Source organism: Arthrobacter sp. AL05 (genome assembly GCF_029960715.1).
GTDB lineage: Bacteria > Actinomycetota > Actinomycetes > Actinomycetales > Micrococcaceae > Arthrobacter.
Genome location: NZ_JASBRC010000007.1, coordinates 1 through 56533 on the forward strand (window position 1 = coordinate 1; position 56533 = coordinate 56533).

General features: G+C 65.5%; 52 protein-coding genes and 1 pseudogene (1 of these 53 cut by a window edge). 22 read left to right on the forward strand and 31 right to left on the reverse strand.

Annotated features, from left to right (window positions below):
* Positions 1 to 158: 158 nt before the first annotated feature.
* Positions 159 to 410: pseudogene (locus QK287_RS10180) on the forward strand (GNAT family N-acetyltransferase); the annotation flags it as partial.
* Between the two features lie 315 nt (positions 411 to 725).
* On the opposite strand, the gene QK287_RS10185 reads toward QK287_RS10180, so the two are convergent.
* The gene (locus QK287_RS10185) at positions 726 to 1202 is read right to left on the reverse strand and encodes a hypothetical protein (protein WP_226775803.1); all 477 of its coding nucleotides are present in this window, start codon (positions 1200 to 1202) and stop codon (positions 726 to 728) included.
* 232 nt (positions 1203 to 1434) lie between these two features.
* Positions 1435 to 1731: a DUF4190 domain-containing protein gene (locus tag QK287_RS10190; protein WP_282359983.1), complete on the reverse strand. Its 297-nt coding sequence runs from the start codon at positions 1729 to 1731 to the stop codon at positions 1435 to 1437.
* Between the two features lie 88 nt (positions 1732 to 1819).
* On the opposite strand from QK287_RS10190, the gene QK287_RS10195 reads away from it, so the two are divergent.
* Positions 1820 to 2290 carry a GrpB family protein gene (locus tag QK287_RS10195; RefSeq protein WP_226775827.1) on the forward strand — a complete coding sequence of 157 codons (471 nt, stop codon included), beginning with the start codon at positions 1820 to 1822 and terminating at the stop codon, positions 2288 to 2290.
* Between the two features lie 252 nt (positions 2291 to 2542).
* Here the strand turns inward: QK287_RS10195 and QK287_RS10200 are convergent, their stop codons facing one another.
* The gene (locus tag QK287_RS10200; RefSeq protein WP_282359984.1) at positions 2543 to 4675 is read right to left on the reverse strand and encodes a beta-glucosidase; all 2133 of its coding nucleotides are present in this window, start codon (positions 4673 to 4675) and stop codon (positions 2543 to 2545) included.
* A 478-nt stretch (positions 4676 to 5153) separates the two neighbouring features.
* On the opposite strand from QK287_RS10200, the gene QK287_RS10205 reads away from it, so the two are divergent.
* From QK287_RS10205 to QK287_RS10220, 4 genes are all read left to right on the forward strand, one after another.
* Positions 5154 to 5771, forward strand: coding sequence for a uracil-DNA glycosylase (locus tag QK287_RS10205; protein ID WP_253031769.1), 618 nt, complete (start codon positions 5154 to 5156; stop codon positions 5769 to 5771).
* 182 nt (positions 5772 to 5953) lie between these two features.
* On the forward strand, positions 5954 to 6697 hold the full coding sequence (locus QK287_RS10210) for a glucose 1-dehydrogenase (protein ID WP_282359985.1): 744 nt from the start codon (positions 5954 to 5956) through the stop codon (positions 6695 to 6697).
* 16 nt (positions 6698 to 6713) lie between these two features.
* Positions 6714 to 7670, forward strand: a complete 957-nt coding sequence (locus QK287_RS10215; RefSeq protein WP_226775808.1) for an L-lactate dehydrogenase — start codon at positions 6714 to 6716, stop codon at positions 7668 to 7670.
* A 153-nt stretch (positions 7671 to 7823) separates the two neighbouring features.
* On the forward strand, positions 7824 to 9140 hold the full coding sequence (locus QK287_RS10220) for a GNAT family N-acetyltransferase (protein ID WP_226775809.1): 1317 nt from the start codon (positions 7824 to 7826) through the stop codon (positions 9138 to 9140).
* A 21-nt stretch (positions 9141 to 9161) separates the two neighbouring features.
* Here QK287_RS10220 and QK287_RS10225 read toward each other — a convergent pair whose 3' ends face one another.
* Genes QK287_RS10225 through gluQRS form a run of 3 tightly spaced genes read right to left on the reverse strand, consistent with a single transcriptional unit; the run spans position 9162 to position 11754 of the window.
* Entirely contained in the window at positions 9162 to 10166 is a 1005-nt protein-coding gene (locus tag QK287_RS10225) for an NADP-dependent oxidoreductase (RefSeq protein WP_282360079.1), read from the reverse strand.
* A gap of 2 nt (positions 10167 to 10168) precedes the next feature.
* Positions 10169 to 10837 (reverse strand): HD domain-containing protein, encoded by a 669-nt coding sequence (locus QK287_RS10230; RefSeq protein ID WP_282359986.1) that lies wholly within the window; start codon positions 10835 to 10837, stop codon positions 10169 to 10171.
* A gap of 35 nt (positions 10838 to 10872) precedes the next feature.
* On the reverse strand, positions 10873 to 11754 hold the full coding sequence (gene gluQRS, locus QK287_RS10235) for a tRNA glutamyl-Q(34) synthetase GluQRS (RefSeq protein WP_282359987.1): 882 nt from the start codon (positions 11752 to 11754) through the stop codon (positions 10873 to 10875).
* A 415-nt stretch (positions 11755 to 12169) separates the two neighbouring features.
* On the opposite strand from gluQRS, the gene QK287_RS10240 reads away from it, so the two are divergent.
* Positions 12170 to 12628 carry an Lrp/AsnC family transcriptional regulator gene (locus QK287_RS10240; protein WP_282360080.1) on the forward strand — a complete coding sequence of 153 codons (459 nt, stop codon included), beginning with the start codon at positions 12170 to 12172 and terminating at the stop codon, positions 12626 to 12628.
* A 182-nt stretch (positions 12629 to 12810) separates the two neighbouring features.
* Here QK287_RS10240 and QK287_RS10245 read toward each other — a convergent pair whose 3' ends face one another.
* The 5 genes from QK287_RS10245 to QK287_RS10265 form a co-directional block, all read right to left on the reverse strand.
* Positions 12811 to 13167 carry a nuclear transport factor 2 family protein gene (locus QK287_RS10245; protein WP_226775812.1) on the reverse strand — a complete coding sequence of 119 codons (357 nt, stop codon included), beginning with the start codon at positions 13165 to 13167 and terminating at the stop codon, positions 12811 to 12813.
* Positions 13168 to 13213: 46 nt separating this feature from the next.
* On the reverse strand, positions 13214 to 13714 hold the full coding sequence (locus QK287_RS10250) for a DUF456 domain-containing protein (protein ID WP_282359988.1): 501 nt from the start codon (positions 13712 to 13714) through the stop codon (positions 13214 to 13216).
* A gap of 23 nt (positions 13715 to 13737) precedes the next feature.
* On the reverse strand, positions 13738 to 14949 hold the full coding sequence (locus QK287_RS10255) for an NADP-dependent malic enzyme (RefSeq protein ID WP_282359989.1): 1212 nt from the start codon (positions 14947 to 14949) through the stop codon (positions 13738 to 13740).
* A gap of 300 nt (positions 14950 to 15249) precedes the next feature.
* Positions 15250 to 15843 carry a TetR/AcrR family transcriptional regulator gene (locus tag QK287_RS10260; protein ID WP_282359990.1) on the reverse strand — a complete coding sequence of 198 codons (594 nt, stop codon included), beginning with the start codon at positions 15841 to 15843 and terminating at the stop codon, positions 15250 to 15252.
* Positions 15844 to 15981: 138 nt separating this feature from the next.
* Positions 15982 to 17295, reverse strand: a complete 1314-nt coding sequence (locus QK287_RS10265; RefSeq protein WP_282359991.1) for an MFS transporter — start codon at positions 17293 to 17295, stop codon at positions 15982 to 15984.
* Between the two features lie 109 nt (positions 17296 to 17404).
* Between QK287_RS10265 and rraA the strand changes: the two genes are divergently transcribed.
* The 3 genes from rraA (at position 17405) to QK287_RS10280 (ending at position 21238) form a co-directional block, all read left to right on the forward strand.
* Positions 17405 to 17881, forward strand: coding sequence for a ribonuclease E activity regulator RraA (gene rraA, locus QK287_RS10270; RefSeq protein ID WP_226775817.1), 477 nt, complete (start codon positions 17405 to 17407; stop codon positions 17879 to 17881).
* 102 nt (positions 17882 to 17983) lie between these two features.
* Positions 17984 to 19639 carry an MDR family MFS transporter gene (locus QK287_RS10275; protein ID WP_282359992.1) on the forward strand — a complete coding sequence of 552 codons (1656 nt, stop codon included), beginning with the start codon at positions 17984 to 17986 and terminating at the stop codon, positions 19637 to 19639.
* Between the two features lie 147 nt (positions 19640 to 19786).
* Positions 19787 to 21238 carry a sugar porter family MFS transporter gene (locus QK287_RS10280; protein ID WP_226775819.1) on the forward strand — a complete coding sequence of 484 codons (1452 nt, stop codon included), beginning with the start codon at positions 19787 to 19789 and terminating at the stop codon, positions 21236 to 21238.
* 109 nt (positions 21239 to 21347) lie between these two features.
* Here the strand turns inward: QK287_RS10280 and QK287_RS10285 are convergent, their stop codons facing one another.
* The 5 genes from QK287_RS10285 to QK287_RS10305 all read right to left on the reverse strand — a co-directional run bounded on the left by QK287_RS10285 (position 21348) and on the right by QK287_RS10305 (position 27224).
* Complete coding sequence (locus QK287_RS10285; RefSeq protein WP_282359993.1) at positions 21348 to 22574, reverse strand: MFS transporter; 1227 nt, start codon at positions 22572 to 22574, stop codon at positions 21348 to 21350.
* 40 nt (positions 22575 to 22614) lie between these two features.
* Positions 22615 to 23085, reverse strand: a complete 471-nt coding sequence (locus tag QK287_RS10290; RefSeq protein ID WP_226775821.1) for a MarR family transcriptional regulator — start codon at positions 23083 to 23085, stop codon at positions 22615 to 22617.
* A gap of 205 nt (positions 23086 to 23290) precedes the next feature.
* Positions 23291 to 24451, reverse strand: coding sequence for a mannitol-1-phosphate 5-dehydrogenase (locus QK287_RS10295; RefSeq protein ID WP_282359994.1), 1161 nt, complete (start codon positions 24449 to 24451; stop codon positions 23291 to 23293).
* Positions 24451 to 26439, reverse strand: coding sequence for a PTS mannitol transporter subunit IICBA (locus QK287_RS10300; RefSeq protein ID WP_282359995.1), 1989 nt, complete (start codon positions 26437 to 26439; stop codon positions 24451 to 24453). The genes QK287_RS10295 and QK287_RS10300 overlap by 1 nt, the downstream gene beginning before the upstream one ends.
* Before the next feature lie 56 nt (positions 26440 to 26495).
* Positions 26496 to 27224 (reverse strand): TetR/AcrR family transcriptional regulator, encoded by a 729-nt coding sequence (locus tag QK287_RS10305; RefSeq protein WP_226775824.1) that lies wholly within the window; start codon positions 27222 to 27224, stop codon positions 26496 to 26498.
* Between the two features lie 160 nt (positions 27225 to 27384).
* Here QK287_RS10305 and ptsP point away from each other — a divergent pair, with 160 nt between their 5' ends.
* The 3 genes from ptsP (at position 27385) to QK287_RS10320 (ending at position 29899) form a co-directional block, all read left to right on the forward strand.
* Positions 27385 to 29070 (forward strand): phosphoenolpyruvate--protein phosphotransferase, encoded by a 1686-nt coding sequence (ptsP, locus tag QK287_RS10310; protein ID WP_282359996.1) that lies wholly within the window; start codon positions 27385 to 27387, stop codon positions 29068 to 29070.
* Positions 29071 to 29126: 56 nt separating this feature from the next.
* Positions 29127 to 29549, forward strand: a complete 423-nt coding sequence (locus QK287_RS10315; protein WP_226775666.1) for a helix-turn-helix domain-containing protein — start codon at positions 29127 to 29129, stop codon at positions 29547 to 29549.
* A 74-nt stretch (positions 29550 to 29623) separates the two neighbouring features.
* Positions 29624 to 29899, forward strand: a complete 276-nt coding sequence (locus QK287_RS10320; RefSeq protein ID WP_226775665.1) for a hypothetical protein — start codon at positions 29624 to 29626, stop codon at positions 29897 to 29899.
* An 11-nt stretch (positions 29900 to 29910) separates the two neighbouring features.
* Here QK287_RS10320 and QK287_RS10325 read toward each other — a convergent pair whose 3' ends face one another.
* The gene (locus tag QK287_RS10325) at positions 29911 to 31131 is read right to left on the reverse strand and encodes a helix-turn-helix domain-containing protein (RefSeq protein ID WP_282359997.1); all 1221 of its coding nucleotides are present in this window, start codon (positions 31129 to 31131) and stop codon (positions 29911 to 29913) included.
* A 256-nt stretch (positions 31132 to 31387) separates the two neighbouring features.
* Between QK287_RS10325 and ald the strand changes: the two genes are divergently transcribed.
* Positions 31388 to 32506, forward strand: a complete 1119-nt coding sequence (gene ald / locus QK287_RS10330) for an alanine dehydrogenase (RefSeq protein ID WP_226775663.1) — start codon at positions 31388 to 31390, stop codon at positions 32504 to 32506.
* A gap of 56 nt (positions 32507 to 32562) precedes the next feature.
* On the opposite strand, the gene QK287_RS10335 is transcribed toward ald, so the two are convergent.
* From QK287_RS10335 to QK287_RS10360, 6 genes are all read right to left on the reverse strand, one after another.
* Entirely contained in the window at positions 32563 to 33621 is a 1059-nt protein-coding gene (locus QK287_RS10335; RefSeq protein ID WP_282359998.1) for a Gfo/Idh/MocA family oxidoreductase, read from the reverse strand.
* Positions 33622 to 33759: 138 nt separating this feature from the next.
* Positions 33760 to 35469, reverse strand: coding sequence for an ABC transporter family substrate-binding protein (locus QK287_RS10340; protein ID WP_282359999.1), 1710 nt, complete (start codon positions 35467 to 35469; stop codon positions 33760 to 33762).
* A 51-nt stretch (positions 35470 to 35520) separates the two neighbouring features.
* Entirely contained in the window at positions 35521 to 37782 is a 2262-nt protein-coding gene (locus tag QK287_RS10345; protein ID WP_282360000.1) for an ABC transporter ATP-binding protein, read from the reverse strand.
* On the reverse strand, positions 37779 to 38741 hold the full coding sequence (locus tag QK287_RS10350) for an ABC transporter permease (RefSeq protein ID WP_282360001.1): 963 nt from the start codon (positions 38739 to 38741) through the stop codon (positions 37779 to 37781). Before QK287_RS10350 ends, QK287_RS10345 begins: the two co-directional genes overlap by 4 nt.
* Before the next feature lie 2 nt (positions 38742 to 38743).
* Positions 38744 to 39730 carry an ABC transporter permease gene (locus tag QK287_RS10355; protein ID WP_226775658.1) on the reverse strand — a complete coding sequence of 329 codons (987 nt, stop codon included), beginning with the start codon at positions 39728 to 39730 and terminating at the stop codon, positions 38744 to 38746.
* Positions 39731 to 40033: 303 nt separating this feature from the next.
* Positions 40034 to 40690: a TetR/AcrR family transcriptional regulator gene (locus QK287_RS10360; protein WP_226775657.1), complete on the reverse strand. Its 657-nt coding sequence runs from the start codon at positions 40688 to 40690 to the stop codon at positions 40034 to 40036.
* A 126-nt stretch (positions 40691 to 40816) separates the two neighbouring features.
* Here QK287_RS10360 and QK287_RS10365 point away from each other — a divergent pair, with 126 nt between their 5' ends.
* From QK287_RS10365 to QK287_RS10375, 3 genes are all read left to right on the forward strand, one after another.
* Positions 40817 to 41380, forward strand: coding sequence for an NADPH-dependent FMN reductase (locus QK287_RS10365; protein WP_226775656.1), 564 nt, complete (start codon positions 40817 to 40819; stop codon positions 41378 to 41380).
* Between the two features lie 140 nt (positions 41381 to 41520).
* A complete protein-coding gene (locus tag QK287_RS10370) occupies positions 41521 to 42810 on the forward strand; it encodes a PLP-dependent aminotransferase family protein (RefSeq protein WP_226775655.1) in 1290 nt (429 codons plus the stop codon).
* Between the two features lie 53 nt (positions 42811 to 42863).
* Positions 42864 to 43295 carry a universal stress protein gene (locus QK287_RS10375; RefSeq protein WP_282360002.1) on the forward strand — a complete coding sequence of 144 codons (432 nt, stop codon included), beginning with the start codon at positions 42864 to 42866 and terminating at the stop codon, positions 43293 to 43295.
* A gap of 29 nt (positions 43296 to 43324) precedes the next feature.
* Here QK287_RS10375 and QK287_RS10380 read toward each other — a convergent pair whose 3' ends face one another.
* Positions 43325 to 44923 (reverse strand): AMP-binding protein, encoded by a 1599-nt coding sequence (locus QK287_RS10380; protein WP_226775653.1) that lies wholly within the window; start codon positions 44921 to 44923, stop codon positions 43325 to 43327.
* Between the two features lie 217 nt (positions 44924 to 45140).
* Between QK287_RS10380 and QK287_RS10385 the strand changes: the two genes are divergently transcribed.
* Positions 45141 to 45479, forward strand: a complete 339-nt coding sequence (locus tag QK287_RS10385) for a hypothetical protein (RefSeq protein ID WP_253031739.1) — start codon at positions 45141 to 45143, stop codon at positions 45477 to 45479.
* A gap of 12 nt (positions 45480 to 45491) precedes the next feature.
* On the opposite strand, the gene QK287_RS10390 is transcribed toward QK287_RS10385, so the two are convergent.
* The 4 genes from QK287_RS10390 to QK287_RS10405 form a co-directional block, all read right to left on the reverse strand.
* Entirely contained in the window at positions 45492 to 47003 is a 1512-nt protein-coding gene (locus QK287_RS10390) for a dihydrolipoamide acetyltransferase family protein (protein ID WP_282360003.1), read from the reverse strand.
* 58 nt (positions 47004 to 47061) lie between these two features.
* Positions 47062 to 48042 carry an alpha-ketoacid dehydrogenase subunit beta gene (locus QK287_RS10395; protein ID WP_226775650.1) on the reverse strand — a complete coding sequence of 327 codons (981 nt, stop codon included), beginning with the start codon at positions 48040 to 48042 and terminating at the stop codon, positions 47062 to 47064.
* Positions 48042 to 49286, reverse strand: coding sequence for a pyruvate dehydrogenase (acetyl-transferring) E1 component subunit alpha (gene pdhA / locus QK287_RS10400; protein WP_282360004.1), 1245 nt, complete (start codon positions 49284 to 49286; stop codon positions 48042 to 48044). The genes QK287_RS10395 and pdhA overlap by 1 nt, the downstream gene beginning before the upstream one ends.
* Positions 49287 to 49433: 147 nt before the next feature.
* A complete protein-coding gene (locus QK287_RS10405; protein WP_282360005.1) occupies positions 49434 to 50552 on the reverse strand; it encodes a histidinol-phosphate transaminase in 1119 nt (372 codons plus the stop codon).
* An 83-nt stretch (positions 50553 to 50635) separates the two neighbouring features.
* On the opposite strand from QK287_RS10405, the gene QK287_RS10410 reads away from it, so the two are divergent.
* Positions 50636 to 51022 (forward strand): phage holin family protein, encoded by a 387-nt coding sequence (locus QK287_RS10410; protein WP_282360006.1) that lies wholly within the window; start codon positions 50636 to 50638, stop codon positions 51020 to 51022.
* A 37-nt stretch (positions 51023 to 51059) separates the two neighbouring features.
* Here QK287_RS10410 and QK287_RS10415 read toward each other — a convergent pair whose 3' ends face one another.
* Both QK287_RS10415 and QK287_RS10420 read right to left on the reverse strand, forming a co-directional pair.
* Entirely contained in the window at positions 51060 to 52499 is a 1440-nt protein-coding gene (locus QK287_RS10415) for a hypothetical protein (protein WP_282360007.1), read from the reverse strand.
* Positions 52499 to 52840: a hypothetical protein gene (locus tag QK287_RS10420; protein ID WP_226775646.1), complete on the reverse strand. Its 342-nt coding sequence runs from the start codon at positions 52838 to 52840 to the stop codon at positions 52499 to 52501. Before QK287_RS10420 ends, QK287_RS10415 begins: the two co-directional genes overlap by 1 nt.
* A gap of 158 nt (positions 52841 to 52998) precedes the next feature.
* Here QK287_RS10420 and purB point away from each other — a divergent pair, with 158 nt between their 5' ends.
* The 3 genes from purB to QK287_RS10435 all read left to right on the forward strand — a co-directional run bounded on the left by purB (position 52999) and on the right by QK287_RS10435 (position 55707).
* Positions 52999 to 54441 carry an adenylosuccinate lyase gene (gene purB, locus QK287_RS10425; protein WP_226775645.1) on the forward strand — a complete coding sequence of 481 codons (1443 nt, stop codon included), beginning with the start codon at positions 52999 to 53001 and terminating at the stop codon, positions 54439 to 54441.
* On the forward strand, positions 54438 to 55109 hold the full coding sequence (locus tag QK287_RS10430; RefSeq protein ID WP_226775644.1) for a histidine phosphatase family protein: 672 nt from the start codon (positions 54438 to 54440) through the stop codon (positions 55107 to 55109). Before purB ends, QK287_RS10430 begins: the two co-directional genes overlap by 4 nt.
* Positions 55110 to 55203: 94 nt before the next feature.
* Positions 55204 to 55707, forward strand: coding sequence for a GNAT family N-acetyltransferase (locus QK287_RS10435; RefSeq protein ID WP_226775643.1), 504 nt, complete (start codon positions 55204 to 55206; stop codon positions 55705 to 55707).
* Between the two features lie 41 nt (positions 55708 to 55748).
* On the opposite strand, the gene QK287_RS10440 is transcribed toward QK287_RS10435, so the two are convergent.
* Positions 55749 to 56533 carry the 3' portion of a 4-hydroxybenzoate 3-monooxygenase gene (locus QK287_RS10440; RefSeq protein WP_226775642.1) on the reverse strand. The gene runs 406 nt beyond the window's last position, so 785 of the gene's 1191 nt are visible here — the last part of the coding sequence; its start codon lies beyond the right edge, outside the window; it ends in the stop codon at positions 55749 to 55751.

Below are 56533 nucleotides of genomic sequence, written 5' to 3' on the forward strand. Positions count from 1 at the left end.
GCAATGCGCTAGATCAGCGGGATGCCTGCAAACATCCTGTCACGGTGAGGGATCCTGAATCGGACGTGGATGGTGCTATCCGGTAGTGCCGTGCTCGGTACGCTTCACGAAGTACAGCGCGCGGGGGGAACGTATGACTCCGGAGTACGGCGCTTTGCGCCTGGACGGAACGTCACGCGACGCGGGCGGGATTCGACAAGCTCTACCTCGGGGTCGCCGTCGAACATCATGGAGCCCGCCGGCTTTATCAACGCCTTGGCTTCACCTTTGCGGGGCCGACGACCACAACGACATATCAGTACGTGGACGACTACGGACGGATGCAGTGGGCCACTGAAACAGACAACATTTTCGAGAAGGCACTGGCTGAATACGGCCCATCCGGTCGTAGGTCAGCAAGTGCCCGGTGAAGGCCCCTTTACCGGACGTCCAAGACCCCGATGGCCTATGGCCTCACATGTACAAATCCGTGCCTCGCCTTGGCCACTTGGCTATGTCAACCATTCTTGGCTCCGGCTGGACGAGGTGGATCTGGCCCCACCAGGAGGAGCGACAACGCTACACGGGCGTTTCCGCCACAACCACGAGATAGGGAATTTGGTTCAGACCGTTTGTGCCGGCTTGAATCAGTACCATCCGGCTAACCTGCGGTTAATTGGGCGACAGTGTGGGCCGCCTCGCCCGCACCAAAAAGCAGCAGTCCTAGCGGCTCTAATGCCATCTGCTCAGAAGGTGGTGTACTCCACGGATGATGTCTTCCAGAGCTCTGTCGCATCACTAAGTGCGGAATCGACGTCTTCGCCCGTGACTGAGAACGTCGTTTCAATATCCTGATCCGCCCACGTGAACACCACCGACATCGCTCCTGCGGCGACGTCAAGATCAACCCAAAATGAGATGGTCCAGAAGTTGTTGTGCCCCTCATGCGTGACAATTTCAGCAGTGGAAGGCCCGGAGTTGAGTTGATCGACAGCTAGTTGAGGGCCGTCGGCCGGAGAATTCCGCAGATAGGCGCCGACCTGGCGATCGATGTCCCGCTGCTGCTCGAGTGTCAACGGGCCCTTGAACCTGACACTCATCTGAACCCATAAACCAAAGGGGTAAACCTCAGCGAAGACCAGGCTGCAACCAGCTCCGCTCAGAAGAACGGAGCCCCTGCCGGCCAAAAAGCCCGGTTGCCAGTTGTACGGTCTCCTGGGCATGTGAGCTCCTAACGAGTAACCAAACGAGAGCCGGGGCTGTTTGTCGATCCTGTCCTGGTTGCGATGATACGACCTGACACCTGCAGCACCCAGCAACCCGTCGACGGGTACCGTTCTAGCCGTCCTGGTGGGCTCCAAACCGGTTAACACAGTCATTCAGGGCACAGCCCCGTTGACGATCTGAAGTGAAGTCCGAGTCAGCAGTGGAGACCAGAGCCGACCGACGTGGACGCTAGTTGACGAGTTGCTGGACCGCACCGGGAATGAACATCAACGTACTGATCAACGCGAACGTGGCGATGCCGTAACCGATGGCCAGGGCTCCAATAGCCAGACCACGGCCGCGTTCTCCCTTCAACCTAATCTGGCTGAGCGCCATGTGCCCGGCCCCCACCGCAAAGACAGCAACGACTGCGGACCCAAATAACCAGACGCCGGCGGCTGCGATTACGGCGAAGATGATGGCTGCGACCGACACCCTGTTCAGTCCGTTAGTCGACGTTCTGGCCTGCACTACTGGCTCACTCATCTCGGTTCCCCCAACCTGGTTGTTCACGCGAGTCTAGCTGGCTTATCCAGTAGCTCGAACGGGTCCGAAGCGCGCGGGCGCCCAGCAACTGGTCGACAGGATCCGGGGAGCATTGGGATGGCGTGCATTGGAGATCGAGCATGTTGGTTCAACGGCGGTTCGGGGGCTTCCAGCTATAGCCATCATCGATATCGACCTGATCGTCGCTGATCCAAATGACGAGCCGTCCTACGTCCCGGCCTTCGAAGGAGTCGGATTTGAACTCAAAATTCGTGAACCTTGGCGGTTCGGTCATCGCGTCCTCCGGCACGTTGAACCCGCCTGCAATCTGCACGTTTTCGGCTACGACAGCCCAGAAGTCGCGAAGCATCGGATATTTCGCGACTGGTTGCGCGCCAATCCGAGCGATCGCGATCTCTACGAACATGCGAAGCGTGAAGCGGCAGCCAAGGCTCAATCCGCTGGTGAACACTCCATGCAATACAACGTACGCAAGGAAAAGGTCATCCAGGAGATTTACCATCGAGCGTTCGTTGCCACAGGGTTATTGAAGTCGTAGACGCTGTGCGTGAACGAGAACGACCCCGCCAATACCAACAACCATCCGCTAAGTGTTGCAATCACCGCGAGAACCCAAGGATCCCCGAGCGGGCGGGCTGTGCAGACGGCTTTGGGCAGTCGAGTTCGGAAACTGGGCGCGGGGCGTTCATTCAAGCTTACGGAATGCAGCTTCCGCGGCGGAAACACGGGCCTCGGCATACTCTCCAACCCAAGACGCCGGCCGGCCACAGCTACCCGTCAACGGCCCCCGCTAGCGCCCGAACCACGACTCGGCCAGGTACACGTCAGCTTCCAGGCTGCAGTCGCCGGCCGAGGGACCGAGCGCCAGCCGGTAGTTGCCTGCGGCGATATGCCACTGCCCGCGCCCGGTGTTATAGCTGGCCAGCAGCCGCGGATCAGCAGTTAGCTCGACGGTCCGTGATTCGCCGGGCTCGAGGTCCACACGCTCGAAGCCGAGCAGACGCATCCGGGGTCCCGCAGGGTCCTCAAGGAGGTAAAGCTGGGGCACATCGGCCCCGGAGCGCGGCCCTTCATTGGTGACTGTAACTTCGGCCCGCACCCCGCCACGGTCCTGCACTGTCAGGTTTCCATAGCCGAAGCGGGTGTAGCTGAGCCCGTGGCCGAAAGGGAACAGGGGTTTCTTCCCGGCCTTCGCGAACCAGCGGTACCCGACGTCGGATCCCTCGTTGTAGATGACCGTCGTTGGGGTACCCCACGGTGTACCGAGGCCCGGCAGTACCGGCCGCGGTGTCTGGTCCAGATCTTTCGGAAAGGTCAGCGGGAGTTTTCCGGACGGGTTGGTGACACCGGCGAGGATTTCGGCGATCGCCTGGCCACCGCACTGGCCGGGGTACCAGGCCGCCAGCACGGCCCTGACATTCGGGAGCCACGGCATCGCCACGGGATTGCCGGTCTCGAGGACGACGACGGTGTTCGAGTTCGCACCCGCAACAGCGTCGATTACGGTGTCCTGCCCCCACGGCAGGGTCAAGTCAGCGTTGTCGTAGCCTTCGCCCTCGACCCGGATTCCAAAAACGATGGCGACATCGGAACGACGTGCCAGCAGCGCCGCCTCCCTGGGGTTCATGCCGGGGTCGTACTCGATCTCGGCGTCCGGCAGTAGCTTCTGCAGTTCTGCCAGCGGCGAGGACGGCAGCAGGTACAGGTTCCGCATGCTGCCCATAATGCCGGGGCCGCCGATCAAGTGGATTTCGGCGTATCCGCCGGGCGGGGTGACGGCGCTGGAGCCGCATCCGGCGGGGACGCCCAGTTGGGCATGTCCCCCGATGACGGCAATTTTGAACCGTCCAACGGCGGTGGACGGCACCTCCAGCGGGAGCACACCGTCGTTCTTGAGCAGGACAATCCCCTGCCGTGCCGTCTCCAGGGCAACGGCGGCATGGGCGGACGGGTCGACGTCGGGCGTTCCCTCCCAGCGGTCGATGCCGACGTCGAAAATGGCGTAGAGGATACGCTGCACCATCTCGGACAGGCGCTGCTTGGGAAATTCGCCCGACTCGAAGGCCGCACGCAGCGGTGCGGTGAAGCTCTCCTGCCCCCACATCATGACGTCAATCTGAACGCCTGATTCCTGGTCCTGGCCCTGCAGCGCAAAGCCCCAGCTGGGCGTAGCGCCCCAGTCGGACATGACCCAGCCGGGAAAGCCCCAGGCGCCTTTCAGGATGCCCTGCAGCAGCCCGTCGTTGCCGCCCGCATAGGTGCCGTTGATTTTGTTGTATCCGGTCATGACCGATCCGGGCCGGGCGCGTTCGATGGCGATCTCAAACGCGAGCAGGTCGGATTCCCGGTGCGCTGCCGGGTCGATGACCGCGTCCAGCCAGTGCCGGTTGGTTTCGTTGCAGTTCAGCGAAAAGTGCTTCACCGTGGAGATCACCTGCTCGCCCTGGATGCCCTCGACCGACTCCGCGCCAAGGACTCCGGTGAGCCAGGGGTCCTCGGAGAGGTACTCAAAGTTCCGGCCGTTTCGCGGGTCGCGGTGCAGGTTCAGTCCGCCGGCGAGCAGGACGTTGAGCCCTCTGCTCCTGGCCTCCCTGCCAATCAGCTGCCCGGATCTGCGGGCGAGCACGGGGTTGAAGCTGGCGCCCAGGGCGATTGACGCCGGGAGCGCCGTCGCGGTGTCCCCTTCCCGGTAGCCCGGGTTGGTCACGCCCAGGCTCGCGTCGGTCATCAGCAGGCCCGGGATGCCCAGCCTCGGAATCCCGGGCGTGTAACCGGCGCTCATCGGGACGCCGTCCGGGATGCGCGGATCTTTGTCCGTGAGCACTGCATTGGTACCCATAACGCTGATCAGGAGCGAGAAGCGCTCGTCATCCGTCAGTTGCGCCTCGGCTTCCCGGGCCCGTTCCATCGCTTCTGAGTTCACGCTGGCCTGCTTTCGGGTCAGCCCCGGCATGGAACTGCGGGCCGCGGCGGATTGGGGACCTGAGGATGGGTTCCATCTTGCCCGCGGTTGGTGGATGAAACCAGAGGCTCGGATGGACGCCGATGCCACGCAGCCACTGCCACTGCCGTCGCCGAGCCCGGCGCCGCCTGTTTAAATGCAAGGCCTGCAGGTACCTTCGCGATCTCGCTATGAGCTGGCTCGGACATTTTTATGTCCAGAACGACCCGGCTGAATCAGATGGTTACCTGCAGGTGTTTTAAGCGTACGCCCGGACCGCGGGCACGGGTAGGGCAAAGGTCCCGACTTCCGGGACCTTTGCCCTGCCCGGCGGGCCGGTCGGGGCTCGCTGTCCGGCCCGAGCGTGCCGCGATCCGAGGCCAACCGACGCCCCCGCGCCCAAAAGCGTAGAGTGGAACAAGACGCCTGATTCTGGACGCCGAGCGCTGAGGGAGAAATCGTGACGATTGACTGGGACGAAAAGAAGACCCTGCTGCAAGAACCGAATATCGCCGCCGTTACACAGCTTTGCGACGAACTCATGGAAAAGAAGCCGGGGTCGGTTGTCCCGTACATTGACCCCGTCCACGACGAGGATGAGTGCCGGATCGTCAGCCTCCACATCGCCCCGGGCAAGGGCACCGAGTCGGGCTTCGTTTCCCATTTCAACGATGACGAGACCGCCCGCCGCGCCACGTCCATCTACGAAGCCGTTGAACTCGAAGCCCGCTACGTTATGCCGTGGAACGCCTACCCTTGGGTCCGCGATCCCGAGCTCCCCTCGGCGCTGAACGTACAGGAGAAGACCGACGGCCTGCGGCCGTTCCGCCAGTTCCTCAAGATCAACAAGCGCGTCTCCGCCGTCATCGCCCACGGTGCCGACGCCCACGCTTTCCTGACGCTCTTCGAGAAGACCTACCACTCCTCCCTGAAGAACCGGGGTGTGAAGATCTACAAGGCAACCGCGCTGGGTGGCCGCGCCTTTGCCGTCTCGGCAGCCAAGCAGGAGGAACTCCTGAGCAAAAACGTCGAGGTCTACAAGGACGCCATGCAGCGGGCAGGCATCCAGCACCTGTGAGCTGACACCGCGCTGAAGTTGACACCGCGGGGGCGGTACGACGACGGCCGCCCCGCGCCGGCCTCGTTCCCGCCGCGTAGGGTCCAACGGCCCTGCCCAAGCCCGGCCGCCTCTGGTGAGCTTATGGACGAGCCCGGACGGCTGCGTCCCTGGGAAGGCTCACTCCCGAAGAGGACTCGGTTATGGGACGGTTGGACGGCAAAGTGGCCCTGGTCAGCGGCGGAGCCCGCGGCATCGGTGCAGCCGTTGCGGAGCGCTTCCTTGCCGAGGGGGCGAAAGTGGTGGCCGGCGACGTCCTGGATGAGGATGGCCGGGAGTTGGCCGGGACTCTCGGTGCAGGCCTTCGCTATGTGCATCTGGACGTCACGAAGCCGGCGGACTGGGACGCGGCAGTGGCGGCGGCCGAAACCAACTTCGGCAGCCTCAGTATCCTGGTCAACAACGCCGGCATCGTAACGTTCGGCCGAATCGACGAGTATCCGCAGGAACAGTGGGCCCGGATCATCGACGTTAACCTCACCGGTGTTTTCAACGGAATCAAGGCCGCCGCGCCGGCGCTGACGCGGGCCGGGGGCGGCTCCATCATCAACGTCTCCTCGATCGCCGGGCTGCGCGGCTACGAGCAGCTCTCCGGATACACGGCGTCAAAGTACGGTGTTCGCGGCCTAACCAAAAGTGCCGCGCTGGATCTCGGCAGCTCCGGCATCCGGGTCAACTCCGTCCATCCCGGCGTCATCGAGACCCCCATGACCGCTGGCATGACGTTCGACACTGGACATGTCCCGCTGCACCGGACCGGACAACCGCCGGAGATCGCGGCTCTTGCGGTGTACCTGGCGGCTGACGAGTCCTCATTTGTCACCGGCGCCGAGTTCGTGATTGACGGCGGCGAGACGGCCGGCACCGTCGCACCTCCGGCCCCCTGAGTACCGGCAGCAACCCATGACCCAGAATCCTGGATCCAAACTCGCGATCGTTGGCGCCGGCAGCGTTGGCACGTCCCTCGCCTACGCCGCGTTGATCCGCGGCTCCGCCAGCACCGTCGCACTCTTTGACGTCAACGCCGCCAAGGCTGAGGCCGAGGTCCTCGACCTTGCACACGGCACCCAGTTCACCGCCGCTGCGGCAACTGTCGCCGGCGGCGGGGACATTGCTGCGATCGACGGGGCCGACGTCGTCGTTATCACTGCCGGGGCGAAACAGGCGCCGGGGCAGACCCGGCTGGACCTGGCCGGCACCAACGTCCGCATCCTCGAAAAGCTTATGCCGCAGTTGCTGGCCCACGCCCCGGATGCCGTCTATGTGCTGGTGACCAACCCCTGCGATGTGCTGACGGTCGCGGCGCGGCAGATCTCAGGGCTGGCGCCCGCGCGCATCTTCTCATCCGGCACGGTGCTGGACACGTCCCGGCTGCGCTGGCTGCTGGCGCGGCAGGCCGGCGTATCAGTTACCAGCGTCCACGCCAGCATGGTGGGCGAACACGGCGACACCGAGTTCCCCGTCTGGTCAGGCGCCACAATCGGCCCCGTACCGATCCGCCAGTGGATGGTCGATGGCGCCCGTATCTTCTCGCCGGAATACCTCGCCGAGACCGCGCGGGAGGTGATGCAGGCCGCCTACAAAGTAATCGCCGGGAAGGGCGCTACCAACTACGCGATCGGTCTGTCCGGCGCCCGGATCGTGGAAGCCCTGCTGCGCTCGGAAAACGCGGTTCTGCCTGTCTCCACGGTGCTCGATGGCCAGTACGGGATCTCCGGAGTGGCACTGTCCCTGCCCAGCATTGTCGGGAACGGCGGGGTTCGCGCGGTCCTGGATACCCCAATGAACGACGGCGAACTCGCCTCCCTGCATCATTCGGCCGAAACCCTGCAACAGACACTGGCGACGCTCGGGATCTAACAGGGCTGCGCCGTCCCGGGGGCGCCGCCGGCGGGACCAGACTGTGGCGACGCCGTAACGCAACTTCCCCGCAACCCTTAGTATCGGCGCGTCGCATATGCTCAGCAGACAGATTCACGCTGGCTCATCGACGAACCACCCGGGAGACACCTTATGACCAACTGGCGAATCAGGGATTTCCATTCGACCGACCTTGACGGCATCCTGAACCTCTGGGAGTCCCTCAAGGCCACCAATGTCGAGCCGGTATACGCGCTCTCCGAAGTACTGGCATCCTGCGAGAAGGACCACGCCGTCGTGGCGGTGCAAGGTGATCAGGTGGTGGGCGCCGCCGTCGGCCGGGCCGCCCACGACCAGGGCTGGGTGGTCTTCCTGGCCACCCTCCCCGAGTACCGCGGCCGCGGGATCGGCACATCGCTGCTGGCCGCCGTCGAGAACCGGATGGCGCCCCATGGCCTGAACAAGCTCTCCGCCCTGATGCCGGAATCGGAGACCCGGGTGGAGGCATTTGTGAGCCGCGGCTTTGTGCTGAAGAAGAACCTGCGCTACTTCGAGCGGAAGATCCCGGTGCAGCGGCAGGAACTTGAGCCCCTCAGCCAGCTTGGCGGCCGGATCCTGGCCCGCGACCTGTGGGAAAACGTCGCCGGAATGCGCAAGGAGAAGGAACTGCTGGAGCGCCGCCTTGTCCTGCCGCTCGCGGAGGCCGACCTTGCCGACGAATACGGCGTAGTGCCGCCACGCGCCGTCGTCCTCTTCGGGCCTCCCGGAACCGGCAAAACAACCTTCGCCAAGGCCATCGCGTCCCGCCTCGAATGGCCGTTCGTCGAGGTTTTCCCCTCCCGGCTGGCTTCCGATCCCAAGGGCCTCGCCGGCGCGTTGCGCGAGACATTCCTGGAGATCGCCGAACTGGAGCATGCCGTCGTCTTCATCGACGAGGTGGAAGAGATCGCCTCCCAGCGCTCCGGCGAACCGCCGTCGCCGCTCCAAGGTGTCACTAACGAACTGCTCAAGATCATCCCGGCCTTCCGCGAACAGCCCGGCCGCCTGCTGGTCTGCGCCACCAACTTCATCCGCGCCCTGGACAATGCGTTCCTGCGACATGGCCGCTTCGACTATGTCATCCCCATCGGCCTCCCCGACCGCCAGGCCCGCGAGGCTATGTGGGAGCGCTTTATCCCGGCCACCGTCGTTGACGATGTCGACGTCGAACTGCTGGTGGACCGGACCGAGGGCTTCTCCCCGGCGGATATCGAATATGCGGCCCGGAGCGCGTCCCAGCGGGCGCTGGAGAAGGCCGTGTACGACGACGGCGGGCTGGCGTCCAGCGGCACCGGCCCCAGCCGCGACGCAGTCCGGAAGGGCCCCGCAACCCGGGACTATCTCGATGCGATTGCGGACACCCGGACCACTGTCAGCGACGAAGTCCACCAGCTGTTCCTCGAGGATATCGACGCCCTCGGCCGGGTGTAGCCACCGCCTGGCGGCATGGTCCTAGGGGATAGTGACGACGATCTTGCCCTTGGCGTGGCCCAGCTCAAGGGCGGCGAAAGCCTCGCCGATCCGTGCAAACGGGTAACTGCTGTCCATCACCGGCTGCAGTTGCCCGCCGTCGACGAGGGTGGCCAGAACGCGGAGATCATCACCGCTGGGGTGCATAAAGAGGTACCGGTAGCTTGCCTTGACCTTGCGGGCGCGCCGTCGGATTCCCAGGCTCATCAGCGCGAACACGACGGTGATCCACGGTGGCGCCTTCAGGTCCACCGTCGCGGTGCGGGGCTCCGGCACCCCCGCAATGGAGACCACTTTGCCGCCAGGCCGGAGGATGCCGAAGGATTTTTTTAGTGTCTCTCCACCGACCAGATCCAGTACGGCGTCGAAGTTGCTCAGCAGCGCCGGGAATTCCTCCCGGGTGTAGTCGATGACATGGTCGGCGCCAAGCCTGCGCACCAGGGCCAAGCCGGCCGGGGATGCGGTCGTCGTGACGTCTGCCCCGAAGTGTTTGGCCAACTGGATTGCCAATGTGCCAACACCTCCCGAGCCGCCGGAGATGAAAAGCCGGGTCCCCGGGCCGACGCCGAGTACATCGCGCAGCGCCTGCAGTGCCGTCAGCCCCGCCAGCGGCAGTCCTGCGGCTGCGGCGAAATCGAGCGAGGCAGGCATCGCGGCCACCAGTTCCTCCCGGACGCAGACGTACTCTGCGAACGCACCGAGCCGTTTTTTGTCCACGCGCGCATACACGTTGTCGCCGACGGCGAAGCGGCTCGGCCCGGGCCCGACGGCGTCCACGGTCCCGGCGGCTTCGCAGCCGGCGATGATGGGCAAGCGAAGCCGATTGAGAGGGCGCAAATCACCATCGCGGATTCGGAAGTCGACCGGGTTCAGGCCTGCCGCTTCAACTCTGATCCGCACCTCGCCGACCCCGGGTAGGGGTTCGGGGACGTCCTGGAGCTCCATTGCCTCGGCCCCGCCGTAGCGTGTGAGCACAAACGCCCGCATGCTCACTTCTGGTCGGCGCCTTGCCCGGCAGCCGTGTCCCCTACGGCCCCCACCAGCGGTTCTGCGTCCGCAGGGACGGCCGACGGCGCATCTGCGTACGAGAGATTTTCATAATCGGTGTCATCGGCTTCGTCCAGCAAGTCGTCAAGCTCCTGGAGCAGCCACGGGTTGATCCGGGCGAGGATCTTCCGGGTCTCCTCGACCGGAACAGCTGCGTAGAGCACCGGGCGGGCCTCGTCGTACCGGGTGACGGGCGGCTTGTCGGGCCACTTTTCGGCCAGCGCCTTGACCCTGGAGGGCAAGGAGTTATGCGCGTTGTCGGCGATCTTCACCAAGGTGGCGTCGTGGTCCCCGGCGATATAGCGGATTCCGGCCTGGTAGTCATCCGGGTTCTCGTGCAGGCGCTTCGTGACCCGCTCAACAATGTCCGCCGCCCGCTCCGAGACACCCATGTCCAGCAGTGCCTGCCGGGTCATCGGGGTATCCTCCGCGATATCGTGCAGGTAGCCGGCGATCCGGATGTCGTCGTCGAAGTCCGCCAAGGCATCCCCGACGGCGATAACGTGCTCGCGGTAGGGCTTCTTGAGCTTGTCCTTTTGGCGGTTGTGAGCCACCTCGGCGAGGACCTTCGCGGTCTCAACAGTGAATCGGGGGTGTGCTGGTTCTGACATGGTTCAAGCCTACGCGTCCGGGCCGGCGGCTCAGGTTACACCCCGGGCCACACCCAGGGCTGAAGCGGCAGCATCGCAGGCCGGAATGCCGCAAGGGCTTGGTCCAAGGACCCCGCCGGCAGACCGACGGAGGACAGCAGTATGTCCCTCACGTCCTCGCCCGATACCCCCGCACGGCCCAGGTCTGCCAAGGTCACGGCCCCGTCCCGCTTGGCAAGCCGGATCCCGTCGGCATTGAGGATAAGCGGGACATGGGCATATTCCGGTACGGGAATATTCAGGAGGGAAGCCAGGTAGGCCTGGCGGGGTGTGGAGGGCAGCAGATCATCGCCCCGCACCACCTGGTCGACCCCTTGGGCCGCGTCGTCGACCACCACTGCCAGGTTGTAGGCGGCCACACCGTCATTTCGCCTGAGCACAAAGTCGTCCACCACCCCGGTGTAGCTGCCGTGCAGCACATCGTCCACGGTTGTTTCGGCGACGTCGGCGCGGAGCCGGATCGCGGCAGGCCGGACGGCGCGCTTGGCGTCCCGCTCAGCCGCGGACAGGTTCCTGCAGGTGCCCGGGTAGGCCCCCTGCGGCGCGTGCGGGGCGGACGGGGCTTCCTGGATTTCGCGGCGGGTGCAGAAGCACTCGTAGCTCAGGCCGGCGGATTCCAGCCGCGAAATCGCCGCCGTGTACAGCGGTTCGCGGTCCGTCTGGCGCACGACGCCGCCGTCCCAGCTCACGCCGATGGCCACCAGGTCCCGCAGCTGCGCGGCCTCGGCCCCGGTCCGTGCGCGGTCCAGGTCTTCGACCCGGAGCAAAAAGCGCCGGCCGGTGGAGCGGGCGAAGAGCCAGGCAAGGACGGCGGTCCGGAGGTTGCCCACGTGCAGTTCGCCGGAGGGGCTGGGGGCGAAGCGGCCGGCAGATGTCATGGCACCACCCTATGCGGGGAAACACAAGGGCCCCTCAGCTACCGATGACAACGGAATACCGGCGCCGGTAGCTCAGGGGCCCTTGCCGTGCCGGACCCGGACTGTTGCTCCGGGCCCTGGCACCGTAAATCCTACGAACAGCGAATCAAATCGTAAGGACAGCGGGTCGGGTAACCGTGACTGTGGAAAGACAATGCGTGAACAAGTGTCAATCAGCGGCGGGTTCCTTGCGGGAAGCCCCATCGAGGGTCCGGGTGGTGTACCGGGGTACCTGTAGCCTTCGGGATCCGGCGGTAGCTCGCATCCCTTTGTTGTCACCATTTGAACAGAAGCCCTACAGTTGGTGCAACGGACATCGCTTGCATTGGTCAATCTGATCAACACAAGCCGAAGGGATGGGCAAGCAGTGGTCACTTTGCAGCAACTCGACGCCACCGACCGGCGGATCCTCGTCGCCCTGGACGATGACCCCCGGATGCCCATTATGGTGCTGGCCCAGAAACTGGGCCTGGCCCGCGGGACCGTACAGTCGCGTCTTGAGCGGATGACAGCATCGGGCGCGCTGCGGCCCAACAGCAGCCGGGTGCTGCCCTCCGCGCTGGGCCGGGGAGTAGCGGCGTCCGTGAGCGCGGAACTGGACCAGAGCCATCTGAACGAGGCGATCGCCGCGCTGCGGAACATCCCGGAGGTTCTTGAGTGCCATGCTCCGGCCGGCGAGACGGACTTGTTGATCAGGGTGGTGGCCACAAGCCCGGACGATCTGTACCGCGTCTCCGAGGAAATCCGGCTTTGTCCCGGAATTGTGCGGACCTCCACCAGCATGTTCCTGCGCGAGGTCATCCCGTACCGGACAACGGGACTGCTGGATTCCTGAACCTACGGAGCGGACGTCGCCGCGCCGGGCCGGCTGGCCAGGGACCGGGCCGCAAGCGCGCAGCGGCCCCACCAGCGGCCCAACCAGCTCGGACACCAGCTCAGCGGCACCATCAGCATCAGGCCTCGGCACGGGAACAACGGCGGCCGCGGCAGCCAGGGCGACCCGGAGCGTCCCCAAAGTCACTGCCGGGGCATAAACCATTCGGTGAATGCCGTGGCGCGGCCGTCCCCCGTGAGCTGGATGACCCAGAGGTTGTTATAGCTTGGGCTGTCACCGCGGTATTCGGTGCGGCCCTGCACGAAGGCCCTGCCGCCGTCGACCCCGAGGAGATTCCACTCAAAGGTCCAGTCCCCCGGCTCGTCCAGCCTGGCGATCCAGCGGTCCACAATTTGCTCACGCCCGCTCCAAGGCTCGGGATCATCAGGACGGGTGAAGTACTGGGCGTCCTCGGTGAAGAGTGCCCTGATGTCCTCCGGTGCGTTCGACGTCCAGGCTGTGATGTAGTGCTGGATCCAGCGCGCTACATTATCTCTCATGCCTCGTTTGTACTCCCTGCTTCCGGGCGCCCGCAAGCGTCCTCGACTAAGCTGCGGCCGTGATCCACAGGCCGATCAGCCAGGTGCTGGCGGCGAGGCAGGCGAGGCCGAACTCAACAATCATGCCCAGCCCGGTTGCTTTCAACGCCGCCCAGCTGGACGCCAGGGCCGTGCCGAAAACGCGTGTGCGGTGCAGCTCGCTGAGCAGCAGGCCGGCGGCGAACCCAACAAAAAGTCCCACGACGGGGATGATCAACATCCCCGCCACCCCAAGGACCAGCCCTGCCACCACCGACCGGCCGGGAATGCTGTGCTCTTTGAGTTTCCGCCCGGTCAGGACCGCACTGGCCGCCATTCCCGACAGGACAAAGACCAGTCCGATCCCGAACACCACCCAGCCTGTGGTTCCGGCGCCGCCCCAGATGGCCCAGGCCAGCAGGCTCAGTCCGATCAGGATGCTGCCGGGAAGGACCGGGATCACGGTGCCGGCGACGCCGACCAGAATGGCGATGCCGCACAGGATTGTCACCACAGGCTCAGGGTTCATCTCCCCAGCCTATTCACCTGCGGCTACTCGGCTTCCACCGCCGCGGCGACGGCGGCCGAAACCGCCGGGGCCACCCGGGGATCCAGCGGGCTGGGGACGATGTAGTCCGCGGAAAGGTCCTCGTCGGCGAGTGCGGCGATGGCCCGGGCCGCGGCCAGCTTCATGGCCGGCGTGATGCGTCGGGCGCCAGCGTCGAGGGCTCCGCGGAAGATGCCGGGGAACGCGAGGACGTTGTTGATCTGGTTCGGGAAGTCGCTGCGGCCGGTGGCGACCACGGCCGCATACTTGCGTGCGACCTCCGGCAGGACTTCGGGGTCCGGGTTGGACAGCGCGAATACGATCGAATCCCGGCTCATGAGCTTGAGGTGTTCCTCGGCCAGCTTCGATGAGGAGACGCCGATAAAGACGTCCGCGTCCAGGAGCGCCTCGGCGGGGCCGCCGGAGACGCCGCGGGGGTTGCCGCTGGCGGCCAGGGTGGCCTTCTTGCCGGCCGGGTCGGCGGCGATATCCGCACGCCCGCTGTTGAGAACACCCTTCGAATCCAGCAGCACAACGTCGGTGATCCCGGCGGCCAGGAGCATCTGTGCGACGGCGATCCCGGCAGCGCCGGCGCCCGAGACGACAACACGCAATTTCTCAAGGCCCCTTCCGGTCACCTTGGCGGCGCCGGTAAGTGCGGCGAGAACGACGACGGCGGTGCCGTGCTGGTCATCGTGCATCACTGGGCAGTCAAGGGCCGCAATGAGCTTCTCCTCGAGTTCGAAGCAGCGCGGCGCAGAGACGTCTTCAAGATTGACGGCGCCGTAGCTCGGACGCAGGCGGACGAGGGTCTCCACGATCTCGTCGACGTTGGTGGTGTTGAGCACCAGCGGGATGGAGTCAAGTTCGCCGAAAGCCTTGAACAGGGCGGACTTGCCCTCCATCACCGGCAGCGATGCGCTGGGCCCGATGTCGCCGAGGCCCAGGACGGCGGTGCCGTCGCTGACAACGACAACCAGGCGTTGGGCCCAGGTGAGCGTCTTCGCAAGCTCCGGGTTGGCGGCGATTGCACGGCTGACCTGGGCAACGCCGGGCGTATAGGCGATGGACAGCTCGCGCTTGGTGGCGAGCGGCACGGTGCTGGAAACGGAAAGCTTGCCGCCCTGGTGGGAAGCGAAAATTTCCTCGTCGCTGAGCACCGTGAGGGGCCCTGCGGGGGAAGTGGCGTCGGCGGGAATCGTTGTTTCTGTGGACACGTCGTTGTCTCCTAAGGCTCACCGTGGGCGCACGGCTTATGGAAGCTCAAGCACAGGGATGCTCAAGATAATCTGGGGGAACATCGGCTCCGACCCGAGGTTGGCGGATCTGCGGCTTAGCTCCGGTCGTGCAGGCGGCGGGCCGCTCCGGTTCTGTAATGGTAAACAGCCCGGCTCCGGCGTAACGCGCCGCAGGACGGACACCGGACAGGGTGAAACGTTTATCCTCCATGCCTAGTGAGCCCGGTCACAGGAAATCGCCGCTATTTTGCAGAAGAAGGGCCACCTGGACTAGACCAGTTACGCCGCCGGACGGCTGCGGGCCAGCAGGAAACAGGCCTTTTTGAGGTCTTCCTCGGCTTCGAAGAGGGACAGCCGCCGGCAGCGCACGGACTGGACCAGCCCCGTTACGGCGAGCAGCAGCACTCGGGCGCTGGCGGCGTCGCCGCTGACGGCCGTGACCGCCTTCTGCGCCGCGTCGTCAATTTCGCGGAGCAGCTTGGTGGTGTCCGTGTCCTTGGTGTACACCGCCTTGTTCAGGCTCTGCTCCACGGCAGGCTGCATCAGGCGCATGTGCAAGATCTCCATCACGACACCGGCCAGCGCCAGTGCCGGAACCTCACCCTGGGCCGAGGCTGCGGGATGCTTGGCGCAGCGTCCCGCGGCTGTCCCCGCCGGGGCGTGCAGTTCCGTGAGCTGCTTGCGGTAAAGCGCGAGCACCAGTTGCGCGGCGGAGGGAAAATACCGGTACAGGGTGCCCAGCGGAACGCCGGCTCGGGCGGCGACTTCGGAGAGGACCACGGAGTCCAGCCCCTTGCGCGCGAACCCGGTGGCTACCTCGAGGATCCGGGTATAGCGAATCCGCTGCCTGGGCAGGGTGGGGGGAGGGGCCATCGGTGGAAGTTGTACGGGGAATTCAGGCATCAGCAGCGTTCCGTGGTCAGTTTTCTCGGCAGCCTGGAGGGATTCCCCCCCAGCACTGCCGCGGCACTTCCCGTCCACTATACGTGACGCCCCCGGGCCCAACCCGGGCTAGTCGACGCCCTTGATCTTGACCACAAAGACGGCCCCCAGCAGGCCGATGACTGCTGCCGCCACAAACAGCGAAACGTAGCCTCCCCACATCGTCACGAACGGGAAGGCGATGAGCGGCGCAAGCACCTGGGGCAGGGAATTGGCGATATTGAGGACACCCAGGTCCCTGCCGCGGCTCCGTGCCGCCGGCAGCACCTGCGTGATCAGGGCGAAGTCGACCGCAAGGTAGCAACCGAAGCCGAGGCCCAGCACGGAGGCGCCCAGCAATGCCCCGGTCCAGCTGGGGGCAAACGCCAGAATCAGCGCGGCCGCCGCGATGATGAGTGAGGAAATGATCACGAGCGGCTTCCGCTTCCCCATCCGGTCACTGATTCTGCCGCCGATGACACTGCTGATGATCACCATTACCGCATACAGGCCGGTCAGGACGAGCACACCGAGTTCCGGCGGGATGCCCTGCGTCTGCTCAAGCTGGACTGCGTCCGTGAGGAAAAAGAGCAGGTACAGGGTGATCATGTGGTTTCCGATGTTCACCAGGAGCCTGGTCAGCCAGGCCCAGCCGAAGTCCGGGTAGAGCACCGGCGAAATCCAGAAGCCCGTGGCGAAGTCGGCCAAACGGAACGGCGGCCGGACCTCGGCCGGGAGCGGGACGTCGTCGCTCCTGAAGAAATACAGCACAACGCCGGCGAGCAGGGCCACGGCGCAGACCAGATACCCCACGGCGAAGTTGCCGGTCACCGCGGCAGCTATCACCGCGCCGGCCAGGATGCCGACCGTCTGCCCCATCGCGGCAAGGCCCCCGACCGTGCCGCGCTGGGCCACCGGCACGCGGTCTGGGATGGCTGCGGTAATCGCGGCATACGCCCCGTTGCAGCCGGCCTGCACAAGGCACCAGATCAGCGTCATACTGGCAACGTTCGGCGCCCCGGCGAGCGCGATCAAGGCCACGGCGCCGAGGATGGCCCCGAAGAGGACCCAGGGCACCCGACGGCCCATCCGCGCGGAGGTGCGGTCGCTGAACGCGCCGAACAAGGGATTGGCGACCAGCGAGACTGCTGCGCCGGCCCCGGTGACGAGGGCGAGGATGGCCTCCTTGTCGGCTTCGCTGAAGGTTGCCGCCTGCTGGCCGAGAAGTACTTGGAGCGGGGCGAAAAATGCCGCGTTGATGCCGAGGTTGACGAGCACCACCCCGGCGATCCAGACGGGGCGTACCGCCCGTTCAGGCTCGGCGAGCGCTCCGGCCCTCAATTGTCCCGCGGCGGGGCCATGGGCTGGGTCCGGAGCTGCTCCGGGTAGATCGGACAGGCTCATGTAATTCGGTTCCCCCCCGGAAACGGATGACGCACACTGAAGATCGATGAGCAGCCAGACTATCGTGGGGATGACGATCCGCCCCCCTATTTCCAGCCCAGGAGAACCGATGGCCGCATCTGCAGTGAATACCGCCGACCTTTACGACGAACGGGGCGAGGAGCTCGACTCGATTGCCCTGCAGTTCCAGTCGCTGGGCGGACTATCGCACTTCGGCGGACCGATCCGGACCATCCGCTGCTTCGAGGACAATGCCCTGGTCAAGTCCACCCTCGCCACACCCGGCGGTGGCGCCGTCCTGGTGGTGGACGGCGGCGGCTCGCTGCGCACCGCCCTGATGGGCGACCTGATCGCGGCCAGCGCCGTCGCGAACGGCTGGGCCGGCGTTGTTGTTTACGGCGCGATCCGCGACCGGACGGCCATCGCCGGGCTGCCGCTGGGAGTCAAGGCGCTCGGCAGCAACCCGCGTAAAAGCGCGAAGGCGGGCGCCGGTGCGAGCGGCGTGGAGTTGGAGATCGACGGCGTTGTTCTCCGGCCGGGCGCAATGATCTGGTGCGATCCCGACGGGATACTGGTGGAACGCTGACGACTTTGTTCGCCGGCAGTTGGAGGCGGGAACAAATCAGCCGGTAACATAGTTACTGAAAGCAACTATCGGCTTATTCCCACTCTTCCTCTTGGAGCAGTCATGTCCAAAACCACCTCCGCGCCCGCTGCGGGAGAGGTCCTGACCCATCGTCAGACCATCACCGTCATGGTGGGACTCATGCTCGGCATGTTCCTGTCCTCGCTCGACCAGACGATCGTGTCCACCTCGATCTACACCATCGCCAACGACCTCGACGGATTGTCCCTGCAGGCCTGGGCCACCACGGCGTACCTCATCACCTCCACAGTGAGCACGCCGCTCTACGGCAAGCTCAGCGACATCTTCGGGCGACGCCCGCTGTACCTCATCGCGATCCTGATCTTCCTCGCCGGCTCGCTCTACGCCGGCTCGGTCCACTCCATGACCGAGCTCGCCATCGCCCGCGGCATCCAGGGTATGGGCGCCGGCGGCCTCCTGGCACTCGCCTTGACCATCATCGGCGACATCGTGGCACTCAAGGACCGCGCCAAGTACCAGGGCTACTTTATGTCGGTCTTCGGTGTCTCCTCCGTCCTGGGTCCGGTGATCGGCGGCGCCTTCGCCGGTTCGGCGACCATCCTCGGCATCGACGGCTGGCGCTGGGTATTCCTGATCAACCTGCCGATCGGACTTGCCGCCCTCACGGTGGTCTTTATGTACCTGCACCTGCCGGCCAAGCACGTGAAGCAGAAGATCGACTACTGGGGTGCCGCGGCCATTACGCTGGCGATCGTCCCGCTCCTGCTCGTGGCCGAACAGGGCCGCAGTTGGGGCTGGAGCTCGGCCAACTCCTATCTCTGCTACGGACTGGGCGTTGTGGGCATCGTCGCGTTCCTGCTGGCCGAAAAGCGCGCCGGCGACTACGCACTGATCCCGCTGCGGCTGTTCCAGAACATCACGTTCGGGCTGTCTTCACTGCTGAACTTCATCATCGGCATCGGCATGTTTGGCGCGATCGCAATGCTTCCCATGTACCTGCAGCTGGTCAAGGGCCTGACCCCCACCGAAGCCGGCCTAATGATGATCACCTTCACAGTCGGCATCCTCACCGGTTCCATCACGGCCGGCCGGACCATCTCGGCGTCGGGCACCTACCGGGTCTTCCCGATCCTGGGCACCGCCGTCCTGACGGCGGCCGCCGTCGTTATGGGCCTCTCGCTGGGCGTCGATACTCCGCTGTGGGTCCCGGGTGCCATCGCCGTGTTCTTCGGCCTGGGCCTGGGCTTCTGCATGCAGCCGCTGACGCTGGCCATGCAGGTCTCTGTGCCGTCGAAGGACATGGGCGTGGGCACCTCCGCAGCCGCGTTCTTCCGCTCGATGGGCGGCGCCGTCGGAACCGCCGTATTCATCTCCATGCTTTTCAGCCTCGCAGCAGACAAGATCGCCACCGGCATGAAGGACGCCGCGCAGAACGCGGACTACCTCAAAGTGCTCAAGGATCCGGCAATCGCAGCTGACCCCGCCAACGCCAAGCTGTATGAATTCTTCAAGGGCGGGGCCAGCAACGACTCGCTGAACGACACCAGCTGGCTGCACACCGCGAATTCCACGCTGACACGCCCGATCACCGAGGGCTTCGCGCAGTCAATCGACGCCGTGATGCTCACGGCTGCCGTGCTGACCGGCATCGCATTCCTGATCACCTTCGCCCTGCCGAACAAAAAACTGACGGACCCCAAGGCGATCGCCCGGGAAAGTTCAGCCGCCGCCCACTAGGGTCCGCAGCACCGTGGGGCGCCTGTCCGCCAGAGTGTAAGTTTGCTCTCACTTTCTGGTCTTGTGACAGGCGCTCCACTGCGTCCGGTGTAAGACTGGGAAGTTGCGGCGCAGTCCGTGGAACGTAAAAAAGCCGAGGGAGCCAGGATGACAAGCAGCGCAGAACAGACCCCAGCCAAGATCCCCCAGCGGGTTATTTGGCTGGCAGTCGCGGGGGCGGTGGGCGGATTCCTCTTCGGCTTCGATTCCTCCGTGGTCAACGGCGCCGTCGACGCCATCAAGAACGAGTTTGCCCTCAGCGAGGCCGTGACCGGCTTCGCGGTGGCCGTGGCGCTTCTGGGCTGTGCCGCCGGTGCTTACCTGGCCGGCAAGATCGCCGACCGCTACGGGCGCATCCCCGCCATGAAGCTCGGTGCGCTGCTATTCCTGGTCAGCGCGATCGGGACCGGTTTCGCCTTCAGCGTGTGGGACCTCATCTTCTGGCGGCTGGTCGGCGGCCTGGGCATCGGCCTGGCTTCGGTGATCGCCCCGGCGTACATTTCCGAAATCTCCCCGCGCCACGTCCGCGGCAGGCTGGCTTCACTGCAGCAACTCGCCATCACCACGGGTATTTTCGCTGCTCTGCTCTCAGACGCACTGTTCGCGAACTTCGCCGGCGGCGCCGCTGAAATCCTCTGGTTCGGCATCGAGGCCTGGCGCTGGATGTTCCTCGCGGCCGCCGTGCCCGCCGTCGTCTACGGCTGGATCGCCTTCACCCTGCCCGAGTCGCCGCGGTTCCTGGTGGTTCAGGGGAAGGACGAAGAAGCCCTCAGGATCTTCCGCTCCATCGCCCCGAGCGAAGACACTGACCGCCAGCTGCGGGACATCAAAAAATCCGTCGAGGAGGACCAGATCGCGGGCCAGAAGGGCTCCCTGCGCGGCAAGGCCTTCGGGCTGCAGCCCGTGGTGTGGATCGGCATCATTCTGTCCGTCCTGCAGCAATTCGTCGGCATCAACGTTATCTTCTACTACTCCACAACCCTGTGGAAGGCCGTTGGTTTCCAGGAAAAGGACTCCCTGACCATCTCCGTGGCCACCGCGGTCACGAACATCCTGGTGACGCTCGTGGCGATAGCCCTGGTGGACCGGATCGGCCGGCGGCCCATTATGCTTGCGGGTTCCATCGGGATGGCGGTCTCGCTGGGCACCATGGCCCTGGCCTTCGGTTCCGCCACCGGAACCGGAGACGCCATTTCGCTGCCGGGCGCCTGGGGGCCCGCCGCCCTGGTTGCCGCCAACGTTTTTGTGATCAGCTTCGGTGCCTCCTGGGGCCCGCTGGTCTGGGTACTGCTGGGGGAAATCTTCCCGTCCCGGATCCGTGCCCGCGCCCTGGGCCTCGCCGCGGCCGCCCAGTGGATAGCCAACTTTGCCATCACCCTGAGCTTTCCGGTCATGGCGGCAGCCTCGCTGCCCCTGACCTACGCCATGTACGCGATCTTCGCCGCGGCGTCGTTCTTCTTCGTGAAGTTCAAGGTCCCGGAGACCAACGGCATGTCCCTGGAGCACGCCGAGACCCTTTTTGTTCCGAAGGGCTCGGCGAAGGCTGCCGGAAAGGCCTGAGCCGCAGATCGCGCGGGCCGGGCAGATCTGCCCCGGACGGCAGCAAGACGCCCATGTTCCTGGGGAACATGGGCGTCTTCTGCCTCCCGGCAGAAGGCCGGGCGGGCGGTTAAATGGCGTGCGGTTCGTGCGCCGTCAAATAGCTGCGGCCGCCAAGGACTACGGCAATCGCCGCTGCCATGGCCACCGCAGCAGCGAAGAACGGCACCTGCGGCCCGAAGTTCTCGCCGAGCTGGGCAGCCGCGAACGGCGCCAGTGCGCCGCCCATCCAACGGACGAAGTTGTAGCCCGCGGACGCGACCGGCCGGGGCGAATCCGATACCCCCATCGCCAGCTCGGTGTAGATGGTGTTGTTGATGCCCAGCAGTGCGCCGGAGATCACCACAAGCACCACGACGGCGGGCACCGAGTGGCCGGCGGCCAGCCCCAAACCCACCAGGTCCAGCAGCAACAAGGCGAGCGTGCCGGTGAGGACCCGGACGGCCCCGAAGCGGTTCTGCAGCACGGGGGCCGCGAAAACCGAGAAAACAGCGACGGCGACGCCCCAGCCGAAGAAAACCCCGCCGATCCCATAAGCGTCCATCCCGAGGATAAACGGCGTGAAAGCAAGGACGGTGAAAAAGCCGTAGTTGTAGAACAAGCCGCTCGCCGCCGTCGTCCGCAGGCCCTTGTGGCCAAGAGCCAGCAGCGGATCCCGAAGCCTGACTTTCCGCGCCGGCAGCGCGGTCTTGGGCAACAAGGCCAGCAGGGCGATGAACGCGGCGGCCATCAGCACTGCCGTACCAAAGAACGGCGCCCGCCACTGCCAGCCGCCAAGAAGTGCCCCGAGCAGCGGGCCGAGCGAAATACCCAGGCCCAGGGCCGCTTCGTAGAGGATAATCGCCGTACCGGCGCCGCCGCTGGCGACCCCAACAATAACCGCCAGGGCCGTGGCTACGAACAAGGCATTGCCCAGTCCCCAGCCGGCCCGGAAGCCAATGAGCTCCCCGACGCTTTCCGAAGTACCGGACAACGACGCGAAGACAACGATCACGGCGAGCCCAATCAGCAGTGTGCGCTTCCCGCCGATGCGGGACGAGACGAAGCCGGTAATCAGCATCGCGACGGCCGTGACAAGGAAGTAGCTGGTGAAAAGCAGGGAGACTTCGCTTTGCGAGGCATCGAGGTTTTTGGCGATCGCCGGCAGGATGGGATCCACCAGGCCGATACCCATAAAGGCGAACACGGCGGCAAGGGCTGTCGCCCATACCGCCTTGGGCTGTTTGAGTAATGAGGCCTTTTCGGCTTTGAGGGTATCTTCCGCTACCGGCAGGGTGTCAGCGGGCTGGCCGTGCATGGGGTTGCTCCTAAAAAATGTCGGGAAATCGGGTTGAAAGTCAGTCCTGAAGCATCGCGTTGATCTTGCCGATAACTGGCAGCGCGGCGGCAAGGGCAGCGCGGTCGGCGTCGGAAAGCGAGGCGAGGATTCCGGCCATGGCGGTGTTCCGGCGGTGATCCCCGGAGTCGACGGCGGCGCGTCCCGCCGGGGTGAGCCGCACCCGGACCGCCCGGGAGTCGTCAGGGTCCGGCTCGCGGCGGGCCAGGCCGGCGCGTTCGAGCTTGATGATCTGTTCGGTCGCACTGGGCACCTTGACGCCGAGGTTCCGCGCAATTTCACCAACCCTGGCACCGGTGTTTTCAGCAGGAGCCGGGCCCTCCAGCAACATTTTGAGGGTGCTGAGCTGTGCGGCACTAAGCTCACCGCCGGAGTCCAGCCGGCGAACCAGGTAGACGCTGTGCCGCAGTGCCTCGCGAAAGTCCTGGGCGAGGCGGACCAAAGCGGATGTCGTCGGTTGGCTGTCTTCCATAATTAGGTAGCCTAACTGTTAGGCACCCTAACAGTCAACTTGTCCGCCGCACCTTGACCCTTCCGGGGGCCCGCCGGAGCCGTCGGATAAGGACCCACTGTGATAGCGCACCGCGGGTCACGGCCGGCGTGGGCTTAAACGCCACGACGCCGGAACTCGGCTGAGTTCCGGCGTCGGGAGTGCTGCGTGGAACGAATCCATCGCCTTAGCCGGCGGCTTTGGCCTCCGCAACCAGGGCCGAGACCGCCTGGAACAGCGGGTGCTCCGGGTTTAGTCCGGTGATTTTCGCCGTTGCCTCATCGGCGCCCAAAGACGCCAGGATCTGCCCCAGCTCCACGGCTTCGGCGTCGGCCGGGTCGTTAAAGCGCAGGGCTGCTGCGATGGCGCCGAGCAGTGCCTCCGGGACGATCCCGCGCTCGGCCAGCTCCGCCGCCGGACCGATGAAGCGCTCGTGCCGGCTGAGCTTGCGCAACGGCGCCCGGCCCACGCGGTTCACAGTGTCCGGCAGGTGCGGGTTGGAAAACCGGCCCAGGATCTTTTGGACGTAGCTCTCCTGCTCAACCCGGTTGAAGCCATGCTTGGCCACCAGGAGCTCTTTGGTTTCATCCAGGACGGCACGCACGTCGGCGGCGACGTCCTGATCGGCCATGGCCTCGGAAATCTTTTCCAGGCCGCCCTGGAAACCGAAGTATGCCGCCGCGGCGTGCCCGGTGTTCACGGTGAACAGTTTCCGCTCGATGTAGGGCTCCAGTTCATCCACGAAGGTCGCACCCGGAATTTCCGGCTCCTTGCCTGCAAACGGGGTCCGGTCAATAACCCATTCGTAGAACGTCTCGACAGTGACGTCCAGGCCCTGCCCCGCCTCCTGGTTGGGTACGATCCGGTCCACGGCAGTGTTCGCGAACACTGCCTTGTCATCGAGCTTGCCATCGAGCGAACCGGCGGCGCCGTCCCACCGGGCGGAGACCTCGGACTTCAAAATGTCGGTTGCGTTGATCGCGTTCTCGCACGCCATCACCTGCAGCGGAGCGAGGCCGGCTGCCCGAGCGGCGATCCCCTTGGCGATCACTGGAGCCACGAACTTGAGGATATGCGGCCCCACCGCCGTGGTGACCACGTCCGCCGTCGAGATTTCCGCGATGACCTCCGCCTCCTGGCGGGTGGAGTTCAGCGCGCGGAAATTCTCCACGGTGCGGACGGTGGGGTGTTCGCCTACCTCGTGGACCCGGTAGCTGTCGGCTGCCGCGAGGTCGGTGATGAGGTCCTCCGCAACGTCCGCGAACACCACCTCGTAACCCGCCTCGTGCAGCAGCAAGCCCACAAAGCCGCGCCCGATGTTTCCGGCTCCGAAATGAACAGCCTTCACTATGAATTAACCTTTCCGAACAGGTCCAGGATTTCCTCGACAGTGGTGGCAGCCTCAAGCTGTGCCACTTGGGCCTTGTTGGTAAAGACCTTGGCGATCGAGGACAGGATGTGCAGGTGCTCGTTGTTGATTCCGGCGACGCCGACGACGAACTTCACTTCCTTCCCGTTCCAGTCGATGCCCTCGGGGTAGCGGATCACGGAGACCGCCGACTTGATGATGTGGTCCTTGGCGGCGTTGGTACCGTGCGGTATGGCCAGGAAGCTGCCCATGTACGTCGAGACGGATTCCTCGCGCTCGTGCATGGCATCCAAGTAACCGGCGTCGACGGCGCCGCGGTCCAGCAGGAGCTTGCCGGCCTCGTCGATCGCCTGGTCCCGCGTAGTTGCGGTGCCGCTGAGCAGGACGCTCTCGGCCACCAGGATGCCGGCGGTGCCGCCGGCGGATCCGCCTTCCGGAGCCGTAGCGGCGTGCGCACCGCCCGTTGCCGGCGCCGCCTCCGCGGTCCCGGCGGTGTTGCTGTGCGAGACGAGTTCCACCACTTCGTCATACCGCGGGCTGCTCATAAAGTTGTCGACAGAGTAGTGCAGCGCTTTGCCCGTCAGCGGCCTGGCCCGTTCGGTGAGGTCCTGGTGGGTGATAACTACGTCGTAGCTGTCCGTGAGGTTGGCAATGGCGGAGTTGGTGACCTTGACGTCCGGGAAGCCGGCCGCCCTGATTTTGTTGCGCAGCACCGAAGCACCCATGGCGCTGGAGCCCATGCCGGCGTCGCAGGCGAACACAATGCTTTGGATTGGACCTGCCATCACCGCCACCCCGCCGCCGCCGATCAGCGCGGCGGAAACAGAGCTCTTTTTGCCCTTCATTTCTTCCATCCGCGACGTTGCTTCGGCCAGTTCGTCCTCGTCAGAGACTTTGCCCGTTTTGAGAATGACCGCTGCGACCAGGAAGGAGACGGCTGCTGCCAACAGGACCGAAAGGATCACGCCGAAGTAACTGTCCCGGCTGGTCTGGGCGAGGACGGCAATGATGGACCCCGGAGCCGCCGGCGCCACAAGACCGGCGTTGGTCACGGCAAGGGTGGCAATTCCCGTCATGCCGCCGGCGATCGCGGCAAGGATCAGCAGCGGACGCATCAGGACGTACGGGAAGTAGATTTCGTGGATGCCGCCGAAGAAGTGGATGATCGCAGCGCCCGGTGCTGACCCCTTGGCGAGGCCCCGGCCGAAGAACATGTAGGCCAGCAGGATGCCCAGGCCCGGGCCGGGATTGGCCTCGAGCAGGAACAGGATGGATTTGCCCTGCTCCAGGGACTGCTGGACGCCCAGCGGAGTGAGCACGCCGTGGTTGATGGCGTTGTTCAAAAAGAGCACCTTGGCCGGTTCGATAAAGATGCTGGTCAGCGGCAGGAGTCCGTTGTTGACGAGGAACTGCACAACGTTCCCGGCACCGGCGCTGAAGGCGGACACCAGCGGTGAAATGCCGTAGAAGCCCAGCAGGGCCAGCAGGGCGCCCCAGATGCCGGCGGCGAAGTTGTTCACCAGCATTTCAAAACCGGGGCGGATCTTGCCGTCCCAGAGGGCGTCGATCTTTTTTATGGTCCAGCCGCCAAGCGGGCCCATGATCATGGCGCCGATGAACATCGGGATACCGGCGCCGACAATTACCCCCATGGTGCCGATGGCGCCAACAACGCCGCCGCGGACGTCGTAGACCATCTTTCCGCCGGTGTATCCAATCAGCAGGGGCAGCAGATAGGTGATCATCGGGCCAACGAGGCCCACATTCGGGTCCCCGTCGGCGTTGGTGCCGAAGCCACCCAACGCCGGCACGGGAAGCCAGCCCTTCTCAATGAAGAGGGCCGTGATGATGCCCCACGCAATGAACGCACCGATATTGGGCATAATCATCCCGGACAGGAATGTCCCGAATTTCTGCACGTGCACGCGTGCGCTGGTGCGGGGTTTTGCAACTGTGTCTGTTGCCATGTGGTTTCCTAAACGTCACTCCTGCGACAGCGCAGGATGGGTGAATGTGGCGCGGATCAGCCTTTGGCGCTGGTGGAGATCCGGTGGAGCCATTCGAGGAAGAGCTTGAGTTCTGAGCTGGAGAGCTGCGCCGGATCCGAGGACTGGAGTGCCGCGTTCAGGGCGATCGCAGCCACCACCACGGAGGACTCCCCGGAGGAACCGGGCCCGGAGGCCTTGGCCTTGTCCGTGGACACGGCAAAGACCATGGCATCCCGCGTCATCGCGGACAGCTCAAGGTTTCGGTCGGCAGCACGCTCGGAGATCAGCATCAGCGTAACCCCCACGGTTGCGGCCAGAATGCTTCTGGCAGCCTCCCGCGGGGGAACGTTCAGGTGACCCATCACAGCGGCAGTGGTGAGCAGCTCCTCCATCAGCGCCTCGGCATCAGCGATGACCGCGGGGCGGCTTTCCGGGCGGATGTTGCCGAACATCACCAGGTAGAGCTCGGGGTTAGCGAGCCCAAAGTGCACATGGTTGTCCCACATGCGCCGGATATCCTCCATCGGCTGTCCGGACGGGGCGAAATCACGTTCGCCCGCAACATAGGCTCTGAAACCCTCCGTAATAACGGCGTCAAAGAGCCCTTCTTTGTCACCGAAGTGGTGATACAGCGTCGGTGCAGTCACGCGTGCAGCCTGCGTGATCTGGCGCGTCGAGATCGATCCGCCAGCCGACGTGGCGAGCAATTCGGCGGCCGCCTGCAGCAGCCGCGTCTTCGGCGGCAACTCGCCATTCACACTCATACGCGCTAGCCTAGCATCTATAGCAACGCTATATGAAGTGCATCACATACACTTTTCAAGAACGCAGATTTACGGCAGCAACAACAGCGCTAGGCAGCTGCTGCCCCGGCCCGCAGGTGTTCCGACGGGCACGGCTGCCGTCAGAGAATGAGGACCTTCAGTGCAGAACTTCCCAGGAGTAGGCGTCAGCCCCGGCCGCATCATCGGACCCGTTCGCCAAATGCCCAAACCAGTCAGCGAACCACCCGCAGGGGAGCAGCTCCCGGCCGGGGTCACGGCCGAGGAGGCGACAGCGGCCCTGAAGACTGCCGCCAGGGCCGTGCACGATGTGCTGAAGGCCCGCGCCGGGACCGTCAGCGGCGACGGTAAGGCAGTCCTGGAAGCAACAGCACTGATGGCGACGGACACCATGCTTCTGAAATCCGCCGCCAAGCTGATCGGCCGCGGCACCTCCGGCCAACGGGCCATCTGGGAAGCAGGCGCTTCCGTCTCGGAAATGCTGCATAACCTGGGCGGCTACATGGCCGAACGCGCCACTGACGTCCTGGACGTCCGCGCCCGCATCGTCGCCGAGCTGCGCGGCGTCCCCGCCCCGGGCATCCCAAACTCCCCCACCCCGTTTATCCTGATCGCCGAAGACCTCGCCCCGGCGGACACCGCGACCCTGGATCCGGATAAGATTCTGGCCCTGCTCACGGCCGGCGGCGGGCCGCAGTCCCACACGGCGATCATCGCCCGCTCGCTGGGCCTGCCCGCCATCGTTGCAGCCGCCGGCGTCGACCGGATTTCGGACGGCACCGAGGTCTACGTGGACGGCGCCGCCGGCCTGATCACCGTGGACCCGGACGACTCCCAGCGGGCCGCCGCCGAACACTGGGCGGCCACCGCGTCGCTGCTGGCGGACTTCGACGGAACGGGCGCGACGGCGGACGGCCACCTGGTGCCGCTGCTCGCCAACGTCGGCGGGGCCAAGGATGCCGTGGCCGCCGCGAAGCTCAATGCCCAGGGTGTGGGACTGTTCCGGACCGAATTTTGCTTCCTGGAACGCGACACCGAACCGACAGTTGACGAACAGGCCGCCGCGTACCAGGGCGTCTTTGCTGCTTTCCCCGGCAAGAAGGTTGTGCTCCGAACCCTCGACGCCGGCGCTGACAAGCCGCTGCCTTTCCTTACCGACGCCACCGAACCGAACCCTGCCCTCGGTGTCCGCGGCTACCGCACCGATTTCACCACACCGGGTGTACTGGAACGGCAGTTGCAGGCCATTGCCAGGGCCGAACAGGAATCCGAGGCGGACGTGTGGGTCATGGCGCCGATGATTTCCACCGCCGAGGAGGCCGCCCGCTTCGCCACCCTGTGCGCCGAGGCCGGAATCAAAACCCCCGGGGTCATGGTCGAGGTCCCGTCCGCGGCGCTCACCGCCGAGGCCATCCTTCGCGAGGTGGCCTTCGCGAGCCTGGGGACCAACGACCTCACGCAGTACGCGATGGCGGCCGACCGCCAGCTGGGGCCGCTCGCAGGGCTCAACACACCCTGGCAGCCTGCCGTGCTTCGACTGGTGGGCCTAACCGTTGAAGGTTCCGTCGCGGAGGGCCACCGCAAGCCGGTCGGCGTTTGCGGCGAGGCCGCAGCGGACCCTGCCCTCGCCGTCGTCCTGACCGGGCTTGGCGTCTCGACCTTGTCCATGACGGCCCGGTCCCTGGCAGCAGTGGCAGCGGTGCTGAAGACTGTCACCCTGGCCGAGGCACAGGAACTCGCCAAACTTGCCCTCTCCGCGCCGAGCGCCACCGAGGCCCGGGCCTGGGTCCGGGCGAAGCTGCCCGTCCTGGAAGAACTGGGGCTGTAGCGCCGCAGCAGGGCCAAGGCAATGCAAGGCCGGCCCGGGGCGCTAGGATGCAGTCCATGACACTGATTGCCCCCCGGGTGGCCGCCCCCCTTCTCGCTGAGGACGCGCAGAAACTCCGGTACGCCCTCAACGGCAGCGACGACATTACGGTCTTTGTTGACGGCACCGTGCACCGGCTGCCGGACCAGGCGCGGGACGCCGTTGTGGACTTACTGGCGCGCTTCAGCCGGGGCGAAGCCGTCACGGTGGGCAGCGTGGCGGAAATGCTGACAACCTCCCGGGCAGCCGAGCTGGCCGGAATCTCGCACACCTACCTGCGGAACCTGACGGACCGCGGCGAAATCCCGGTGGAGTACCGCGGCACGCACCGGCGGATCCGGCTCGCCGACATTATGGCCTGGTTGGACAAGCAGAAGAACAACAGTACCGCCGACGGCGTTGCGCACCACGGACGTGACGACGCCTCGGAAGGTTCGTGACGCGGTGATAAGGATCAAACAACGATCCCGCCACCGCGCGGAAACGCGGATAACACCGGGGTTACGCTTGGATTGTGGCTAAGTTCAGAGGGTGGCACATCGTGGCTGGCATTGCCGCCATGGTGCTTACCGGCATCCTCGGAAACGCAATGGGACTGAACTACACGGCCGATTTTATGGCCAGCTGCGTGGCGTTTGTCGCCGTTTCCATGTGGATGGACAGTCGGATCTCCCGCCGCAGGGGCAGGGCCGCACGGGCATCAGCTGCTGCCGCCGACGGTGGTCCCGGCCCCGAATCGGAGCATCCGGCCGAGGCCGAGCGGCCCGAACGCGAGGGCCGCGGCAGCTAGGACTCCGCCGGCTAGATCCTGGGGCGGCCGGCCCAGCGCCGGGCCTTGAGTGCCGAGTGCAGTTCGAGCCGCACCATCCCCTTGAGCGGGTCGACACCGAGCAGCTGCCGAATCCGGCCGAGCCGGTTATAGATGCTGCTCCGGTGCAGGTGGAGCTTGTCCGCGACGCCCTGGACTGAACCGTCATTGTCATAAAAGAGTTCCAGCACCGGCAGCAGCTCATGGTTCCGGTCATGGTCTTCCAGGAGCCGGAAGTAGACCGAGCCCGCGTCCGCCCACGCCCCCGCTCCTCCGCCGGCAGAGGCCAGCAGCTGGTAAATGCCGGTGGCCCGGCAGTCCACGAGCTCACCCAGTTGGGGATCCACCGACGCCGCCTGCGCGGCCTGCCGGGACTGGCGGTATGCGTCAGCGAGTTCGCGCGGCCGCGCGAAGCTCTCGGAAGTCCCCAGGATAATCCTGCGCACCGGCCGGCCCGCTCGTTTGGCCAGCTCCAACTGGTAGTGGACCAGCACCTGGGCGTGGTCTGCCCGGCCGGTTGATGCCCTGAACAACACAACGGCGTGGGTCTCGGTGCCGGCGCTGAACAGGGCCGAATCCACACCGATAGTGGCCTGCAGGGCAGCGGAGCGGTGAATCAGGGTGGCGGCGATCGGATCCGAGCCTTCCGCCCAGCCGTCAGCGTCAAGCACCGTCACGAGTTGCCAGGGGCCGCGGCCCTGTACTTCCTTCCAGCCCGCCACTGCCGCGACGGCGTTGGACTCGCCCCGGCAGGCGGCCAGGAACTCCTGTTCGCGTCGGCGGCGGAACTCGGATTCGGCGGTATTGGAGTCCAACAGCAGCGCCGAGAGCTCCTCCAGCTCACGGGCCACATCCGGCAGCTGGCCAAGAACCGAACCCGCGTTCGGCTCCGCCGAGTCCAGCTGGACCCAGAGGTAGCCAACCCGGAAGCCGCGCACCAGGAGGGGCACGCAGACACGGCCCAGCATGCCGAGCTCTTCGTTGGCCGCGACCACCACAGGGCGCACCGCCGTCGCGATCCCGTGCGATAGCTGCCAGGCGCTGACGTCCAGCGGGACGCGTTTGCTGAGCAGGAAGTTCACCCGGACCCGGTCAGCGTGGGACTGGTTGGAGCTGTAGGCAAGCAGCAGGCCGTCCAGATCCTCGAGTGAGAGGCCGCGGCCCAGTTTCAGTGCCACATGCTCCACTAGCTGTTCGACATCCTGCTGCTGCATCCTGCCAGACTACTGCCGGCACCTCGCCTCCGGAGAACCCGGGGACCACCCGTGCCAACGGACAGCAGGCGACACCTGACGCTTCGCCGATCGACAAATGTCCAGCCGCCAATTTGAAAAAACCCGGATTCCCGGGGGCAGCCGCCGCTGCTGCCCGACGGCTCCTGTCGCTTGCCTCACAGCGGGATTTATTCTGGAAGTACTACTTCCCCGCATTCACCCGGGCCCATAAGGCCCCCAGCACTGGAGCCCACAGATGATCATCGGTGTCCCGAAAGAAATCAAAAACAACGAATTCCGCGTCGCCATTACCGCTGCCGGCGTCCACGAGTTCCGCACCCACGGCCATTCTGTCCTGGTGGAACGCGGCGCAGGCCTGGGCTCGGGCATCACGGACGAGGAATACGCGATCGCCGGTGCCGAGATCGTCGCCGACGCCGATGACGTCTGGGCCCGCGCGGACATGGTCATGAAGGTCAAGGAACCGGTCAAGGCTGAATACCACCGTTTCCGCAAGGACCTGATCCTCTTCACCTACCTGCACCTCGCGGCCGAGCCCGAGCTGACCCAGGAACTCATCAACACCGGCGTCACCGCCATCGCCTATGAGACCGTCCAGGAGGGCCGCACGCTGCCGCTGCTCGCCCCGATGTCCGAGGTTGCCGGCCGCCTGTCCGTCCAGGTGGGCGCCACTTCACTGATGGCACCGGCCGGCGGCAAGGGTGTGCTGCTCGGCGGCGTTCCGGGCGTCCGCCCGGCCAAGGTTGTTGTCCTGGGCGCCGGTGTTGCCGGCACCAATGCCGCCGCGATGGCCCTGGGCCTCGGCGCCGACGTCACCATCCTGGATATCAACATCAACCGCTTGCGTGAACTGGACGCCCAGTACCAGGGCCGCCTGAAGACCGTGGCCTCCAACGCCTACGAGATTGAGAAGTCCGTCGTCGACGCCGACCTCGTGATCGGCTCGGTGCTGATCCCGGGCGCCAAGGCCCCCAAGCTGGTCACGAACGAGCTCGTCTCCCGGATGAAGCCCGGTTCCGTGCTGGTCGACATCGCGGTGGACCAGGGCGGCTGCTTCGAGGACACTCACCCCACCACGCACCAGGAGCCGACGTACAAGGTGCACAACACCATCTTCTACTGCGTCGCCAACATGCCCGGCGCCGTCCCGAACACGTCCACGTACGCGCTGACAAATGTCACCCTGCGCTACGCCGTCTCGCTTGCCAACCTGGGCGTCAAGGCCGCGTTTGAGCGGGACGGCGCCCTTGCCGCCGGCCTGAACATCGCCGGCGGCAAGGTGGCGCACCGTTCGGTCTCCGAGGCGCACAACCTGCCCCTCGTCACCGACTGGCACCAGCTGGTCTCCGCGTAGCACCAGCTTCCGGACAACGGCAGCCATCCTTCCCGTGGATGGCTGCCGTTGTTCGTTTAATCCGCCAGCGCCCGGGCCTGCTCGATCAGTCGCAGCACCTCAACCGGCCCCGCCGGATCCACGGGGAGCGGCAGCACGGAGGCGGCCCCGCCGTCGTTGATCTTCGCCGCCAGGATCCGGTAGAACTCCGGGTAGGCGCCACGCTTGGTGGGCAGCCGATCCACGTGGCCGTCCCGCCCGAACAGCCCGGCCCAGTCCCGGTCCTCAACGCCGTAGTCCGGGTCCAGGGGGCTGCCGCCGGCCACAATAAACGGCTCCTGCGGGTCCACTCCGTGTTTGGTGAAGCCGCCGCAGCTGCCCAGGACCCGGAAACGTGGCCCCTGCTGGGCGCAGAGCATATTCATCCACAGGTGGCTCGTCACCCCGGATTCGTGCTGCAGGGCGAGGAACACATCATCGTCTGTCTTCTCCGCTGGCCGCCGCGCCGCCAGTTCGGCGTGGGTGACCTCGGCGGGACCGAACAACTGCACGGCCTGGTCCAGCAGGTGCGTGCCCAGATCGAACAGCACCCCTCCGCCCTCGTCCGCCGTCGCGGCCGCTTTCCAGGCTTTCGACACAAGCGGGGACCAGCGTTCGAAGCGGGATTCGAACCGCGTCACGGCTCCGAGGGCAGCACTGTCCAGCAGGCCGCGGACGGTCAGGTAGTCGCCGTCCCAGCGCCGGTTTTGAAAAACGGTGAGCACCCGTCCCAGTCGCGCGGCCAGCTGGATAAGCTCCCGCCCGTCGGCGCTGCGCACCGTAAACGGTTTGTCCACGACGACGTCGAGCCCGGCCTCCAGTGCGGCCCTCGCGAGCGGATAATGGGTGGCCGGCGGGGTGCCCAGGACCAGCAGATCCAGTTCGCCGGCCAGCCCGAGGATGTCCGCCGGGGTGTCGACAATCCGGGCGCCGGGGTACCGGGTGGCGGCAGCGGACTGCCTGCCGGCGTCGGAGGTGGCGATCACAGCGACGGAGAAGGCCGGGTCTGCCGCGAGCAGCGGTGCGTGGAAGATACTGCCGGAGAGGCCGAAGCCGGCAACGGCGGTGCGGATAGGACCTGTCGAGTCGGTGGACATGGCTCCACGTTACCTTTGCCCACTCACCCGACGCTCCCTCAGATTTCGCAGAAATTCAGGCGACGCTCCCTCTAAAGGTGAGGGAGCGTCGCCCAAAAAGCTGCTAAAGGTGAGGGAGCGTCTGCAGGGGAGGTGGGGTTACTTCTTTTCCCAGCCGAGGGTGGTCCAGTCCGGAACCTGGGACAGGCTCTTGAACAGGGACGGGCCGTAGTTGGCCAGGCCGGAGCGCACGAAGGAGATCTGCGGCCCGTTCATCACAACACCCATGGAGAAGTATTTCTCCATGTGCTTCTTTTCAACCTCCATGGCCGCCTTGTTGCGCTCGGCGTTGTCTTCAATGGAGGAGAGCTTCTTGATCTCGGCGTCCAGTTCAGCGTCGCCGAGTTCATTTTCGTTCGTTTTGGAATCGTAGAACTGCTTGACGGCGTCGGTCGTATCCGCGCCGACGGTGTAGCCGGAGACGCTCATATAGAAGTCGCGGCTGCCCAGGACCTTGCCGAAGTCGGCCGAAGCGCGCTGGTCGATGCCGACATCCATGCCGCCGTCCTTAAGCTGCTTCTGCAGGGTCTGTGCGAAGGCCAAGGTGGTGGGGTCATCACCGAAGTTGCTGATCTTGAAGGCGGCGGGGACGCCGTCCTTTTCCATCACACCCGCTGCGTTGGCAGTGTAGCCGGCGTCGGTCAGGACCTTCTTGGCGGCGTCAGGGCCGGTTTCCTTGACGGGGTAGTTGTCCTGGTAGTACTTGGAGAACGGCAGCAGCATCATCGATCCTGAGCTTTCCTCTTCCCAGTTCAGGCCATTAAAGCGGACCTTACGGAGGGCTTCGCGGTCAACGGCGGTGAAGATCGCCTTGCGGATCGCGACGTCGGTCATCGGCGCCTTCTGCGCGTTCAGGTTCAAGCCGCCGGCGAAGAGGCGCTGGCCGCGGCGGACCTCGGAGTCCTTGGTACCGTCGAGCTGCTTGTACGGGGTGACGGTATTTGCGGAGACACCGTCGATTTCGCCGTTCTTGAAGGCGGCAATCTGGGCGCTGGTCTCAAGCTGGCGGAAGACGACTTTGTCCAGGACCGGCTTGGTGCCCCACCACTTGTCGTTCTGGGCGAGCGTGACCGTCTTGGCGGCGCTGTCGTACTGGTCCAGCTTGAACGGCCCGGCCATCCATTCCGGGTGCATCTCCCCGGTGAAGCCCTCGTTGAAGAGTGCCGGGGTGTTCACAGCCGGGTGGACAAAACCGGTGAAGAGCGCATCCAGCGGGTACACCGGCTGGGTGGTGGTAACAACGACTTCCTTGGGGCTGGAACCGGCCTTGACGGAGTCCACGAACTCGTAGGCGCCGGAGCTGACGACGTCGATGTCCTTGTTTTCGCCCTTGAGCATGTTCCAGGTGTTCTCGAAGGTCTTTACGTCGATGGGGGTGCCGTCGTTGTAGCTGGCCTTTTCGTTGACCTTGATGGTGATGGTCTGCTTGCCGTCCTTGACCTCACTCTTGACGTCTTCGCAGAAGTTCTTGTTCGGCGTGGCGGTGCCGTCGAAGTCAAAGTTCCAGCAACCCCACGTGCCGGCCTCGTCGATCGGGCGGTGCAGGGCGGTGTTGTCCGCGCTGTTGCCGTTGTTGGAGAAGCCGTTGAAGTCCGGGCCGATGTTGCCCAGCGGCAGGGTGACCGTGCCACCCGGCTGCAGGTCCTTGGCATCCTTGGCATTGATGCTGACCAATTTGGCCAGGTCACTTCCCGATTCCTGGCCTTTGGCTGCGTCCGGGCCCTTGGCGGCACCGCCCCCGCCGCAAGCGGTCAGCGCAAGCGCTGCGACGACGGCGGTAATGCCGCCGATCTTGGTCAGATTCTTCATGTGTTCCCCTTCATTCATTTGGTGCGAGTTCTGCTGAGTGAGACTGGTAACTCAGGTGGTTTCGTGGACAACAAGCATGTCCGCGTCCAGGTCGCCGTCCGGATAGAAGCAGGCGAATTGCTGGTCTGTGGGGGCCGCAGCGGCGGCCGGTGTTGCTGTTGCCGCCGGCGTCCCGTGCCGTCCGGCGTCCGCCGCCGGCACAACGGTGGCCAGCACCGGTTCCAGCGTCAGGCATTTCTCCTGCCTGGCCGGTGGCAGTGCCGCAAACACCGGGCAGCGGGTGGCGAAGTTGCACCCTGCAGGAGCTTCGAGCGGCGAGGGCAGGTCCCCCCGCAGGATGATACGTTCCCGGGTGCGTTCCACGCCGGGGTCCGGGACCGGAATCGCGGAGAGCAGGGCCCGGGTGTACGGGTGCCGCGGGTTGTCGAACACGCTGTCCACGTCCCCGATTTCCACGATCTTGCCCAGATACATCACTGCCACACGGTTGGAGATGTGCCGCACCACGGACAGGTCGTGGGCCACCATCAGGTAGCTCAGTCCGAGTTCGGCGCGGAGCTGGTCCAGGAGGTTGATAACACCGGCCTGGACTGACACGTCCAGAGCGGATACCGGCTCGTCCAGGACTACCAGTTTGGGATTCACGGCAAGGGCCCGCGCGATGCCGATCCGCTGCCGCTGGCCGCCGGAGAACTGGTTGGGGAAGCGGTTGACGTGATCGGGCTGGAGGCCCACGAGTTCCATCAGCTCCATGATCCGCTCCCGGATCCGGGGTTTGGCCATGCCGGCATTTTCAAGCGGTTCGGACAATACCTCAAAGACGGTGAAGCGGGGGTCGAGGGCGCCGGTTGGGTCCTGGAACACCATCTGCAGTTCCTTGCGCATGGCGCTTTTGGTTTTGGCGTTGGAGGCTTCCTTGTTGCTGAGGCCGCCGATGACCACCTCGCCGTCCTGGTCCTTGTGGAATTCCATGATTTCCAGCAACGTCGTGGTCTTTCCGCAGCCGGACTCGCCGACGATCGAGAAGCACTCCCCCTCTCGGATGTCGAAGCTCAACCCGTCGACAGCCTTGACAGTGCCGATCCGGCGCTTGAGTAAGGCCCCCTTCATCAGCGGGAAGTGCTTCTTGACGTCCCTGAGCTCCAGCACGGTCCGGCGCTGTTCGCGCGGGATCGCGTCGAAGCGGGAGACCGGCACCGCCGGAGCCCGGAAGATCTCATGGACGTCCACTTCGAGGCCCAAAGAGTCGGTCTTGATACAGGCGGCCAGGTGCGGCAGGCCGCCGGTCTGGTTGTCCCCGGCGACCGGCCACAGCTCCGGCTCGCCCTGCAGGCAGGCATCGCTGGCTAGTGGGCAGCGCGGCGCGAAAGAACAACCCGTGGGGGTGTGGATGAGGTTCGGCGGGATGCCCTCGATCGGCACCAGCGAGGACTTCTCGGCCGTGTCGACGCGTGGCACTGCGCCCAGCAAGCCCATTGTGTAGGGCATTCGCGGGTTGTAGTAGATCTCGTCAACGCTGCCGGTTTCCACGGGTTTGCCGGCATACATCACCATGATGTCGTCCGCCATGCCGGCGACCACGCCGAGGTCGTGTGTGATCATCACAACGGCGGCGCCGGTTTCCTCCTGCGCGGTGTGGAGGACTTCAAGGACCTGCGCCTGGATGGTGACGTCGAGCGCCGTCGTCGGTTCATCGGCGATCAGCACGCGGGGGTTGTTCGCGATGGCGATGGCGATCATCACACGCTGGCGCATACCGCCGGAGAACTCATGCGGGAAGGCCTTGAGCCGGTCCTTCGGGCTGGGAATACCCACCATGCCCAGCAGTTCGACGGCGCGCGCTTCCTTGGCCTGCCGGCTCATGGTGGGGTTGTGGACGGTCAGCGCTTCGACGATCTGGTTGCCCACCGAGTAGACCGGCGTCAGGGAGGACAACGGGTCCTGGAAGACCATGGCGATTTCGTTGCCGCGGTACTGGCACATGGCCTTGTCACTGAGACCCAGCAGTTCGGTGCCCTGGAGCCGGACCGAACCGGTGATCTCGGCCGTCGGGGGCAGCAGGCCCATGATTGCCATGGAGGTGACGGACTTTCCGGAGCCGGACTCGCCCACGATGCCCAGCGTCTTGCCGGCCCTGAGGTCAAAGTCGATGCCACGGACGGCGTGCACCACCCCGTTCTCCGTGTTGAAGCGCACCTTCAGGTCCCGGACGGAGAGCACCGCGTCCGCGGGCCCGTGCAGCCCGGCAACATGCAGACGCTCGACGGCGGAGAGGTCGGCCGATTCGGGGCTGGCGGTCATTTCGTGGCTCATGTGGTCTTCTTCTTCTTGGCATTGCCAACGGAGCTGGAGCTGGGATCGAATGCGTCGCGCAAGCCGTCGTTCATCATGGCAAGCGAACCGGTCAGCAGGAACATCACGGTCAGCGGGACCCAAAACATCCACGGGAAGGTGGAGACCTGGGAGGTGGCCTGCCCGATCAGCACACCCAGGCTGACATCCGGGACCTTGATGCCGATACCGATGAAGGAGAAGGCAACCTCGGCCAGGATCGCCCCGGTGATGCCGCGGGTGATGTCCAGGACCAGCAGCGAGCCGATGTTCGGGACCAGGTGCCGCCAAACGATCCGCCGAGGCGGGATCCCCATGTACTGGGCGGCCTTGACGAAGTCGCGTGACATCAGGGACATCGAGAGCGAGCGGATGAGGCGGGCGGTTCCCATCCAGCTGAAGACCAGCAGGACGATAATCAGCAGCAGCCAACTCGGCAAGGACTGCTGCAGTCCGTTGCCGCCACCGCTCGTGGCCACGGCGACGACCAGCAGCGCCGGCATCATGATCAGGGCTTCGAGGATGAACAGCATCACCTTGTCCACCTTCCCGCCGAAATAGGCCATGGTGCAGCCGTACACGGCGGCGATCAGCACGGAGACGAGGCCAACGACGAGGCCGATCAGGATGGAGATCCGGGTGCCCTCCACGGTCAGGGCGTAGAGGTCGATCCCGGCCTGGGAGGTACCAAGCAGGTGTTCGGACGACGGCGGCATTCCAATGTTGAACGCATCGATAGTCTCCTTGTCCCAGCTGGTGAAGAAGCCGCCAATGAAGGAGAACAGCGTCAGGGCCAAGAAGACGGCCAGGCCAACGACGGCTGTTTTGTTCCGCAGGAAGCGGCGAAGGATGATCGAGGACTTCGCGATGACAACATCGCTGTTTTCGATCTTCGCCTCGCTGGCAACGGCGGCCGGGTCGGTCGTATTGAGGTTTGTCATGTTTACTGCACCCGCACTCTCGGGTCGACAAGCGTGGTGGCGAAGTCCGCGAGGATCGCGCCGATCGCGAAGATCACGGAGCCGTAGGCGAGCGTGGCCGTCGCGGCGTTGACATCCTGCAAGGCAATCGCGTCGATGCTCCAGGAGCCGACGCCGTGCCAGGCGAAGATCTTCTCGGCGAAGAAACCGCCGGCGAAGATGGCAGGGATGGTGAAGGCAATGCTCTGCGCCACAGGGATGAAGGAAACCCGCAGGGCATGCCGGCTGATGGCCTGGTTGCGGGTCAGCCCCTTGGCGCGTGCAGTCCGGACAAAGTCGGCGTTGACATTGTCCAGGAGGTACTGGCGCTGCGCGATCTGGTAAGTGCCCCAACCCACGATGGTGATAGCGAAGGTGGGCACCGCGTAGTGGGCCAGCATGTCGATGAATTGGGCCCAGCCGCTGCCGTCCAGCCCGGGCGTGGAGATGCCGGTGACGAAGAAAATGCGTTCGCCCACCGTCTCGTTGATGTTGATGGCACCGAGCTGCACCAGGAAGTAAGCGATCGGTGCGGGCACGATGTACACGAGGTAGCTGTAAGAGGTAATGACCCGGTCCGAGGCTTTGTATTGCCGTGCTGCCGTGTACACACCCAGTGCGACGCCGATGATCAGGGTCAGGATGATGGAGGCCAGGAAGAGCCGGGTCGAGATCCAGACCCGATCGCCGAATTCTGCGTTGATAAAGGCGCCGTTGGGGCTGCGTCCCCAGTCCCAGCGGGTGACGATCGCGGTGAGCCACTCAACGTAGCGGTCCCAGGCGCTGAGCGCCGGGTCCAGGCCCTTGAGGCGGAAGGAGTTGGCCACCTGCTCGGGGGTGGGCCTTGGGATCCGCTCCTGCTCCAGCAGTGCCGGCTTCAAGGTATTTACGGCCAGGAAATATCCTGCCGTGGTGGTCAGGAAGATCATAAAGACGTATGTGAGAGCACGTTTGGCGAGGTATCGGAGCATGGGACGACTAGTTCTGGATCGCCGTTGCCTGCGCGGCGCGTGCCGGGGCGGGGCCGGCAGCAGCAGCCTCGCCGCGTGCAGGAATATGAAAAGTAGTCACAACTAGATCCTTCCCTAGTCCCTATCCGGCAGGGGATTACCGCTGCTGATCCGGGATCCGGGCCAGTGGGTATCTGGCCATCCGCAGGCCGTGAGGCAAGTCCGTGTGGACTATGTTGCGGATCACATTCCAGAGGAAACTATCACATGGACTCCTCCCCCGGACGACCTGCCCCGCAGTTCCCCGGGGCAGGTATCAGATCGTTATGAATAACTCCCGGGAATTGATTTGGGTTTCCCGCCGGGGTGGGGTTCCGGTTGGGGTTGGGCCCCGCGCACGATGCGCGAAACGAGATCCCGCCAGGAATCGGCGAGTCGCGCGGGGGAAATCCCGTTCACACGGACGGCATGAAGGAGACGCTCGGGTTCCAGGACGGCACTCAATGAGGTGGCCATCAGCCAAGGGTCAGCCGTAACGCCCGCGTCCCGCAGGAGCACCTCCAGGTGCCGATGCCAGAGCGCCGCCGCGGGGACGTCGAACCGGTTGGGTGCCGAGATGTCCGCAGCCCTTGCCAGCTCGCCGAATTCCAATACCCAGGCAATGCGCTCCCCGCCACAGGCGATCAGCCGCTCCAGCGGCGGAGCCCCGGGTCCCAGCGGTGGCGGGCCAAACATAAAGCGCTGCTGGAACGCGGCCTCCGCATCACTGAGCAGGGTCATCATGAGCCCTGCCCGGCTGCCGAACCGCCGGAACACGGTCCCCTTCCCCACACCGGCCCGCTGGGCCAGGGCGCCCATGGTCAAGCCGTCCGCCCCACACTCGTCGACGAGCTCGCGGGCGGCCCGCAACAGCAGCCCGCGGTTCCGGGCGGCATCGCGGCGTTCGGACTCCACGCCGGGACGGATAGGGATCAGGCTCACACCCCACATCCTAGCCCCGGGGAATATAAGCGGACCGCAGTCCGTTTTCAATCGTAAGGGCCGGAACCGGCCTCATCTGTTCAGCCAGCCGCAGGATGGTCCGCGGCGCGACATCTAGGAGTCCACATGTCCAAGAACACCGTCCTCACCCTGGTCGGCAGCTTGCGCGCCGGATCCACGAACCAGCAGCTGGCTGAAGCAATCCAGCTGAACGCCCCGGAAAATGTTGAAGTTCTGATCCACGACAGCCTGGGCAACATACCCTTCTACAACGAGGACATCGACGTTGAAGGCCAGGTTCCCGCCGCCGCGGCCGCCCTGCGTGCCGCTGCCAACGCCGCCGACACCCTGCTGCTGGTAACGCCGGAGCACAACGGCACGGTTCCCGCCTCGCTCAAAAACGCCATCGACTGGCTGTCCCGCCCCTTCGGCGCAGGCGCCCTGAGCGGCAAGCCGACCGCCGTCGTCGGAACCGCCTTCGGCCAGTTCGGCGGAGTCTGGGCCCAGGACGAGGCCCGCAAGGCCGCCGGAATCGCCGGCGCCCGGATCCTCGACACCGTCAAGCTGGCCGTGCCGGGCTCCATGGTCCGTTTCGCCGAGATCCACCCGAAGGATGACGCCGAGGTTGTCGAGCAGATCAAGGCCGTCTTCGATGCGCTGGACGAATCCCGCGCGGTCTCCGCAGCATAGCTCCAGCCCCGCCCTTCATCCTTGACGTCCCCGGCAGGCCCTGCCGGGGACATTCTGCGTCCGGCCGGGAATACTGCGGCTTCGGGCGACCTTGTGAACAATCGTTGCCTCCAAGACAACACGGGTTGTACGCTGGGACTGTGACCCACGAAACACTTGACACCGCAGAAGCACTTCCGGCCGAGGCCATTGACGCAATCGAACGTGCGGCATCGTCCGCCCACCGCCACGAGGATCTGTTCTCGGAGCGCGCAGCAAATATCAAGCAATCGGCAGTCCGGGATGTCTTCGACATCTCGATGCGCCCCGGCCTCGTCTCGCTGGCCGGCGGCAGCCCGTACCTGCAGTCGCTGCCCCTGGCACGGCTCGGCGAGACCGCCGCGAAGATCATCGCGGAACAGGGTATGACCGCACTGCAATACGGCGGCGGGCAAGGCACCGAGGAACTCCGCAGCCAGATCTGCGAAGTGATGGCCGCGGAGGGAATCCTGGACGCCAGACCCGAAAACGTGGTGATCACCGCCGGCTCGCAGTCAGCGCAGGACGTTGCGACCAAGGTCTTCTGCAACCCCGGCGACGTTGTTCTCGTTGAGGATCCCACCTACGTCGGCGCCCTCAACACCTTCGAGGCCTACCAGGTCGAGGTCGCCACCGTACCCATGGACGGTGATGGCATCGTCCCCGATCTGCTGGAGGCCAAGATCGCCGCTCTGCAGACGGCGGGCAAGAGCATCAAGTTTTTGTACACCATTCCAAGCTTCAACAACCCCTCAGGGGTAACACTGTCCGCGGAGCGGCGGCAACAGGTCGTGGATATATGCCGCAATGCGAATATTTTGGTGCTTGAGGACAACCCTTACGGGCTGCTCCGGTTCGACGGCAAGCCCCTCATCCCGCTGCGGGCCGCCAACCCGGACGACGTAATCTACATGGGGTCCTTCTCGAAAATCTTTGCACCGGGGCTCCGGATCGGTTGGGCGCTCGTCCCGGCGCACCTACAGCGCCGCTATTACCTGGCTTCAGAGGCTGTCACACTATGCCCGCCAACCCTGAACCAGATGCTCGTCTCCGCCTATCTCCGGGACTACGACTGGCGCGGCCAGATCGAGACCTACCGGGGCCTCTACCAGGAGCGCTGCACCGCAATGCTGGCCGCCTTGGATGAGTTCATGCCGCCGGGCGTGAGCTGGACCCGGCCGGAGGGCGGCTTCTTCGTTTGGGTGACCCTGCCCGAGGGCGTAGACACCTATCCCCTGCTGGCAAAAGCGATTAACGCCGGGGTGGTCTTTATTCCTGGGGCTGCCTTCACCCATTCCGATGAGCCATCCCACAAGATTCGACTCGCCTTTAGTGCGGTCCCGCCGGAATCCATCCGCGAAGGCGTCCGGCGGCTGGCGCCGGTCCTGCGCGAAGCGATCGTTGCGGGGTAGCCTGAATCATCGGCCCATGGCCACAGAAGTTTGTTGACCTCAAAGGAGCATTCATGACCGGAATTATTGTTGTCGGCGTCGATGGCAGCGAGACTGCCCTGAAAGCCGCGCACACTGCCCGTGACCTGGCCGCCATTCAAGGGGCCACCCTTCACGTGGTCAGTGCGTTCGACAGCGACCGGACCGAAGTCTTCGGCAGCGGCAGCGACAAATTCATTGTCTCCGATGCGGGTGAAGCCGAGAAGGTCGCCCGACGGGTCGCCGACAGCCTCCGGACGCCGGCATTGAACGTTACCTACGCGGCCGCCCGCGGCAAACCGGCCGAAGCCCTGATCGCCGAGGCTGACCGCTCCGGTGCGCAGATGATCGTGGTCGGCAACCGGCGGATGAAGGGACTGGGACGGGTGCTCGGCAGCGTCGCCAACTCCGTGGCGCACAACGCCCCCTGCGATGTCTACATCGCCAAGACCGACGCTTCCGACTAGGAAGCGCCGGCCAGTGGCGTCGGGCCGGGCTACCCGGCCGCCGTCCCGGAGGTCTTGAGGATCCGGCGCAGGATTTTGCCGGAAGACGACTTCGGGACGGCATCGATGAACTCGACCCGCCGGATCTTCTTGAACGGCGCCACTTTGGCCGCCACGAACTCCATGACTGCGGCCTCGTCGAGCCGCGCACCGTCGTCCCCGGGCTGGCGCACGACAAACGCCATCGGCACTTCCTGGCCGTCGGCGTCGGACGTGCCGATCACGGCGGCGTCCGCGATGCCGGGGTGGGTGAGGAGCAGCGCCTCCAGTTCCGCCGGCGCGATCTGATAGCCCTTGTACTTGATCAGCTCCTTGAGCCGGTCCACGATGGTGACCACTCCGTCGGCACGGACGGTGGCAATGTCCCCGGTATGCAGGAAGCCGTCCGGGTCGAGAGTGTCCGCCGTTTCCTCCGGCCGGTTAAGGTAGCCGAGCATCACGTTCGGTCCGCGGCACAACAAGTGACCGGGGGCGCTGACGCCCTCGTTGGGCACCTCGATCTCCTCCCCTGTGGCCGGGTCCAGCAGCCGGCAGTCCATGTTCGGGACCGTAAAGCCCACCGAGCTGACGGGGACGTCGGCGGCGTCCACCGGGATCAAGTGGGACACGGGGCTCATCTCGGTCATGCCGTAGCCCTGCAGCACACGGCAGCCTAGTCGTTCGCCCAATTTCACGCCGAGATCGCCATCCAGCGGCGCGGCTCCGGAAAGCGTCGTGTGGACGGAACTCAGATCGTAATCAGCCACCAGCGGGTGTTTGGACAAGGCCACAGCCACGGGCGGGGCGATGAACAGGTAACTGCATTTCTGGTCCTGAATGATGCGCAGGAACTCGGTCAGTTCAAACTTCGGCATTGTCACCAGGCATGCCCGCTGCAACAACGCCAAGTTCAGCAGCACGGTCAGCCCGTAAATGTGGAAGAACGGCAGCAGCGCCAGCAAGCGGTCCTCCGGAGCGACCTTCAGCAGTCCGCGGGACTGCGCAGCGTTGGCAATCAAGTTCCGGTGGCTGAGCATCACACCCTTGGGCCGGCCGGTGGTGCCGGAGGAGTACGGCATAACGGCCACGTGGGTGGCGGAATCGAAGGTGACTTGCGGAGCCGGCGCGCCGGAGCTGAGCAGATCCTGCAGCGAGGGATGTCCGGGGGCGCCGTCGAGGACGACGAGGCGCTCTGCCGGGATACCGGCGCGGGCGGCAGCTTCCCGGGCTGCCGGGAGCAAAGCGGAGACGGTGAACAGCCACTCCGCGCCGGCGTCGGCCAACTGGAGCGCGATTTCGTCCGCCGTGTAGAGCGAGTTGACTGTGGTTACCGTCGCGCCGGCCCGCAACAGCCCGTGGAAAACGACGGCGAACGCCGGGACGTTGGGGCACAGGATGGCCGCGACACCGTGGACGCCCAGTCCTTGGGCCGCGACGGCTCCGGCCACGGCGTCGATCTGCGCGACGAGGCTCCGGTAACTCATTTCCGCGCCGCTCACGCCGTCGACAAGGGCGATCCGTTCCAGGTCGGCCTCCTCCAGGCCGCCGAAGAGGTACTCATAAAGGCTTACGTCGGGAATTTCCACATCGGGGAACGGGCTCGAAAACACGCAATATCTCCTTTGATCCGCGTCCGCACGGTTGGCGGCGGCTGGTGCAACTCTAATGCCGCCGGCCGGCCCTGGACAGGAACTGTGTTGAGCCGCGTCACTGCCCTCCGTGGCTAGCCTCACGCTGATTCCGGCCGGGCGCAGCATCGGCACGGCGGTAAAATTGGAGCTGCCCCCACCGGCGTGGACATCCAACTTTCTCACTTGGGGGACCACAATGCCCACTCTTCAGCGCCGCCAGCTCGTTGGCCACGACATACTCCTGGCCCGTCACGGCAACCACATCAGCACCATGCGGGTGGACCGCGGGGCCGGCCGGGTTATCGCTTTTTTGGACGACGGCTCCACCGACAGTGCACCCAACGTCATCTCCCCCGGGCTCCGGATGCCGGACACCATCCGGAGCGTCCTGCGCGAGGACTGGAAGTTCTTCGCTGTGGTCACCGCGTGCACCTCCGGCTTCGCCGCGGTGATGATGGCGGCCGCCGCCGCCCTGGCCGGGATCAGCGGGGATCCGGGCCTGGCCGCGATGCTGTCGAGCTACTCGGGCACCTAGCACCCACGGGGCTCAGTCGAGCAGGAGGGCGGGCTCTTCCAGGATCGCCGCCACGTCGGCCATAAACCGCGCCGAGAGGTCGCCGTCGACCACCCGGTGGTCGAACGAGCCGCCGAGCGTTGTAATCCAGCGCGGAATCACTTCGCCGTCGAGGACCCAGGGCTTCTGCTTAATGGTGCCAAAAGCCACGATCGCCACCTCGCCCGGGTTGATGATCGGTGTGCCCGTGTCGATGCCGAGGGCCCCGATGTTGGTGACCGTCAAGGTCCCACCTTGCATCTGGGCGGGCTGGGTCTTTCCGGCCCGGGCAGTGGTCGCAAGGTCATTCAGGGCCAGGGCCAGCTCTTTTAGCGACAGGTCCTGGGCGTTCTTGATGTTCGGGACCATCAGGCCACGGGGCGTTGCCGCCGCAATTCCCAAATTCATAAAGTGCTTGACATGGATCTCGGCGGAGTCGCTGCCGTCCTGGTTGTCCACCCAGGTTGCGTTGACGCTCGGGTTCCTTGCCGCCGCCCAGATGACCGCCTTGGCGAGGATCAGGAGCGGGGAAACCTTGATGCCTTCAAAATCACGGGAGGCCTTGAGCCGTTTGACGAACTCCATGGTCCGGCTGGCGTCGACGTCGACAAAGATGCTGACGTGCGGGGCCGCAAAGGCCGACTCGACCATGGCCCGCGCGGTGGCCTTGCGGACGCCCTTGACCGGAATCCGCTCGATCCGCCGTTCCTGCGGGCTGCCCGTCCTGCCCCAGAAAGTGTCCGCCTTATCCAGTTCCGCGTCGCGCTGGGACTGGTAACTGACCAGGTCTTCGCGGGTCACTTCGCCGCGGGCCCCGGTGGGGACGACGTCGGCCAGATCGATGCCAAGGTCGCGGGCAATCTTTCGCACCGGAGGCTTGGCCAGAACCCGGCTGACCAGGCCTGTGATGGCCCCGCCGAGGGTGGGACGCTGATCCGGCGCGGCAGCCGCGGCCGGGCGTTCGGCGTGCGCGACGACTTCCGGACTGATCCAGATGTCGTGGCTCTCGACCGGCTCAGCCAGCGCTGCCGGTTCTGCGGCCGGGGCCGCGGACACCGCCTGCCTGGCTGCCGGCGGGGCAACCCGCCGGCGGCGCTTGACGGCGTCGGCCTTGGGACCGGAACCCACCAGGGGACCGGCGGCCGGGCGGCCGTCCGATTCGACGGCGTCGAGCGTGTCCTCCGCCAGCGTGCCGTAAAGCGGCGCATCGGGAGCCGTCGGTTCTGGAGCCGTCGGTTTGGGGGCCGGCGCGCCGGCAGCAGCCTGGGCGTCGGTCACGCTGATGATCGCGGTTCCGACGTCTACCGTCAGTCCCTCCGCGACCAGGAGTTCGGTGACGGTACCAGCGAACGGCGAGGGCAGCTCGACCAGGGATTTTGCCGTCTCGATTTCGCAGAGGACATCGTTGATGGCCACCGTGTCGCCGGGCTTAACCTTCCAGGCGACGATCTCGGCCTCGGTCAGTCCTTCGCCCACATCGGGGAGGTTGAACTTGTGGAGAGTCATGTTGTCCTTGTTGGGAGAAGGCGCCTCAGCGGGAAGCGGCCGGGAGGGAAGGGCTCAGTCAGTAGGAGAGGGCACGGTCCAGTGCCTCAAGGATCCGGTCGATGTCCGGCAGGTAGTCTTCCTCCACCTTGGCCACCGGGTAGGGCATGTGGAAGCCGCCGACGCGGATCACAGGCGCCTCGAGGGAGTGGAAGGCGCGCTCACTGACCCGGGCCGCGATTTCGCCGCCGATGCCGCCGAAGGTGGGAGCCTCGTGGGCCACGATCAGCCGGCCGGTCTTCTTAACGGAGTCCGTGACGGTGTCGAAGTCGATTGGCGAAATGGAACGGAGGTCGATCACCTCGACGCTGTGACCGTCCTCGGCGGCGGCATTGGCGGCCGCGAGGGCCACCGGCACCAGCGGGCCGTAGACAACCACTGTGGCGTCCGTGCCCTCGCGGAGGACATGGGCCTTAAACGGGTCTGCGGAGGCGCCGGGGGAACCGGTGTCGACCTCGCCCTTGAGCCAGTAGCGGCGTTTGGGTTCGAAAACAATCACAGGGTCCTGGCACTCGACTGCCTGCTGGATCATCCAGTAGGCGTCGTGCGGGTTCGACGGGGTGATGATGCGCAGTCCGGCGGTATGGGCGAACAATGCCTCCGGGGACTCCGAGTGGTGTTCGATCGAGCCGATGCCGCCGCCATAAGGGATCCTGATGACAACGGGTACCGTCAGGTTGCCGTTGCTGCGGGCACGCATTTTGGCCAGCTGCGTGGTGATCTGGTTGAAGCCCGGAAAGACGAACCCGTCGAACTGGATTTCACAGATGGGCAGGTACCCGCGCAGGGACAACCCGATCGCGGTACCTACGATGCCGGACTCCGCCAGCGGGGTGTCCACCACGCGGTCGGCACCGAATTCGGCGATCAGGCCGTCGGTGACGCGGTATACGCCGCCCAGGGGCCCAATGTCCTCGCCCATCAGCAGTGACCGGGGGTGGTCCGTCAACGTTGCTCGGAGGCCTTCATTGATGGCCTTGGCAATGGTCATGGTGGTCATCAGTTGGCACCTTCTGCCGGGGCCGCCGAATCGTCGGCGAAGCCTGCGCTGTACTCCTCGAACCAGGCCAGTTCCTCGGCCACCAGCGGGTGGGCTTCCACGTAGGTGTTGGCGAAGGCGGTCCGGATGTCAGGGGTTTCCAGGTCGTGGGTGGTTTTTCGGACATACGCGGCGAGATCGTCGCCGTCGGCCTTGACCTGAGCGAAGAATGCCTCGTCGGCGAAGCCTTCTGCGCGCAGGTACTTCTCCAGCCGTTCCAGCGGATCCTTGGCCCGCCACCGGCTTTCCTCGGCTGATTCCCGGTACTTCGTGGGATCGTCAGCCGTGGTGTGCGCGCCGACACGGTAGGTAAACGCCTCGATCAACACCGGGCCCTCGCCCTGGCGGGCACGTTCCAGCGCCCACTCGGTCACGGCATGGACGGCGATCACGTCGTTACCGTCCACCCGGATGCCCGGGAACCCGTAGCCTTTGGCCCGGTCGGCCAGCGGGACTCGGGTTTGCACGGAACTAGGGACGGAGATCGCCCAGTGATTGTTCTGGCAGAAAAAAACGACGGGGGCCTTATACGAGGATGCGAAGACCATGGATTCATGGACGTCGCCTTCGGAGCTGGCGCCGTCGCCGAAATAGACCATAACGGCCGCCTTGGGCTCCGGAACCTGCGACGTTGCCCCGTTCGCTGTTGCGGCGGCCGCCGCGAACTTCTGGTCGCGCTGGATTCCCATTGCGTAGCCGACCGCGTGCGGAGTCTGCGCGGCGAGGACAAGTGTGTAGAGATGAAAGTTGGTGTCCTTGGGGTTCCAGCCACCGTTGGACACCCCGCGGAACTGTCGCAGCAGCTCGGCAAGATCCACGTTGCGGGTCAGGGCGACGCCGTGTTCGCGGTAGGTGGGGAAGATGTAGTCCTGTGGCTGGCTGGCCCTGCCGGAGCCGATCTGGGCGGCTTCCTGACCGGTGAGGGGAACCCAGAGGGCCAGCTGGCCCTGGCGTTGCAGCGCAGTCGCCTCGACGTCGAAGCGGCGGATTTTCGCCATATCGGCGTAGAAGCCGCGCAGTTTTTCCGGGTCGAGCCGCTCGGCGTATTCCGAGTAGACGGGATCCGAGCCGAGCGTGCCGTCGGGGGCGAGCAACTGCACCATCGGCTCATCCGGGTCCCCCCCGTGGGCTTCGGCTTCAGCCTCGAGCTGATCCTCAATGTCGGTTCCGTCGAACTCGGTAGAGGGCAGATGTGTGGCGCCCATACCGTCTCCTTGCTTGCCGCATCCGAATGCGTCGCAATCGCTGGGATATATGCCCTGCCGGTTATGCATTCCCGGGCCGGCATATATTTTGGCTTACTGGTCCTAACTTTATCCTCAGCCGGCCAGCCTCGGCCGTTATGTTAAGCGCTAGGAACGCCGTGGCGGTTTTGTATAGATCGCACAGAGCTCAAGGAACCGGGTATTGGCGTCGGCTTCGCCGATGCTGACCCGCACACCCTCGTTGGCGAAGGCCCGGACGGAGAGGGCCCGCTCCCCTGCCAGGGCGGCAAATTCGGTGCTGTCGGGACCGAGGTCGAGCCACACGAAGTTGCCCTGCGCCTCCGGCACGAACCAGCCCAGCGACCGCAGCCCGGCCGTGACCCGGTCACGTTCGTCCACAATGCTTTGTACCCTTTCTACAACATCACCGAAGTGCTGCAGCGATGCCACGGCAGCTGTTTCGGCGATCTGGGAGACCGCGAACGGGGTGGCGGCTACGCGCAGGTGCTGCGTGAGCTCGGGGTGGGACACGCTGTACCCAACGCGCAGCCCGGCGAGGCCGTGGGCCTTTGAAAACGTCCGCAAGACAACAACGTTGGGGTACTTCCGGTACATTTCGATGCCGTCGACGGCGTGCTCGTCGCGGACGAACTCCTGGTAAGCCTCATCGATGACCACCAGGACATCCGAGGGTATCCGGTTGATGAAACGTTCGGTGTCCGCGGTGGTCAGGATCGGCCCGGTGGGGTTGTTTGGGGTGCAGAGCAGGATCATCCGGGTCCGGGCCGTCACCGCTGCGGCCATGGCGTCGAGATCGTGGCGTCCCTCACCGGTCAGCGGGATCCTGACGCTGTCTGCGCCGGCCAGGCCGACGCAGATCGGATAGGCCTCGAAGGAGCGCCAGGCGTAGATGACCTCGTCGGGCTTGCCGTCGTCGTTCTGCCCCGCGAAGGTCGTCAGGAGCTGGTTTAGCGCGCCGAGGCTGCCGGCTCCGGTGACGATGTCCTCCGCTGGAACGCCAAGGAACGCAGCGAGGGCGCCGCGCAGCTTGCTGCTCAAAGGATCCGGGTAGCGGTTGAAATCGGTCTGCGCTGCGATGGCCTGCTGCACTGCAGGAATCGGTGGCAGCGGGTTTTCATTGGAGGAAAGCTTGTAGCTGACCAGGCCTTCGACGGGGACTGGCGGCTTGCCGGCCGCGTAGCGGGGAAGGAGGTCTACCACCGGACGTGGCTTGATGCCCCCGGCCGGGTTATCTGATGAAGTCATACCAACAGCCTACGTCGGGTCTTTGCCGCGGGTGGGAGATACGGCCCCTGCCCGTGCCGCCGGGCTTATGACAGCATGGGGCCATGCGCTCCTTCATCGTACGCGTCATCATCAATGCCCTGGCCCTGGGAATCGCTTGTTGGATCCTCACCGGCCTGAACATTTCCACCGCAGGCGACGACACCCTCAGCATCGTCCTGGGCTACCTGTTCATCGGCCTGATCTTCGGCGTTGTCAACGCGGTCGTCAAGCCGATCGTCAGCCTCCTGTCATTGCCGATCACCATCCTGACCGTGGGCCTTTTCACCGTGGTCATCAACGCCGGAATGCTCTACCTGACGTCCTGGATCAGCAGCTACACCGCTGTGCATTTCACGATTGATACCTTCTTCTGGACAGCGGTTTTGGCCGCCCTTGTAATCAGCGCAGTGTCGCTCCTTGCGAGTGCCCTCCCCGCGCTCGACCGCTAGGAAGTCTGCGCGAACCCATCGGCCGGGCCTGCGCAGGCTAGGCCGCTGGCCGTTGGGTTGCCGGTCCCGTGACTTCCCCGGGGTTGCGCCGCGGCCCCGGAGCCATCGGCGCCGAGCGCCGAGGCGATGGCATAGCCTCGCGCCGGAGGGAGAACCGAGTCACCGCGGCGGGTCCGCCCGCGCCAACCACTGCCGCGAGCGCGGCTGTGGAAGCCTGCAGCGAGGGATCCCGGCTGACCGCGATGTCTCGGGCACCCTCGGCATAACGTCCCAGGTCGTGGCCCGGCCCCAGGCCCGGACCCAGCCATTCAGGTGCGGGAATCGGGCTGGTTAGCGTGACGGTCACCCGTTCCTTCGTGTCGGGGTTGGGCACTCCGTCCGCCCCGGGGACCCAATCCTGAACATGTTCCAGGTGCAGACTGCTGGCACCGCCGGCAAGTTCAATCCCGCCCACCGGGGAACCTGCCGTGAGCACAAACTTCAGCTCGTAGGCGGCCAGGAATGCCTTGTCCCGGCCAAGGTTCATGGCGTGGATACCACCCTGGCTGTAGCCGACGGCGGCCACCTGGTCTCCTGCCCCGGCGCCCGCCGCTGCCAGTGCCTGCCGGATGGCCGCTGCAGTCCCGGCCGAGTCGTACCCCAAGGCCTCAGCGATGCCTGCCGTGTCAAACGGGTTGGTCCCCTGCTGGGGCCCATCCACCTGTGTTCCGGGGATGATCACCACCCATGCCGGGTGGCCGTTGTCCTGCATGCGGAGGATCTCGATATCACCGCTGTTGCGGCCGATTGCCCCGGCCCGCAGCAGCAGTCCGGCCGGTGAGACGTCGACATCCTCCGTCCACGTTTCGCTGGCCGCGATGTGCACGGGTCGGGGCCGCAGGAACTCCAGGCCCGGGACGGCCGCCAAACCGCGGATGGCAGAGCGGACACCGGCCCCGTCGCCGGAACCGCCTGCAACGGCGGGGCCCGCCGGTAGCCCAAGCAGCAGCGCCAGCCTCCCGGGGGCCATAGCCACCTCGTCCTCCACCGTGTCGCGGAGGGTGATGGGAGGCAGACCGGCCAGCCCCCACAGCGGGAGGAAGCCCGGGCCGCTTCGGCCGATCCGCAGCAGCAAGGCGTTCCGGGCTTCGGCGAACTCATACTCACGGTGGCTCGCCCGGACCTCGCGGCAAAGCCGTTCCAATCCGATCCGGACTTGGCCCACGGCCCGGGCACCTTCCCCGACCGCGAGGATTGGCTGGCTGCCGTAGGCGTGCGGGTCGGGCTGGTACGGCAGCAGCGCGCGGCGTACCCTGCCTGTTTCCGCTTCCGCCTCCGCCAGCTCCCCGGCGATCCTCTCGAGTGCCGATGCTCCCGCCAGTAACTCCTCAAACTGGAAACTGAGCCCGCCCACGCCGCCACGGATCTGCAGCGTTCCATCCACCGGGGCAGCCGGGACAGGCGCTGCCCCGGAACCGTCCGGCGGGGCCCCGGCCATCAGTAGCCTGGCCGTCCCTGGGCCACCGCCACGCTCCCGGCATGCCGAAGCACTGCGGCCACGGCATCGTGCAATGCAATCCGGCCGTGGCGCAGGGACGCGGCCTGCACGGACAGCGCCGTCCGGTAGGCCCGGCCGGCCGGGGACTGCCAGCTTTGCAGTTCCAGCCTGACCAGATCCGCGAGCGCGGCGTCGGCGCGGTCGGCGCAGCCAGCCAGCCGGGCAGCAAGCTGCTGAACCTCATAACTGCGTGATGCGCACGCCTCGGCCTCCGCGGCCAACAAGGCCCCGGAGGATGTGCCGCCCGCACCAACGCTGATTCCGGCTGTCCCGCTGTCCATAACACCGACGCTAGGGACCCCGGTGAGCACCCGAAAGCCCCCCGCGGCGCCATGTGGACAACCGCCGGTGAAGGCGGCGCCGGGGAGGGGGAAGCTGCCGGAAGTCACATGGTTCAGCACACTTAAAGCCCGGCACGACTTCGTGAAAGAATCGGAGCATGCCTGAAACTGCCGCCACAGCCGATACCCGCACGCCGTCCGGACGCCTGGCCCTCGCCGACTCCCCACAACAGATCGCGCTCGGCCCGCTGGACGGCCGGTACCAGTCCGCCGTCGCGCCGCTGGTCGACTACCTGTCCGAGGCCGCCCTGAACCGTGACCGGGTCGCCGTCGAGGTTGAATGGCTGATTCACTTGACCGGCAACAACGTGCTGCCGGGCGCCGGCCCCCTGAGCGCGGCGCAGCAGGAGAAGCTGCGCGCTATCGTCACCGAATTCGACGCCGGTTCAATCACGGAACTGGCGGACATCGAAGCCGTCACGGTGCACGACGTCAAGGCCGTGGAGTACTACATCGGCCGCCGCCTGCCCGGGATCGGCATCGAGGACCTGACGGCCATGGTGCACTTTGGCTGCACCTCCGAGGACATCAACAACCTCTCCTACGCCCTCGGCATCAAGGGCGCCGTCGAGGACGTCTGGCTGCCCGCCGCCCGCAAGCTCGTTGCGCAGATCAGCGCCATGGCCGAGGAGAACCGGTCCGTGCCGATGCTCTCGCGCACGCACGGCCAGCCGGCAACTCCCACCACGCTCGGCAAGGAACTTGCCGTTATCGCGCACCGCCTGACCCGGCAGCTGGACCGCATCGCCCGGACCGAATACCTCGGAAAAATCAACGGCGCGACCGGCACCTACGCCGCCCATGTCGCCTCCGTACCCGGTGCCGACTGGCAGCACGTTGCCAAGAGCTTTGTTGAGGGCCTGGGCCTGAGCTGGAACCCGCTGACCACCCAGATTGAAAGCCACGACTGGCAGGCGGAGCTGTACGCCGACGTCGCGCGGTTTAACCGGATCCTGCACAACGTTTGCACAGACATCTGGAGCTACATCTCAATTGGCTACTTCGTGCAGATTCCGGTCGCGGGAGCCACCGGATCCTCCACCATGCCGCACAAAGTCAACCCGATCCGCTTCGAAAACGCCGAGGCCAACCTGGAGATCTCCGCCGGGCTGCTGGACGTCCTGGGATCCACCCTGGTCACTTCCCGCTGGCAGCGGGACCTCACGGATTCCTCTTCGCAGCGCAACATTGGTGTGGCGTTCGGCCATTCGCTGCTGGCCATCTCCAACGTCGCGAAGGGCTTGGACCGGCTCAAGGTCGCCGAAGAGACGCTGGCCGCGGACCTCGACACCAACTGGGAAGTCCTGGGTGAGGCCATCCAGATGGTGATGCGGGCGGAAGCGATCGCCGGCGTGGAAGGGATGGAAAACCCCTACGAGCGGCTCAAGGACCTGACCCGCGGGCAGCGAGTCGACGCGGCCCGGATGCAGGAGTTTGTGCAGAGCCTGGGCCTGTCCCCCGACGCCGAAGCCCGGCTGCTCGCGCTGACCCCCGGCAAGTACACCGGAATCGCGGACCAGCTGGTGGACCACCTGGCATGAGGCTCCTGCTCATCCGCCACGGCCAGACCCCCGGGAACGTCCTGGGACAACTGGACACCGCCCACCCGGGTCCAGGGCTGACCAAGCTCGGCGAGCGGCAGGCAGCCGCCCTGGCGCGGTCGCTGGCGCATGAGCAGATCGAGCTGCTGTTCGCCTCGACCCTGATCCGCACCCAGATCACGGCTGCGCCGCTGTCGACCGTCCGCGGCCTGGAGATCGAGGTGCTGGCGGGGCTGCAGGAGATCGAGGCAGGGGCGTTGGAGAAGCTCACCGACAAGGAATCTCACCTGCGTTACCTCACTACTGTGTTTGAGTGGGCGGCCGGGGAACTGGACCGCAGGATGCCGGCCGGACCCAGCGGGCACGAGTTCTTCGAGCGCTATGACGCCTCGATCGCACGGATCGCCGACGCGGCCGCGGCGAGCGGCGGCGCCGGGGCGGTGGCCGTGGTCAGCCACGGCGCCGCGATCCGGGCTTGGGCAGGGCGCCGGGCCGCGAACGTGGCGCCGGACTTCGCCGCACGCCATGTCCTCGCCAACACCGGGATCGTGGCGCTGGAAGGGGACCCCGACGCCGGCTGGCGGCTCATCCATTGGGACGACAGTCCCGTGGGCGGCCTGGCCCTGGCGGATCCGACGGCGGAAGACCCCACCGGCCGCCCCCGCTAACGAAATTCTTCGAACCCTAACGCGCAGGAAACACTGCCGAAACCGGCACTGCCTAGCCTTGATCTGCATAACCCTTCGGCGAAGCGAGGAAGCCATGCAGACCAACCCGCGGCTCAACATCCGGCAGGTCACTTGGGCCAACCCGGTGGGTGCGGATCTCCGCGCCGCCCAGCAGGCCGAACTCGATGCCCGCTTCGGCCGGGATGACCACGAACCCGGCCCGCCGCCGTCCGAGGCGGACACGGCCGTGTTCCTGGTCGCCCACGACAAGGCCTCCGGCCAGCCGGTGGGCTGCGGCGGCCTGCGCATCCTCGATGCGCACACCGCCGAGATCAAACGGCTCTATGTACTCCCATACACCCGCGGCTCCGGGGTGGCCAGCTCCATCCTTGCGGCACTGGAAGCGCAGGCCCATTCCCTGGGCATCATTTCCATCACCGCGGAGGCAGGCTCGGTCCAGACCGACGGCCGGCAATTCTACGAAAACTCCGGCTTCGTCCCGGTGCCGAACTTCGGCCCGTACGTCGGCGTGGAGCACTCGTATTGTTATGCGAAGGGCATCGACTCGCACACCGCCGCGCACACCGCCATGGCCTGAGCCGCGTCCCGCGCCGAAGCAGGGCGCGTCGGACAGGACGGCTAATGCGCGCCCGGCCAGCCGGTGTACGCCTCGGCGAGGTAGGCACGCCCGTGGCGCGATGCCACCAGCGAGTTGAGTTCGCCGAGCTGCCGGGCGCGGGCGAAATCGTCGGCCCCCACGGGGGTGTGCAGCATGGACGTCATCCAGTAGGAGAACTGCTGGGCCTTCCAGACCCGGTCCAGGGCCCGGTCGCTGTAAGCATCCAGGAGCACGGAGTTACCTGAGGTATAGAAGCTGTCGAGGCCCTCGAACAGCACCTTGACGTCATGCAGCGCCAGGTTCAGGCCCTTGGCGCCGGTCGGCGGGACCGTGTGGGCGGCGTCGCCGGCGAGGAAGAGCTTGCCGTGCCGCATCGGTGCGTGCACAAAGCTGCGGAACTTCAGGACCATCTTGTCGATGACCGGGCCCTCCTTAAGCTCAAAGCCGTTGCCGTTGACCCGGCTGCGGAAGGCGTCCCAGATCCGGTCGTCGCTCCAGTTGTTGACGTCCTCGTTCGGATCGCACTGGAAATACATCCGCTGGACAGTTTCGGTCCGCTGGCTGATTAGGGCAAAGCCGTTCTCGGAGTTGGCGTAAATCAGTTCATCGGAACTGCGCGGAGCCTCGGCCAGGATCCCGAACCAGGCGAAGGGATACTCGTGGAAATACCACGTGCGCTGCGCCTCCGGAATCTGGAAGCGGCTGTGGCTGCGCGAGCCGTCCGCGCCTACGATGAAGTCCGCCTGCAGCTCCCAGTCCACTCCCTCGGCATCGGTGAACCAGACCCTCGGCTTGCTCTCCAGGT

What these genes read in the sequence shown, in the direction of transcription:
- QK287_RS10290 (WP_226775821.1), bottom strand. Translation starts at nt 23,085, where the DNA reads ATGGAAGACAGCCAACCGACGACATCCGCTTTGGTCCGCCTCGCCCAG.
- QK287_RS10420 (WP_226775646.1), bottom strand. Translation starts at nt 52,840, where the DNA reads ATGGACAGCGGGACAGCCGGAATCAGCGTTGGTGCGGGCGGCACATCC.
- QK287_RS10250 (WP_282359988.1), bottom strand. Translation starts at nt 13,714, where the DNA reads ATGAACCCTGAGCCTGTGGTGACAATCCTGTGCGGCATCGCCATTCTG.
- purB (WP_226775645.1), top strand. Translation starts at nt 52,999, where the DNA reads ATGCCTGAAACTGCCGCCACAGCCGATACCCGCACGCCGTCCGGACGC.
- QK287_RS10190 (WP_282359983.1), bottom strand. Translation starts at nt 1,731, where the DNA reads ATGAGTGAGCCAGTAGTGCAGGCCAGAACGTCGACTAACGGACTGAAC.
- QK287_RS10230 (WP_282359986.1), bottom strand. Translation starts at nt 10,837, where the DNA reads ATGTCAGAACCAGCACACCCCCGATTCACTGTTGAGACCGCGAAGGTC.
- gluQRS (WP_282359987.1), bottom strand. Translation starts at nt 11,754, where the DNA reads ATGACATCTGCCGGCCGCTTCGCCCCCAGCCCCTCCGGCGAACTGCAC.
- QK287_RS10340 (WP_282359999.1), bottom strand. Translation starts at nt 35,469, where the DNA reads ATGAAGAATCTGACCAAGATCGGCGGCATTACCGCCGTCGTCGCAGCG.
- QK287_RS10275 (WP_282359992.1), top strand. Translation starts at nt 17,984, where the DNA reads ATGTCCAAAACCACCTCCGCGCCCGCTGCGGGAGAGGTCCTGACCCAT.
- QK287_RS10245 (WP_226775812.1), bottom strand. Translation starts at nt 13,167, where the DNA reads ATGAGAGATAATGTAGCGCGCTGGATCCAGCACTACATCACAGCCTGG.
- QK287_RS10410 (WP_282360006.1), top strand. Translation starts at nt 50,636, where the DNA reads ATGCGCTCCTTCATCGTACGCGTCATCATCAATGCCCTGGCCCTGGGA.
- QK287_RS10350 (WP_282360001.1), bottom strand. Translation starts at nt 38,741, where the DNA reads ATGACAAACCTCAATACGACCGACCCGGCCGCCGTTGCCAGCGAGGCG.
- rraA (WP_226775817.1), top strand. Translation starts at nt 17,405, where the DNA reads ATGGCCGCATCTGCAGTGAATACCGCCGACCTTTACGACGAACGGGGC.
- QK287_RS10345 (WP_282360000.1), bottom strand. Translation starts at nt 37,782, where the DNA reads ATGAGCCACGAAATGACCGCCAGCCCCGAATCGGCCGACCTCTCCGCC.
- QK287_RS10265 (WP_282359991.1), bottom strand. Translation starts at nt 17,295, where the DNA reads ATGAGCCTGTCCGATCTACCCGGAGCAGCTCCGGACCCAGCCCATGGC.
- QK287_RS10185 (WP_226775803.1), bottom strand. Translation starts at nt 1,202, where the DNA reads ATGCCCAGGAGACCGTACAACTGGCAACCGGGCTTTTTGGCCGGCAGG.
- QK287_RS10355 (WP_226775658.1), bottom strand. Translation starts at nt 39,730, where the DNA reads ATGCTCCGATACCTCGCCAAACGTGCTCTCACATACGTCTTTATGATC.
- QK287_RS10325 (WP_282359997.1), bottom strand. Translation starts at nt 31,131, where the DNA reads ATGCAGCAGCAGGATGTCGAACAGCTAGTGGAGCATGTGGCACTGAAA.
- pdhA (WP_282360004.1), bottom strand. Translation starts at nt 49,286, where the DNA reads ATGGGCGCCACACATCTGCCCTCTACCGAGTTCGACGGAACCGACATT.
- QK287_RS10300 (WP_282359995.1), bottom strand. Translation starts at nt 26,439, where the DNA reads ATGGCAACAGACACAGTTGCAAAACCCCGCACCAGCGCACGCGTGCAC.
- QK287_RS10225 (WP_282360079.1), bottom strand. Translation starts at nt 10,166, where the DNA reads ATGCGGGCGTTTGTGCTCACACGCTACGGCGGGGCCGAGGCAATGGAG.
- QK287_RS10220 (WP_226775809.1), top strand. Translation starts at nt 7,824, where the DNA reads ATGACCAACTGGCGAATCAGGGATTTCCATTCGACCGACCTTGACGGC.
- QK287_RS10375 (WP_282360002.1), top strand. Translation starts at nt 42,864, where the DNA reads ATGACCGGAATTATTGTTGTCGGCGTCGATGGCAGCGAGACTGCCCTG.
- QK287_RS10435 (WP_226775643.1), top strand. Translation starts at nt 55,204, where the DNA reads ATGCAGACCAACCCGCGGCTCAACATCCGGCAGGTCACTTGGGCCAAC.
- QK287_RS10405 (WP_282360005.1), bottom strand. Translation starts at nt 50,552, where the DNA reads ATGACTTCATCAGATAACCCGGCCGGGGGCATCAAGCCACGTCCGGTG.
- QK287_RS10385 (WP_253031739.1), top strand. Translation starts at nt 45,141, where the DNA reads ATGCCCACTCTTCAGCGCCGCCAGCTCGTTGGCCACGACATACTCCTG.
- QK287_RS10335 (WP_282359998.1), bottom strand. Translation starts at nt 33,621, where the DNA reads ATGTCCACCGACTCGACAGGTCCTATCCGCACCGCCGTTGCCGGCTTC.
- QK287_RS10395 (WP_226775650.1), bottom strand. Translation starts at nt 48,042, where the DNA reads ATGACCACCATGACCATTGCCAAGGCCATCAATGAAGGCCTCCGAGCA.
- QK287_RS10210 (WP_282359985.1), top strand. Translation starts at nt 5,954, where the DNA reads ATGGGACGGTTGGACGGCAAAGTGGCCCTGGTCAGCGGCGGAGCCCGC.
- QK287_RS10415 (WP_282360007.1), bottom strand. Translation starts at nt 52,499, where the DNA reads ATGGCCGGGGCCCCGCCGGACGGTTCCGGGGCAGCGCCTGTCCCGGCT.
- QK287_RS10390 (WP_282360003.1), bottom strand. Translation starts at nt 47,003, where the DNA reads ATGACTCTCCACAAGTTCAACCTCCCCGATGTGGGCGAAGGACTGACC.
- QK287_RS10280 (WP_226775819.1), top strand. Translation starts at nt 19,787, where the DNA reads ATGACAAGCAGCGCAGAACAGACCCCAGCCAAGATCCCCCAGCGGGTT.
- QK287_RS10365 (WP_226775656.1), top strand. Translation starts at nt 40,817, where the DNA reads ATGTCCAAGAACACCGTCCTCACCCTGGTCGGCAGCTTGCGCGCCGGA.
- QK287_RS10260 (WP_282359990.1), bottom strand. Translation starts at nt 15,843, where the DNA reads ATGGCCCCTCCCCCCACCCTGCCCAGGCAGCGGATTCGCTATACCCGG.
- QK287_RS10305 (WP_226775824.1), bottom strand. Translation starts at nt 27,224, where the DNA reads ATGAGTGTGAATGGCGAGTTGCCGCCGAAGACGCGGCTGCTGCAGGCG.
- QK287_RS10315 (WP_226775666.1), top strand. Translation starts at nt 29,127, where the DNA reads ATGACACTGATTGCCCCCCGGGTGGCCGCCCCCCTTCTCGCTGAGGAC.
- QK287_RS10215 (WP_226775808.1), top strand. Translation starts at nt 6,714, where the DNA reads ATGACCCAGAATCCTGGATCCAAACTCGCGATCGTTGGCGCCGGCAGC.
- QK287_RS10285 (WP_282359993.1), bottom strand. Translation starts at nt 22,574, where the DNA reads ATGCACGGCCAGCCCGCTGACACCCTGCCGGTAGCGGAAGATACCCTC.
- QK287_RS10430 (WP_226775644.1), top strand. Translation starts at nt 54,438, where the DNA reads ATGAGGCTCCTGCTCATCCGCCACGGCCAGACCCCCGGGAACGTCCTG.
- ald (WP_226775663.1), top strand. Translation starts at nt 31,388, where the DNA reads ATGATCATCGGTGTCCCGAAAGAAATCAAAAACAACGAATTCCGCGTC.